This is a genomic window from Mycobacterium sp. IDUB_28 (assembly GCF_055419285.1).
This window is the reverse complement of record NZ_JBVAXK010000009.1, coordinates 56227-113897: the sequence shown is the minus strand read 5'-3', so window position 1 is coordinate 113897 and position 57671 is coordinate 56227. Positions and strand designations below refer to the sequence as shown.

46 protein-coding genes and 1 pseudogene (2 of these 47 only partly in view) are annotated in these 57671 nt (G+C 67.3%); 24 read left to right on the top strand and 23 right to left on the bottom strand.

Features of this window, described 5'->3' with window-relative positions:
- A protein-coding gene (locus tag ACZYZ9_RS19405; protein ID WP_463827896.1) for a TetR family transcriptional regulator crosses the window boundary here: on the top strand, positions 1-672 show its 3' portion. The gene continues 15 nt to the left of window position 1, outside the view; 672 of the gene's 687 nt are visible here — the last part of the coding sequence; the start codon falls outside the window, past its left edge; the stop codon is at positions 670-672.
- Between the two features lies 1 nt (position 673).
- Here the strand turns inward: ACZYZ9_RS19405 and ACZYZ9_RS19400 are convergent, their stop codons facing one another.
- Positions 674-1003 (bottom strand): hypothetical protein, encoded by a 330-nt coding sequence (locus ACZYZ9_RS19400; RefSeq protein ID WP_463827895.1) that lies wholly within the window; start codon positions 1001-1003, stop codon positions 674-676.
- Between the two features lie 21 nt (positions 1004-1024).
- The gene (locus tag ACZYZ9_RS19395; protein ID WP_463827894.1) at positions 1025-1630 is read right to left on the bottom strand and encodes a GNAT family N-acetyltransferase; all 606 of its coding nucleotides are present in this window, start codon (positions 1628-1630) and stop codon (positions 1025-1027) included.
- 86 nt (positions 1631-1716) lie between these two features.
- On the opposite strand from ACZYZ9_RS19395, the gene ACZYZ9_RS19390 reads away from it, so the two are divergent.
- On the top strand, positions 1717-3012 hold the full coding sequence (locus ACZYZ9_RS19390; protein ID WP_463827893.1) for an acyl-CoA dehydrogenase family protein: 1296 nt from the start codon (positions 1717-1719) through the stop codon (positions 3010-3012).
- A 75-nt stretch (positions 3013-3087) separates the two neighbouring features.
- Here ACZYZ9_RS19390 and ACZYZ9_RS19385 read toward each other — a convergent pair whose 3' ends face one another.
- On the bottom strand, positions 3088-3543 hold the full coding sequence (locus tag ACZYZ9_RS19385) for a MaoC family dehydratase (protein ID WP_463827892.1): 456 nt from the start codon (positions 3541-3543) through the stop codon (positions 3088-3090).
- 35 nt (positions 3544-3578) lie between these two features.
- On the opposite strand from ACZYZ9_RS19385, the gene ACZYZ9_RS19380 reads away from it, so the two are divergent.
- From ACZYZ9_RS19380 to ag85C, 5 genes are all read left to right on the top strand, one after another.
- Positions 3579-4076 carry a metallophosphoesterase family protein gene (locus ACZYZ9_RS19380; protein WP_463827891.1) on the top strand — a complete coding sequence of 166 codons (498 nt, stop codon included), beginning with the start codon at positions 3579-3581 and terminating at the stop codon, positions 4074-4076.
- Between the two features lie 28 nt (positions 4077-4104).
- A complete protein-coding gene (locus ACZYZ9_RS19375) occupies positions 4105-4557 on the top strand; it encodes a MarR family winged helix-turn-helix transcriptional regulator (RefSeq protein ID WP_463827890.1) in 453 nt (150 codons plus the stop codon).
- A complete protein-coding gene (locus ACZYZ9_RS19370) occupies positions 4554-5354 on the top strand; it encodes an ATP-binding cassette domain-containing protein (RefSeq protein ID WP_463827889.1) in 801 nt (266 codons plus the stop codon). Before ACZYZ9_RS19375 ends, ACZYZ9_RS19370 begins: the two co-directional genes overlap by 4 nt.
- On the top strand, positions 5344-6171 hold the full coding sequence (locus ACZYZ9_RS19365) for an ABC transporter permease (protein ID WP_463827888.1): 828 nt from the start codon (positions 5344-5346) through the stop codon (positions 6169-6171). The genes ACZYZ9_RS19370 and ACZYZ9_RS19365 overlap by 11 nt, the downstream gene beginning before the upstream one ends.
- 226 nt (positions 6172-6397) lie before the next feature.
- The gene (gene ag85C / locus ACZYZ9_RS19360) at positions 6398-7444 is read left to right on the top strand and encodes a diacylglycerol acyltransferase/mycolyltransferase Ag85C (protein ID WP_463827887.1); all 1047 of its coding nucleotides are present in this window, start codon (positions 6398-6400) and stop codon (positions 7442-7444) included.
- A gap of 60 nt (positions 7445-7504) precedes the next feature.
- Here the strand turns inward: ag85C and ACZYZ9_RS19355 are convergent, their stop codons facing one another.
- The 4 genes from ACZYZ9_RS19355 to ACZYZ9_RS19340 form a co-directional block, all read right to left on the bottom strand.
- Positions 7505-8194 (bottom strand): YoaK family protein, encoded by a 690-nt coding sequence (locus ACZYZ9_RS19355; protein WP_463827886.1) that lies wholly within the window; start codon positions 8192-8194, stop codon positions 7505-7507.
- 47 nt (positions 8195-8241) lie between these two features.
- Positions 8242-9606, bottom strand: a complete 1365-nt coding sequence (locus tag ACZYZ9_RS19350; RefSeq protein WP_463827885.1) for a maltokinase N-terminal cap-like domain-containing protein — start codon at positions 9604-9606, stop codon at positions 8242-8244.
- Positions 9590-11395 (bottom strand): maltose alpha-D-glucosyltransferase, encoded by a 1806-nt coding sequence (gene treS, locus ACZYZ9_RS19345; RefSeq protein WP_463827884.1) that lies wholly within the window; start codon positions 11393-11395, stop codon positions 9590-9592. Before treS ends, ACZYZ9_RS19350 begins: the two co-directional genes overlap by 17 nt.
- Positions 11396-11517: 122 nt before the next feature.
- On the bottom strand, positions 11518-12561 hold the full coding sequence (locus ACZYZ9_RS19340) for a S1C family serine protease (protein WP_463827883.1): 1044 nt from the start codon (positions 12559-12561) through the stop codon (positions 11518-11520).
- Positions 12562-12767: 206 nt separating this feature from the next.
- Between ACZYZ9_RS19340 and ACZYZ9_RS19335 the strand changes: the two genes are divergently transcribed.
- On the top strand, positions 12768-13172 hold the full coding sequence (locus tag ACZYZ9_RS19335; RefSeq protein WP_463827882.1) for a TIGR03668 family PPOX class F420-dependent oxidoreductase: 405 nt from the start codon (positions 12768-12770) through the stop codon (positions 13170-13172).
- A 142-nt stretch (positions 13173-13314) separates the two neighbouring features.
- Positions 13315-15462: an elongation factor G-like protein EF-G2 gene (locus tag ACZYZ9_RS19330; protein ID WP_463827881.1), complete on the top strand. Its 2148-nt coding sequence runs from the start codon at positions 13315-13317 to the stop codon at positions 15460-15462.
- On the opposite strand, the gene ACZYZ9_RS19325 is transcribed toward ACZYZ9_RS19330, so the two are convergent.
- The gene (locus tag ACZYZ9_RS19325) at positions 15459-17006 is read right to left on the bottom strand and encodes a FadD7 family fatty acid--CoA ligase (RefSeq protein ID WP_463827880.1); all 1548 of its coding nucleotides are present in this window, start codon (positions 17004-17006) and stop codon (positions 15459-15461) included. The two genes, ACZYZ9_RS19330 and ACZYZ9_RS19325, sit on opposite strands and share 4 nt — an antisense overlap.
- Before the next feature lie 128 nt (positions 17007-17134).
- Here ACZYZ9_RS19325 and oxc point away from each other — a divergent pair, with 128 nt between their 5' ends.
- From oxc to ACZYZ9_RS19310, 3 genes are all read left to right on the top strand, one after another.
- Positions 17135-18817: an oxalyl-CoA decarboxylase gene (gene oxc / locus ACZYZ9_RS19320; RefSeq protein ID WP_463827879.1), complete on the top strand. Its 1683-nt coding sequence runs from the start codon at positions 17135-17137 to the stop codon at positions 18815-18817.
- Positions 18818-18933: 116 nt separating this feature from the next.
- Positions 18934-19689 carry a L,D-transpeptidase gene (locus ACZYZ9_RS19315; RefSeq protein ID WP_463827878.1) on the top strand — a complete coding sequence of 252 codons (756 nt, stop codon included), beginning with the start codon at positions 18934-18936 and terminating at the stop codon, positions 19687-19689.
- Between the two features lie 48 nt (positions 19690-19737).
- A complete protein-coding gene (locus ACZYZ9_RS19310; RefSeq protein WP_463827877.1) occupies positions 19738-20391 on the top strand; it encodes an O-methyltransferase in 654 nt (217 codons plus the stop codon).
- On the opposite strand, the gene ACZYZ9_RS19305 is transcribed toward ACZYZ9_RS19310, so the two are convergent.
- The gene (locus ACZYZ9_RS19305; RefSeq protein WP_463828020.1) at positions 20388-22445 is read right to left on the bottom strand and encodes an acyltransferase family protein; all 2058 of its coding nucleotides are present in this window, start codon (positions 22443-22445) and stop codon (positions 20388-20390) included. The genes ACZYZ9_RS19310 and ACZYZ9_RS19305 overlap by 4 nt on opposite strands.
- Before the next feature lie 249 nt (positions 22446-22694).
- On the opposite strand from ACZYZ9_RS19305, the gene ACZYZ9_RS19300 reads away from it, so the two are divergent.
- Positions 22695-23225, top strand: coding sequence for a hypothetical protein (locus ACZYZ9_RS19300; RefSeq protein WP_463827876.1), 531 nt, complete (start codon positions 22695-22697; stop codon positions 23223-23225).
- Here ACZYZ9_RS19300 and ACZYZ9_RS19295 read toward each other — a convergent pair.
- From ACZYZ9_RS19295 to ACZYZ9_RS19270, 6 genes are read right to left on the bottom strand one after another with little or no spacing between them, the layout of a single operon-like run.
- On the bottom strand, positions 23222-24394 hold the full coding sequence (locus tag ACZYZ9_RS19295; protein ID WP_463827875.1) for a CaiB/BaiF CoA transferase family protein: 1173 nt from the start codon (positions 24392-24394) through the stop codon (positions 23222-23224). The two genes, ACZYZ9_RS19300 and ACZYZ9_RS19295, sit on opposite strands and share 4 nt — an antisense overlap.
- Complete coding sequence (locus tag ACZYZ9_RS19290) at positions 24387-25325, bottom strand: SDR family NAD(P)-dependent oxidoreductase (RefSeq protein ID WP_463827874.1); 939 nt, start codon at positions 25323-25325, stop codon at positions 24387-24389. Before ACZYZ9_RS19290 ends, ACZYZ9_RS19295 begins: the two co-directional genes overlap by 8 nt.
- A complete protein-coding gene (locus ACZYZ9_RS19285; RefSeq protein ID WP_463827873.1) occupies positions 25325-27166 on the bottom strand; it encodes a flavin-containing monooxygenase in 1842 nt (613 codons plus the stop codon). Before ACZYZ9_RS19285 ends, ACZYZ9_RS19290 begins: the two co-directional genes overlap by 1 nt.
- The gene (locus ACZYZ9_RS19280) at positions 27163-28341 is read right to left on the bottom strand and encodes an LLM class flavin-dependent oxidoreductase (RefSeq protein WP_463827872.1); all 1179 of its coding nucleotides are present in this window, start codon (positions 28339-28341) and stop codon (positions 27163-27165) included. Before ACZYZ9_RS19280 ends, ACZYZ9_RS19285 begins: the two co-directional genes overlap by 4 nt.
- A complete protein-coding gene (locus ACZYZ9_RS19275) occupies positions 28338-29699 on the bottom strand; it encodes an aromatic ring-hydroxylating oxygenase subunit alpha (protein WP_463827871.1) in 1362 nt (453 codons plus the stop codon). Before ACZYZ9_RS19275 ends, ACZYZ9_RS19280 begins: the two co-directional genes overlap by 4 nt.
- Before the next feature lie 16 nt (positions 29700-29715).
- Positions 29716-30576, bottom strand: a complete 861-nt coding sequence (locus tag ACZYZ9_RS19270; protein ID WP_463827870.1) for an SDR family NAD(P)-dependent oxidoreductase — start codon at positions 30574-30576, stop codon at positions 29716-29718.
- A gap of 125 nt (positions 30577-30701) precedes the next feature.
- On the opposite strand from ACZYZ9_RS19270, the gene ACZYZ9_RS19265 reads away from it, so the two are divergent.
- The 4 genes from ACZYZ9_RS19265 to ACZYZ9_RS19250 are packed head-to-tail and all read left to right on the top strand — an operon-like array spanning position 30702 to position 35462.
- Positions 30702-32324: an SMP-30/gluconolactonase/LRE family protein gene (locus ACZYZ9_RS19265; RefSeq protein ID WP_463828019.1), complete on the top strand. Its 1623-nt coding sequence runs from the start codon at positions 30702-30704 to the stop codon at positions 32322-32324.
- Between the two features lie 13 nt (positions 32325-32337).
- Positions 32338-33090: a GntR family transcriptional regulator gene (locus ACZYZ9_RS19260; RefSeq protein ID WP_463827869.1), complete on the top strand. Its 753-nt coding sequence runs from the start codon at positions 32338-32340 to the stop codon at positions 33088-33090.
- A gap of 22 nt (positions 33091-33112) precedes the next feature.
- Positions 33113-34672 carry an AMP-binding protein gene (locus ACZYZ9_RS19255; protein WP_463828018.1) on the top strand — a complete coding sequence of 520 codons (1560 nt, stop codon included), beginning with the start codon at positions 33113-33115 and terminating at the stop codon, positions 34670-34672.
- 1 nt (position 34673) lies between these two features.
- Entirely contained in the window at positions 34674-35462 is a 789-nt protein-coding gene (locus tag ACZYZ9_RS19250) for an SDR family NAD(P)-dependent oxidoreductase (protein ID WP_463827868.1), read from the top strand.
- Here ACZYZ9_RS19250 and ACZYZ9_RS19245 read toward each other — a convergent pair.
- On the bottom strand, positions 35444-35905 hold the full coding sequence (locus ACZYZ9_RS19245; protein WP_463827867.1) for an SRPBCC family protein: 462 nt from the start codon (positions 35903-35905) through the stop codon (positions 35444-35446). The genes ACZYZ9_RS19250 and ACZYZ9_RS19245 overlap by 19 nt on opposite strands.
- A 40-nt stretch (positions 35906-35945) precedes the next feature.
- A complete protein-coding gene (locus ACZYZ9_RS19240) occupies positions 35946-36803 on the bottom strand; it encodes a rhomboid family intramembrane serine protease (protein WP_463827866.1) in 858 nt (285 codons plus the stop codon).
- Positions 36804-36896: 93 nt separating this feature from the next.
- On the opposite strand from ACZYZ9_RS19240, the gene ACZYZ9_RS19235 reads away from it, so the two are divergent.
- The 3 genes from ACZYZ9_RS19235 to ACZYZ9_RS19225 all read left to right on the top strand — a co-directional run bounded on the left by ACZYZ9_RS19235 (position 36897) and on the right by ACZYZ9_RS19225 (position 43998).
- Positions 36897-37121: a hypothetical protein gene (locus ACZYZ9_RS19235; protein ID WP_463827865.1), complete on the top strand. Its 225-nt coding sequence runs from the start codon at positions 36897-36899 to the stop codon at positions 37119-37121.
- A gap of 332 nt (positions 37122-37453) precedes the next feature.
- Positions 37454-42298 carry a cation-translocating P-type ATPase gene (locus ACZYZ9_RS19230; protein ID WP_463827864.1) on the top strand — a complete coding sequence of 1615 codons (4845 nt, stop codon included), beginning with the start codon at positions 37454-37456 and terminating at the stop codon, positions 42296-42298.
- A gap of 335 nt (positions 42299-42633) precedes the next feature.
- Positions 42634-43998: an HNH endonuclease signature motif containing protein gene (locus ACZYZ9_RS19225; protein ID WP_463827863.1), complete on the top strand. Its 1365-nt coding sequence runs from the start codon at positions 42634-42636 to the stop codon at positions 43996-43998.
- A 15-nt stretch (positions 43999-44013) separates the two neighbouring features.
- On the opposite strand, the gene ACZYZ9_RS19220 is transcribed toward ACZYZ9_RS19225, so the two are convergent.
- From ACZYZ9_RS19220 to ACZYZ9_RS19205, 4 genes and pseudogenes are all read right to left on the bottom strand, one after another.
- The gene (locus ACZYZ9_RS19220) at positions 44014-45576 is read right to left on the bottom strand and encodes an AMP-binding protein (RefSeq protein ID WP_463828017.1); all 1563 of its coding nucleotides are present in this window, start codon (positions 45574-45576) and stop codon (positions 44014-44016) included.
- A gap of 2 nt (positions 45577-45578) precedes the next feature.
- Positions 45579-46463, bottom strand: a complete 885-nt coding sequence (locus tag ACZYZ9_RS19215) for an SDR family NAD(P)-dependent oxidoreductase (RefSeq protein WP_463827862.1) — start codon at positions 46461-46463, stop codon at positions 45579-45581.
- A gap of 101 nt (positions 46464-46564) precedes the next feature.
- A pseudogene (locus ACZYZ9_RS19210) lies at positions 46565-46719 on the bottom strand (phenazine antibiotic biosynthesis protein); the annotation flags it as partial.
- Between the two features lie 64 nt (positions 46720-46783).
- On the bottom strand, positions 46784-47704 hold the full coding sequence (locus tag ACZYZ9_RS19205) for an oxygenase MpaB family protein (RefSeq protein WP_463827861.1): 921 nt from the start codon (positions 47702-47704) through the stop codon (positions 46784-46786).
- A gap of 138 nt (positions 47705-47842) precedes the next feature.
- Between ACZYZ9_RS19205 and ACZYZ9_RS19200 the strand changes: the two genes are divergently transcribed.
- From ACZYZ9_RS19200 to ACZYZ9_RS19190, 3 genes are read left to right on the top strand one after another with little or no spacing between them, the layout of a single operon-like run.
- Positions 47843-48418, top strand: a complete 576-nt coding sequence (locus ACZYZ9_RS19200; RefSeq protein WP_463827860.1) for a TetR/AcrR family transcriptional regulator — start codon at positions 47843-47845, stop codon at positions 48416-48418.
- Positions 48419-48476: 58 nt separating this feature from the next.
- The gene (locus tag ACZYZ9_RS19195) at positions 48477-50732 is read left to right on the top strand and encodes a heavy metal translocating P-type ATPase (RefSeq protein WP_463827859.1); all 2256 of its coding nucleotides are present in this window, start codon (positions 48477-48479) and stop codon (positions 50730-50732) included.
- Positions 50725-50943, top strand: a complete 219-nt coding sequence (locus ACZYZ9_RS19190; RefSeq protein ID WP_463827858.1) for a heavy-metal-associated domain-containing protein — start codon at positions 50725-50727, stop codon at positions 50941-50943. The genes ACZYZ9_RS19195 and ACZYZ9_RS19190 overlap by 8 nt, the downstream gene beginning before the upstream one ends.
- A 16-nt stretch (positions 50944-50959) precedes the next feature.
- On the opposite strand, the gene ACZYZ9_RS19185 is transcribed toward ACZYZ9_RS19190, so the two are convergent.
- Positions 50960-52921, bottom strand: a complete 1962-nt coding sequence (locus ACZYZ9_RS19185; protein WP_463827857.1) for a cytochrome c oxidase assembly protein — start codon at positions 52919-52921, stop codon at positions 50960-50962.
- 62 nt (positions 52922-52983) lie between these two features.
- Here ACZYZ9_RS19185 and ACZYZ9_RS19180 point away from each other — a divergent pair, with 62 nt between their 5' ends.
- The gene (locus tag ACZYZ9_RS19180) at positions 52984-53601 is read left to right on the top strand and encodes a DUF5134 domain-containing protein (RefSeq protein ID WP_463827856.1); all 618 of its coding nucleotides are present in this window, start codon (positions 52984-52986) and stop codon (positions 53599-53601) included.
- A gap of 23 nt (positions 53602-53624) precedes the next feature.
- Here ACZYZ9_RS19180 and ACZYZ9_RS19175 read toward each other — a convergent pair whose 3' ends face one another.
- Positions 53625-57671, bottom strand: partial view of an AMP-binding protein gene (locus tag ACZYZ9_RS19175; RefSeq protein ID WP_463827855.1) — the 3' portion only. The gene runs 81 nt beyond the window's last position; only the last 4047 of its 4128 coding nucleotides appear in the window; the start codon falls outside the window, past its right edge; its stop codon occupies positions 53625-53627.

Genomic DNA, 57671 nt, shown 5'->3' with positions numbered 1-57671 from the left:
CCTAGCTCACACTCCCGGCGCACCAGCCCGGATAGGGTCCGCGACCGGGTGCGGGACAGCCCGTCACGCGAGGAACGCAAGGAGGCGACCCGGCGCGCCATCGTCGCCGCGGCACTCAAACTGCTCAACGACCGCAGCTTCAGCGCCCTGAGCCTGCGCGAGGTCACCCGGGAAGCGGGCATTGTGCCGGCCGCGTTCTACCGCCATTTCGAGTCGATGGAGGCGCTCGGACTGGTGCTCATCGACGAGTCATTCCGCAGCCTGCGCGACACGCTGCGGGGCGCGCGGGCCGGGAAGCTGGACCCCAACCGGGTCATCGAGTCATCGGTCGAGATCCTGATCGCCAGCGTCGCCGAGAAGCGCGAGCACTGGCGGTTCATCTCCCGGGAGCGTTCCACCGGATTGTCGGTGCTGCGCTACGCGATTCGCACCGAGATCCGGTTGATCACCTCGGAGTTGGCCACCGACCTGGCGCGTTTTCCGCGGCTGAACGAGTGGAGCACCGAGGATCTCAACGTGCTGGCCAGCCTATTCGTCAACGCGATGATCGTCACCGCCGAAGCGATCGAGGACGCTCAGAGCAACGAAGCGTTGGAAGAGATTCACCGGATCGCGGTCAAGCAACTGCGCATGGTCGCCATCGGGGTGGCCGGGTGGAAATCCAGCCCCTGAGTCATTCCTCCACGACGGTGTAGAGCGAATCACCGTCTTCGGGAGTGCCGTCCACCTGACCCCGGTGCACGCCACCGGACAGCCCACCTTCGCCGGTGCCGGCCGACCCGGGCCGGATCAGATCCGGTTCCTCGGCGGCCAGTTTCTGGTCCAGCGATTCCCCTTCCCGCTCCTCCCGCGGGGTCATGCCGAACTTGTCGGCCTCACTCCACTGATCGGGCGGGTCGACGACGGTGTCGCCGTCGTCGTTGCGCAGTTCGTCGGAGTCAGTCGACTCCTGTGGGCTCAGGGTGTCGTCGGGGCCGCCTTGCATGCGCAGTTGGTTGCCCATGACCACCGCGGCTAAACCCGCTCAGCGCGGGTCGCGCCACATCGGCCACAGGCTCGGTCCCCCGTCGGGAACCTTGATCTCACCGGTGACGGTGAAGCCGAAACGTTCGTAGTACGGCACATTTTCGGGTTTGGACGACTCCAGATAGGCCGGGCAGTATTCGGCGTCGCAGCGCTCCAGCCGCGACCGCATCAGGGCCTGGCCGAACCCCTGCCCCCGGACGCTGGGGTCGCTGCCGATGACCGCCAGATACCAGTGCGGCTCCTCGGGGTGCACCCGCTTCATCAGCTCCTGGAGCCGACGGCCCGGTCCGGTGTTGAAGCCGAACACCCGCAGGAAGGTCGGGATCTGCGCCAGCTCCGCCCGGCGCGATTCGCGCCACTTGTCCGGCGGGTCCCACAGGGCCGCCGCGCCGATGCCCGGCCCGTCGGTGGCCACCTCCACGCCACCATGCGCCAAATGGTGGTGCCGGGTCATGGTGGCGAACATCCGGTGCAGGTGGCGGCGGCGCGCGTCGTCGTCGGGCAGCAGCCACACCGAGATGGGATCGTCGAAGAACGCGCGGCCCAACGTCCGTCCCAGTTCGCGAACATCGGCTCTGCGCGCTGGGCGCACCTGGGGAGTCACCCTGTCGACGCTAGCAAGGCCCTTACGATGGGGTGGCTCCAACGACAAGGCCGGTGCACCGCAGCGCCGGGGAACGGTGGCCAACGGTGTGGGACTTCGAAACCGACCCGGAATACCAGGCGAAACTGGACTGGGTCGAAGAATTCATGGTGACCGAACTCGAGCCGCTCGACCTGGTCGCACTCGATCCGTATGACAAGAACAACGACGAGATGATGGCGATCCTGCGGCCGCTGCAGCAGCGGGTCAAGGACCAGGGGCTGTGGGCTGCACACCTGCGCCCCGAGCTGGGCGGCCAGGGCTTCGGCCAGGTCAAACTCGCGCTGCTGAACGAGATCCTGGGACGTTCGCGCTGGGCGCCGTCGGTGTTCGGTTGTCAGGCACCGGATTCGGGGAATGCCGAGATCCTGGCGCTGTTCGGCACCGACGATCAGAAAGCGCGCTACCTGCAGCCGTTGCTGGACGGCGAGATCACCTCCTGCTATTCGATGACCGAACCGCAGGGCGGTTCGGACCCCGGCCTGTTCGTCACCGCTGCCACCCGGGACGGGGACGATTGGATCATCAACGGCGAGAAGTGGTTTTCCAGCAACGCCAGGCACGCGTCGTTCTTCATCGTCATGGCGGTCACCAACCCCGAGGGCCGCACCTACGAGAAGATGTCGTTGTTCATCGTGCCGGCCGAGACGCCGGGCATCGAGATCATCCGCAATGTCGGCGTGGGCGCCGAGTCGTCCAAGCGAGCCAGCCACGGTTACGTGCGATACAACGACGTCCGGGTACCGGCCGATCACGTGCTCGGCGGTGAAGGTCAGGCGTTCATGATTGCGCAGACCCGGCTGGGTGGTGGCCGCATCCACCATGCGATGCGCACAATCGCGTTGTCCCGCAAGGCTTTCGACATGATGTGCGAGCGGGCGGTGTCACGCAGGACCAGGCATGGCAGATTGTCGGACTTCCAGATGACCCAGGAGAAGATCGCCGACAGCTGGATCCAGATCGAGCAGTTCCGGTTGCTGGTGCTGCGGACCGCGTGGCTGATCGACAAGCACCACGACTATCAGAAGGTGCGGCGCGACATCGCGGCGGTCAAGGTGGCGATGCCTCAGGTACTGCACGACGTCGCGCAGCGCGCCCTGCATCTGCACGGGGCACTCGGCGTCTCCGACGAGATGCCCTTCGTCAAGATGCTGGTGGCGGCGGAATCGCTGGGCATCGCCGACGGCGCCACCGAGCTGCACAAGATGACGGTGGCCCGTCGCACGCTCAGGGAATACCAGCCGGTGACGACGCCGTTCCCGTCGCAGCACATCCCGACCCGTAAGGCCGAAGCGGAGGCCAGGCTGGCTGCCCGCCTGGAACACGCGGTCGCCGAATTCTGATCCTTTCCCACCCGCGAGCAGACGCAGAATCGCGCTGTTCATGGCTCCCACGTGCGATTCTGCGTCTGCTCGCGGTCAGGAGATGTAGCGCGCCACGCTTTCGGCCACGCAGGCCGGCTTGGCCGCACCCTCGACTTCCACCGTGGTCGACAACGTGGCCTGGACGGTGCCTTCACCCAAGTCGTCGACGCTGACCAACGTGACCGCCGCCCGCACGCGGGACCCGACGGGCACCGGGGCCGGGAAACGAACCTTGTTCAGGCCGTAGTTGATCGCCAGCTTGATGCCATTGACGGTGTAGATCTGGTGCTGCAGCCGCGGCAGCAGCGACAGGGTCATGAACCCGTGGGCGATGGTGGTGCCGAACGGCCCCTTAGCGGCCCGCTCCGGGTCGACGTGTATCCACTGGTGATCACCGGTCGCATCGGCGAACAGGTTGACCTCTTCTTGGCTGATCGTCACCCAGTCGCTGTGCCCGAGGTCCTCACCCGCGGCGGCGGCGAGGTCGTTGACGGACTCGAACGTACGCATGGATCCATCCTCTCGTCGGGGTATGCATAGAACTTATGCGCCTGTTGCTGATCGCCGACACGCACGTCCCCAAACGGGCGCGGGACCTGCCGGCGCAGGTGTGGGACGCGGTCGATGAGGCCGATGTGGTCATCCACGCCGGCGACTGGGTGACCCCGGACCTGCTGGACCGACTCGAGGCCAGGTCCGCACGGCTGCTGGCGTGCTGGGGCAACAACGACGGCCCCGAGCTGCGGTCCCGGCTGCCGGAGCGGGCGGACGCGCAGCTGGCCGGGCTGCACGTCACGGTCGTGCATGAGACGGGTGCGACCGCAGGTCGCGAGGCGCGCATGTCGCGGCTCTACCCCGACTCCGACGTGTTGGTCTTCGGGCACAGCCACATCCCCTGGGACACCACCACGGCCAGCGGGCTGCGGTTGCTCAATCCGGGCTCGCCGACGGATCGGCGCCGGCAACCACACTGCACCTACCTGACCGCCACGGTCGCGCGGGGCGCGCTGCACGAGGTGGTGCTGCATCGCATTACTAGATAGCTCGGCTACAGAGGTATTCTGGACGGCAGTGGACACACAGACCGACCTCACTGTCGATATCCCGCGGATCCTGGGCAGGTTCCGCCGCCAGCTGCGGCGTTCCGCCGGCACCGGTTACGCACCCGGACAGCTTTCGGAGTCTCAGGCCGAGCTGTTGCGGTTGGTCACCCACCGTCCGGGGGTCTCGGTCAGCACCGCGGCCGCCGAACTCGGCCTGATGCCCAACACCGCGTCCACCCTGGTGACCAAACTGTCCTGCGCCGGCCTACTGGAGCGGACCGCTGACCCCGCCGACCGTCGGGTCAGCCGGCTGCGGCTCACCGAGTCGGCTCAGCAGGTGATGGACGCGACCGCGCAGGCGCGTCGGGCCGTGCTCACCGACCTGCTCGCCGAGCTTGACGAAGACCAGATCGGGGTATTGGCCAACGGGCTGAAAGTCCTCGAAGACATGACCAGACGGCTGCGGGAGCGGGACACATGAACCAGGCGATCGACTGCCGGCACCTGACCTACCGCTACGGCCAGGACATCGCCGTCGACGACGTCACCTTCGGGGTGCACCCCGGTGAGACGATGGGCCTGCTGGGCCCCAACGGCGCCGGCAAGACCACCGTGGTGCGGGTGTTGACGACGCTGGCGCCGGTTCAGGACGGCGAACTCTATATCTTCGGGATGGATGCCCGACGTCAGACCATCGACATCAGAAGCAACATCGGCTATGTGCCACAACAGCTTTCGATCGAAACGGCATTGACCGGGCGGCAGAATGTGCAGTGGTTCGCCCGGTTGTACGGAGTGCCCCGTCGCGAGCGCTCCGAGCGCGTGGAGCAGGCGCTGGACGCGATGAACCTGCTCGACGTCGCCGACAAACTGGCCTCCAGCTACTCCGGAGGCATGGTGCGGCGACTGGAAGTGGCACAGGCCCTGGTCAATCGACCCTCGCTGCTGGTGCTCGACGAACCGACAGTGGGACTCGATCCCATTGCGCGCGATGGAGTTTGGACGCAGGTGCGGAACATGCAGGAGCAGTTCGGCATGACCGTGCTGCTGACCACGCACTACATGGAGGAGGCGGACACGCTGTGCGATCGCGTCGCACTGATGCACCACGGCGCGCTGCAGGCGATCGGAACACCCGCAGAGCTGAAGGCCAAGGTCTCACCCGATGCCACCCTCGAGGATGTGTTCCGTCACTACGCCGCCTCAGACCTGCACACCGAAGCCACCACTCCCCGTGAAATCCGTTCCAGCAGAAGGGCTGACCGTCATGTCGGTTGACCGGGACTGTCCCCCTGCCACCGCCCATCCGGTACGCGCCCCACGCGGCATCGACCGGGTCAGGGCGACCGCGAGCAGCGTCGGGGCCTTCGCGATCGTCGAATTGCAGAAGTTGCAGCACGATCGCACCGAACTCGTGACGCGGATGGTGCAGCCCGCCTTATGGCTGCTCATTTTCGGGACCACCTTCAGCCACCTGCGTGTCATCGACACCGGCAACGTGTCCTACCTCGCGTTCCTGGCCCCGGGGATCATCGCCCAGTCGGCGCTGTTCATCTCGATCTTCTATGGCATTCAGATCATCTGGGATCGCGACGCGGGCGTGCTGGCCAAGCTGATGGTGACCCCGGCACCGGCCTCGGCCCTGATCGCCGGCAAATCGTTCGCCGCCGGCGTGCGCTCGGTGGCCCAGATCGTCGGCGTGTTGGTGCTGGCTTACGCAATGAACATCGGCCTGACGGCCAACCCACTGCGCATCCTGGCGGCGATGGGTGCGGTCATGCTCGGTGCTGCCTTCTTCGCTTGTCTGTCAATGACTTTGGCGGGTCTGGTCCGTAACCGCGACCGGTTGATGGGGCTCGGTCAGGCCATCACCATGCCGTTGTTCTTCGCCTCCAACGCCCTCTATCCGGTCGACGTGATGCCGTCCTGGCTGCGGGTGCTGAGCAAGATCAACCCGCTGAGCTACGAGGTCGACGTACTGCGGGCGTTGCTGATCGGCACTCCCTTCCACCTCGTCGACGTCGCCGTGCTGCTGATCGCTCCGGTGATCGGAATCGTTGCGGCGTCAAAGGTTTTGCGTCGACTGGTCGCCTAGCCCTGGCACGGCCTGAGCACAAGATGCCACGGCTGATCCGGTAATCAATCGTTACGGTTTCGCGACCTCGTCACCGGCTTGTCCGGCCCGACACTCAACCGTTAGCCAACCGCGACCCAAGGTTACGGCCGCGACGCCTGAGTTGCGTCTGCCGCTTGTGTTTCACTCTCCGAGAACAGATTCCACCGCGGTGAGCGGCAGACGAGCAGTTGGGATGAGGTTAGCGATGTCGTTCTTGGCAAAGATGCGAAATCTGCGAGGCGCAGCCAAAACCATGCCCCGCAACCTGGCTGTCGCGGCGGTGGGCGCCGCGCTGCTGCCCGGTCTCGTCGGCGTGGTCGGCGGATCGGCTCCGGCGCAGGCATTCTCCCGGCCCGGCCTTCCGGTGGAGACGCTGCAGATCCCGTCCCAGGCCATGGGCCGCAACATCAAGGTGCAGTTCCAGGGCGGCGGGGCGCACGCGGTTTACCTGCTGGACGGCCTGCGCGCCCAGGACGACTACAGCGGCTGGGACATCAACACCCCCGCCTTCGAGGAGTTCTACCAGTCCGGGTTGTCGGTGATCATGCCGGTGGGCGGCACGTCCAGCTTCTACAGCGACTGGTACCAGCCGTCGCAGGGCAACGGCCAGGGCTACACCTACAAGTGGGAGACCTTCCTCACCCGGGAGATGCCCACCTGGTTGCAGGCCAACAAGGGTGTGTCGCCGTTCGGCAACGCGGCCGTGGGCCTGTCCATGTCGGGCGGTTCGGCGCTGGTGATGGCCGCCTACTACCCGCAGCAGTTCCCGTACGCCGCGTCGCTGTCGGGCTTCCTCAACCCGTCCGAGGGCTGGTGGCCGACGCTGATCGGCCTGGCAATGACCGACTCCGGCGGCTACAACGCCAACAGCATGTGGGGGCCGTCCACCGACCCGGCGTGGAAGCGCAACGACCCGATGGTGCAGATTCCCCGCCTGGTCGCCAACAACACCCGGGTCTGGGTCTACTGCGGCAACGGCACGCCCAGCGACCTCGGCGGGGACAACATGCCGGCGAAGTTCCTCGAAGGCCTCACCCTGCGCACCAACCAGCAGTTCCAGCAGACCTACGCGGCCAACGGCGGACGCAACGGGGTGTTCCAGTTCCCCAGCAACGGGACCCACTCATGGAACTACTGGAACCAGCAACTGATGGCGATGAAACCCGACATGCTGCAGGTACTCACCGCGGTGAACGCGCCGCCACCGGCGGCACCGGCCGCCCCGCCCGCGGTGCCTGGGCAAGGGACCTGATCCGCCCGAGACCACATCGGCAGCAGCGCTACGGCCAGCGCTGCTGCCGATGTTTCTTTCTCACGCCTTGTTGTCCAGCAGGCCACGCCGATCAGCGTGCAGGTAGGTGTAACAGGTCGTCACCGCGCAGACGAATGCGGCGACGGCCAGCATCTGCGTCCCGCTGACCACCAGGCTGATCGCGCCGCCGATCGCGGCGCCCGCCATGAAAGTGGCCAGCATCATGAAGTATCCGAACCAGTCCTCGATCTGTCCGCCGGCCATGTGCCGTTCGATGCCCTGGCCCATCTTGACCAATGTCCCGGTCACATAGCTCAACGGCACCGACACTTCACCGTCCTTGACGAACGAGGTGTTCAGCGCGCCGACCCCGAACACCACACACATGATCGGCACGAAGTCGAGCATGGTTTCCTCCCAGCCGCCCAGGACGATGTCCAGACCGGTCGCGAAAAGCAGCGCGAACGTCGTCAGCACGGTCGGGCCGTGCGGGTGGGCCGCCCAGTACCGCCGCCGGCAGATCGAGGACACCAGGACGCCGGTGAGAAAGCACAGCAACAGCGTCCCGGCGGTGATGGACAGCCAGACGTCGTCGCGGAAGACCCCCAGCACCGCTCGCTGCGCGTTGCCGGTCATGAAGGTGACGAAGTAGCCCTCGGAGTGGCTGAACGCGGTGGCGCCCAGCACCCCGGCCAGCGCGGCCAGCAGCCAGGCCAACCTGGCCTCGCTGTCATACATTTCTTTCTGCACCCGCCCCATGCTTCCAGAGCGGCCGCGATCGGGCCTAACGCCGCATCTCAGGCGGTGGTCAGGCGCGCGATCGAGCGCAGCGGAATCGGCAGCCAGGTGGGACGGTGCCGCGACTCGTACCCGGTCTCGTACACCGCTTTGTCGAGTTCGTAGGCAGTCAGCAGCAGCGCCGAGTCGCGCGGGTCGGTCCCCGACGCGGCGGCGTAGCCATCGCAGAAGGCGGTGCGGTTGCGTCCGACCCACTCCCGGGCCCGCGCGGCCAGCTGCTTGTCGCCACCCTGATCCACCAGCGGACCGTAGGCGGCGTATTCGAACGACCGCAGTACACCCGCCACATCCCGCATCGGCGAATCCGGTGCCCGCCGCTCGGCCACCGGTTGGCCCGGCTCGCCTTCGAAGTCGATCAGCAACCACCTCTCCGGGGTGCGCAGTACCTGGCCCAGGTGCAGATCGCCGTGCACCCGCTGCACGGTGATCTGCTCGTCGGCGAGCTTGCCGAGCCGCTCCTGGATCGTCGAGACGTATTGCGCCAGTTCCGGCACCGCGGCGACCGACAACGACAGCCGCGACAGCATGTGCTCCAGCGGGAACGGCGCCTGCGACGTGCCCAGGGCCTCCGCCAGCGTGGCATGCACAGACGCCACCGCTTCCCCCAGCCGGTAGGACTCGCCGGCGAAATCGCCGCCGACTTCGTGGGCGTACAGGTCGCCTTCGGCGAACAGGTCCCGCACGCTGGCGGTGGCCATGGCCCAGCCTTCGGCCGCGTTGCCGGCGAAGGCGGTCACCATGCCCAACGGGGACGTCGCATCCGCGGACGCGTCCTGAGCGCCGATTTCGTAGCTGCCGAGCAGCCGCGCCACGTGCGGGTTCCCGGCGCGACCGAGCACTCGGTTCAGCTCGACGTCGGGGTTTATGCCGGGGCTGACCCGGCGGAACACCTTGAAGATGGCGGCCGGGGCACGGTCGAAGATCACGCTGGTGTTGCTCTGCTCGGCGTCGGACACTCTGGGGTAGGCGTCCAGCGGCAGCTGGACATCCGGTTCCCCGATGAACCTCACCTGGGCGGCCGCGGAGCCGCGGACCTCCGAGGCGTCGATCAACGAGAGCAGGAAGCGGGGCGAGGCGCCGTCATAGAGCGCATCGAAACCGGTGTGCGTACCGACCTCCCCGATGGTGGCCTGGTCGCTGAACTCCGAGACGGGTTCGGCGTCCCAGCCGACGATCACCTGGTAGCGCTCGGTGCAGCCGTCCGTATATGCCACGTCGAGCAGCACCAATTCCAGGTCGTCCCGCAGCGGCACGACGACCCCGGGCCGGGCGCTCGACAGTTGCCGGTTGCGGCCCGCGTACCAGCGTTGCTGCGGCAGCCATTCCGACCACGGCAGCTGGGCTGCATCACCGGTGCGAGTCATGGTCCTCCTCAATCAGCGACAGCGAGAACCAGTAGAACCCGTGGCCCGGAAGCGTCAGCAGGTACGGCAGGTGCCCGATCCGCGGGAATTCCACCTGGCCGGTCAGCTCGACGGGTGTGTAGTTGTTCCACTGCTGCAGGTTCAGTTCGATCGGCTGCGGGAACCGCGACAGGTTGTTCACGCACAGGACGACGTCGTTGTCCCGGTCCTCGCGGGGCACTTCGCGCACGTAGGCCAGCACTGAGGGGTTGGATCCGCCGAGTTCGTGAAATGACCCGATGGCGAACGCGTCGTGGCGGCGGCGCACCGCCAGCATGGTGCGGGTCCAGTTCAGCAGCGATGTCGAGGTGTCGCGCTGCGCCTCGACGTTGACCGCCTGGTACCCGTACACGGAATCTTGGCTGGTCGGCAGGTAGAGGCGGCCCGGGTTGGCGGTGGAGAAACCCGCGTTGCGGTCCGGCGTCCACTGCATCGGGGTGCGCACTCCGTCGCGGTCACCAAGCCAGATCACGTCGCCCATGCCGATCTCGTCGCCGTAGTAGAGCACCGGCGATCCGGGCAGCGACAGCAGCAGCGCGTTGAACAACCTCATCTGGTTGAAGTCGTTCTCCAGCAGCGGAGCCAGCCGGCGGCGGATGCCGACGTTGGCTTTCATCCGCGGATCCTTGGCGTACTCCGCATACATGTAGTCACGCTCTTCGTCGCTGACCATCTCCAGCGTCAGCTCGTCGTGATTGCGCAGGAAGATGCCCCACTGCGCCATGTCCGGGATGGCCGGTGTCTGGGCCAGGATCTCCGAGATCGGGAAGCGGGACTCGCGGCGCACCGCCATGAAGATGCGCGGCATCAGCGGGAAGTGGAACGCCATGTGGCACTCGTCGCCGCCGGTGCTGGGGTCGCCGAAATACTCGACCACGTCGGCCGGCCACTGGTTGGCCTCGGCCAGCAGCACCCGGCCCGGGTATTCGTCGTCGACCACCTTGCGGCACCGCTTGAGGAAGGCGTGGGTCTCCGGCAGGTTTTCGCAGTTGGTGCCTTCGCGGGCAAACAGGTAGGGCACCGCGTCCAGCCGGAACCCGTCGATGCCCAGACCGAGCCAGAAGCGCAACACGTCGATCATCGCTTCCTGCACGGCCGGACTGTCGTAATTCAGGTCCGGCTGGTGGGAGAAGAACCGGTGCCAGTAGAACTGGCGGCGCACCGGGTCGAACGTCCAGTTCGACTCCTCGGTGTCGACGAAGATGATGCGGGCGTCGGTGTACTTTTCGCTGGTGTCGCTCCACATGTAGAAGTCGCCGTACGGCCCGTCGGGATCGCGCCGGGACTCCTGGAACCACGGATGCGAATCCGATGTGTGGTTCATCACCAGGTCGGTGATCACCCGGATGCCCCGCTTGTGCGCTTCGTCGATCAGGGCGACGAAGTCCTCGACGGTGCCGAACTCGGGCAGCACCTTGTAGAAATCGCGGATGTCGTAACCGCCGTCGCGCAGCGGTGAGTCGTAGAACGGCGGCAGCCACAGGCAGTCGACACCGAGCCACTGCAGATAGTCCAGGCGGTCGATCAGGCCGCGCAGGTCACCGGATCCGTCGGCGTTGGAATCGAAGAAAGCCCGGACCAGCACCTCGTAGAACACCGCGTGCTTGAACCAGGTGGGGTCTTCGGGCAGCGCAACGGCGTTCCCGAAGTCCTGGGCGGTCGGGTGCTCGACCACACCCCCCTCGACGTGACTGCCCTCCGCGGGATCGTGCGCGGGATCGTGCCGGACGGCATCTCTCTCGTCGTTCATCAATTCCACGATGCCACGTGTACCCGACGCCCGTCGTTAAGAAAACATGTGGCCCAGGTGACAGCGAATCCCGTTCAATACCAAAAGAATTCGCGTGTTGCAACCCGAGAGGACCTGTCCGCCTACGCGGGTGGCCCTTCTGCCAGTGTCACGTTCTCGGTGCGTGCGACTCCGGACTTGGACGTGAAGCTGATCGAGATGACATCCCCGGGGTGGCGCGGCGTGAGCGCATCGGACAGGGCAGTGGCCGAGTTGATCGGCACCCCGTCGATGGCGGTGATCACGTCACCGTTGGCGATCCCGACCGAGGCTGCCGGGGCGGAGCCAACCACCCGTTGCACCCGCGCGCCGTTGCCGCCGTTGTCGACGACGCCCAGGCCCAGGAAGGCCGTCGGCCCCACGTGCACGGTGGGTGAGCCACCGCCGCTGCGGATCTGGTTCGCAATGCCCATTGCGGTCCCGATCGGGATGGCAAAGCCCTGCCCGCCCTGCAACTGGAAGTTCTCCGAGGCGGCCGTGTTGACGCCGACCACCTGCCCGGCACTGTTGACCACGGGCCCGCCGGAGTCACCGGGGGCGATCGCGCCGTCGAACTGGATCAGTCCGTTCAGCGTTTCGGCCGCGCCGGTCAGCGCGTCCGAGGCCTGGACGGTTTGGCCGACCGCGATCACTTTGCCGGTCACCGCGCGCGGCGCGCCACCCTGTCCGCCGGTGTTACCCAGCGCCACCACCGGTTCGCCGACGCTCACCGGTCCGCCGATTGCTGCGGTCGGGATGCCGCCGGCGCCACGCAGCTGCAGCACCGCGATGTCCTGGGTGCGGTCATAGCCGATCACGTCGACGCCGTAGGTGCGCCCGTCGCCGACGCTGAATGCGCTGATGTCGGTGGCGCCCGAGATCACGTGATTGTTGGTCAACACCACGCCGTTGGAGTCGATGACGATCCCCGTCCCGGCACCCACCGCGTTGTTGTAACCCAATTTCGTGTTGATGTTGACCACTTGCGGACTCACCTGGGCGACGGTGGCCGCGGGGTCGAGCGGTTTGGCGGGAAAGTGTTTGAACGGCGCGGCCTGCGCGGGTCCGGGCGGGATCGCCAGGCCCAATCCGAGCAGGACCAATACGGCGACCATCCACCCCAGCGAACGGTGGCGCAATTTGCTCATCGGTGAAGAACCTCCTGCGTCGGAAAACAGCCGAATTGTCCCAGCCCAAGGGTCCGGGCGGCGGCCTTGTCTGGCACCACCGTATTCCAGATACCCATTTAATACGGTGGTCAGGCAAGGAATCGGGGAAACTGCGACCCGAATTTCCGCTCAAAGCGCAATTGCCAAACCAGAAGGTGACTCTCGTCACCTCCTAAGCTGAGCCGGTGGAATTCGACCCCGTGGCGTGGTTTGCGCGTTCCCCGGTCGCGCGGCTGGCGACGGTGAGCGCGCAGGGTGTTCCCCACCTGGTGCCGGTGGTCTTCGCGCTGCATTCCGGTGTTGTCTATACCGCGGTGGACGCGAAGCCGAAAACCACCCGGCGCTTGCGACGGTTGACCAATATCGAGACCAACCCGGCCGTCAGTCTGCTCGTCGACCACTACGACGACGACTGGACCCGGCTGTGGTGGGTGCGCGCCGACGGCACCGCGGCCATTGCCCGCGACGGCGAGTCACTGGACACCGGATTTCGACTGCTGCGGGCCAAATATCCGCAGTACCAGTCCGTTTCGCTGGATGGCCCGGTGATCGCGGTGACCGTGTGCCGTTGGTCGAGCTGGCACGCCTGACCCCGCCGTCCCCGCCGTCCCCGCCCGCCCGGCGGCGCACTGCCGCGCCCGACCCTTGTGCTGGACGTCGCCGCGGAGAAAAGTTGGCACTGCGTCCTGTGAGCTGGATCACCCGGAATTCCGGGAGAACTGGAGGAATGTCATGGCCGACAGAGTCAGTGCTGCCCAGGGCGCGGCTACCGCCCCCACCGCGACCGGTCCGGACGGCATTCGCAATGTGGCGCTGGTCGGGCCGTCCGGGGGCGGCAAGACCACCCTGGTGGAGGCGCTGCTGGTGGCCGCCGGGGTGTTGTCGCGGCCGGGTTCGGTGACCGACGGCAACACCGTGTGCGACTTCGACGAGGCCGAGATCCGGCAGCAACGCTCAGTAGGCGTCGCGGTGGCGTCGCTCGCCTACCAGGGCGTCAAGGTCAACCTGATCGACACACCCGGGTACGCCGACTTCGTCGGGGAGTTGCGGGCCGGTCTGCGCGCGGCGGACTGCGCGCTGTTCGTGATCGCCGCCAACGAGGGTGTCGACGAACCGACCAAGTCGCTCTGGCAGGAATGCAGCCAGGTCGACATGCCCCGGGCCGTGGTGGTGACCAAACTCGACCACGCCCGCGCCAACTACGCAGAAGCGTTGGCGGCGGCCCAAGAAGCGTTCGGCGACAAGGTGTTACCGCTGTACCTGCCCACCGACGCCGGGCTGATCGGACTGCTGTCGCAAACCGAGTACACCTACGCCGGCGGCAAGCGCACCGAATCACCCGCCGACACCGACCGGATCGAGGAGGCCCGCGGCAGCTTGATCGAAGGGATCATCGAGGAATCCGAGGACGAGTCGTTGATGGACCGCTACCTCGGCGGCGAGACGATCGACGAGTCGGTGCTGATCGAGGATCTGGAAAAGGCCGTCGCCCGTGGCTCGTTCTTCCCGGTCATTCCGGTGTGCAGCAGCACCGGCGTCGGCACCCTGGAACTGCTCGAGGTGGCCACCCGCGGCTTTCCCTCTCCCCGCGAGCATCCGTTGCCGGAGGTGTTCACCCCGCAGGGTGCCGCGCACGAGGACCTGGCCTGCGATGTCGACGCACCACTGCTCGCCGAGGTGGTGAAGACCACCTCGGACCCCTATGTCGGCCGGGTCAGCCTGGTCCGGGTGTTCTCCGGGACGATCAAGCCGGATGCGACCGTCCATGTGTCGGGCCACTTCTCGTCGTTCTTCGGTCAGGACCGGACCGTCCAGGGGCACGGGGCGCTGCACCCCGACCACGACGAGGACGAGCGCATCGGGGTGTTGTCGTTTCCCCTCGGAAAGCAGCAACGGCCCGCTCCGTCCGTGGTGGCCGGAGACATCTGCGCGATCGGCAAACTCAGCCGCGCCGAAACCGGCGACACTTTGTCGGACAAGTCCGAGCCGCTGGTACTCAGACCGTGGACGATGCCGGAACCGTTGCTGCCCATCGCTATTCAGGCACACGCCAAGACCGACGAGGACAAGCTGTCGGTCGGGCTGGCCCGGTTGGCCGCCGAGGACCCCACGCTACGCATCGAGCAGAACCCGGAGACCCATCAAATGGTGCTGTGGTGCATGGGCGAGGCGCACGTCGGTGTGGTGCTCGATGCCCTGGCCAACCGCTACGGGGTGACGGTGGACACCGTCGAGTTGCGGGTACCGCTGCGGGAAACGTTGGGCGGCAAGGCAAAAGGGCATGGTCGGCACGTCAAGCAGTCCGGCGGCCACGGCCAGTTCGCGGTGTGCGACATCGAGGTGGAGCCGCTGCCCGAGGGCTCGGGATTCGAGTTCGTGGACAAAGTGGTTGGCGGGGCGGTGCCGCGCAACTACATTCCCAGCGTGGAGAAGGGCGTGCGCGCCCAGATGGACAAGGGCGTGCACGCCGGCTATCCGGTGGTCGATCTGCGGGTCACCTTGTTCGACGGCAAGGCACACAGCGTGGACTCGTCGGACTTCGCTTTTCAGATGGCAGGTGCCCTGGCGCTGCGCGAGGCGGCGGCCGCGACGAAGGTGGTGCTGCTCGAGCCGATCGACCAGATCTCGGTGCTGGTGCCGGACGACTTCGTGGGTGCGGTGATGGGCGACCTGTCCAGCCGCCGCGGCCGGGTGCTGGGCACCGACACCGCGGGCCACGAGCGCACCGTGGTCCATGCCGAGGTGCCGCAGGTGGAACTGACCCGCTACGCCATCGACCTGCGTTCCCTGGCGCACGGGGCGGCGTCGTTCACCCTCAGCTTCGCCCGCTACGAGCCGATGCCTGAATCCGCCGCGGCCCGGGTGCGGGCCAGTGCCTAGCGCTGCGGACTGAACCGCTGCGACACCGCGCGCCGATCCAGCGAGCCCTTGGCGGTGTGCGGCAAGTCTTCGGCTACGGCGAAGCTGGCCGGAATTTCATACGGCGCCAACCGGTCCCGGCAGAACTGTGCGAGCTCTTCGGCGGTGGCGGCTGGCCCCCGGGGCACGATCACTGCCGCGACGGCCTCGCCGTACATCGGGTGCGGCACACCGAACACCGCGCATTCCAGAACCTGGGGATGGGCGGCCAGCACCCCCTCGACCCGCTCGGGTGAGATCTTCTCGCCGCCGCGGTTGATCAGCTCCTTGATGCGGCCGCGGATGGTCAGGTCACCGGAATCCGACAGCGTCCCCAGGTCGCCGGTACGCAGCCAGCCGTCGGTGAAGTTCGCAGCGGTGATCTTCGGGTCGCCGAGGTAACCGCGCACCACGGTGGCGCCGCGCAGCCACACTTCACCGACGTCACCGGGCGCGACGGTCTTGCCGTCGGAGTCGACGATCCGGATCTCGGGTCCGGTGGAGCGGCCGACCAGGCCGGCCGACGCCGCGGGATCAACCTCCTGGTCGGCGGACGTCGTCGCCACCTGATGGGTGGCCTCGGTCATGCCGAACGCGCACAACACCGGCGCCGAGAACTCCGCGTGCAGCGCCGCGGCCACTTCCGCGGTCAACGGTGCGCTACAGCTGCGGATGAAACGCAGACTGGCCCTTCTAGTTTCGGCGTTCTCGCCGGCAGCACGCTCCAACAGGATCTGATGGATGGTCGGCACGGCCGTATACCAGGTGGCTCCGACGGCATCGATGTCGTCCCAGAAGGTGTGCGCCGAGAACTTCCCGCGGGCCGGCAACAGCACGGCGCCACCGGATGCCAGCGTGGACAGCAGCGCCGCGACCAGCCCGTGGCCGTGGTACAGCGGCATCACCGCGACCGTCGCATCCTGTGCGCCCAGCCGGTATCCGCCGACAATGGACCGGACCGAGGTGGCGATGTTGGCGTGGGTCCACGGGACCATCTTGGGCAGGCCGGTGGTGCCGCCGGTGAACATGATCATCGCGTCGTCGTCGTGCAACCCCGCAGGGGAAACGGCGGCCGCATCGGGTGCCGTGGGCGTATCCACTCGGGCTGTACACGTACCGCCGGTGACGGCAACTGCGATCGGCCACCACGGCACCGCCGGCTCGGTGGGACCGCCGTCGATGAGCACCACCCGCACACCGGCCGCCGCGCTGCGGGCGCGCTGGTCGGCGAGCGGCAGCGCCGGATCCAGCGGCACCACGATCAGGCCCGCCCGCAGCCCGCCCAGCAGACCGACCACGAATTCGGCGCTGCTCCCGGTGCGCAACCCGACCCGGTCCCCAGCCACCAGGCCGGCCTGCGTCAGCTGGGCCGCGAGATCGTCGACCAGGTCCATCAGCCGGCCATAGCTGACCGGGACGCGATCAGCGGTGATGACCAGCGACGTCGCTTCCGGCGCGCGGTTCGCGGCCACCTCGATCAACTCGAGAATGCCCGGACGCCGTTCAGTGGTCTCATCGGCTGTCATGCCACGCTCCTTCGGGGCCGGTGCGGCTTCTACCGTGCACCCTGCCGGGGCGCAAGGCTCGCTGTCCAATGACGGGCAGCGTGAATGATGAGCAGTGACGCCGGATCACCACCTGAGGAGGGGCGACCATGACCGCCGCGCTGACCAACGGCTTCCACCTGGTGGTGGACGCGCTGCAAGCCAACGACATCAGCACCGTCTACGGCCTGGTCGGGATTCCGATCACCGATCTGGCCCGCACCGCGCAGGCCGCCGGGATCCGCTACATCGGCTTCCGGCACGAGGCCTCGGCCGGCAACGCCGCCGCCGCGGCGGGTTTCCTGAACCGCCGGCCCGGGGTGTGCCTGACGACCTCGGGGCCCGGCTTTCTCAACGGCCTACCCGCGCTGGCGAACGCCACCACCAACTGCTTCCCGATGATCCAGATCTCCGGGTCCAGCGACCGCGCGGTGGTGGACCTGCAACGCGGTGACTATCAGGACATCGACCAGCTCAACGCGGCGCGGCCCTTCGCCAAGGCGGCCTACCGGATCGGCCGGGTCGAAGACATCGGGCGCGGTGTCGCGCGGGCGGTCCGGACCGCGATCTCCGGGCGGCCCGGCGGGGTCTATCTGGACATTCCGGGCGAGGTGCTGGCGCAGACGATGCCGGCTGCCGACGCCGCCAACTCGATCTGGCGCATCGTCGACCCGGACCCGCGGCAACTGCCGGCACCCGACGCGGTGGACCGGGCGTTGACCGTACTGGCCCGGGCACGGCGACCGTTGATCGTGCTCGGCAAGGGCGCCGCATACGCGCAGGCCGACAACGTGATTCGGGAATTCATCGAGACCACCGGGATCCCCTACCTGCCGATGTCGATGGCCAAAGGCTTGCTGCCGGACGTACACCCGCAGTCGGTCGCCGCCGCGCGTTCGCTGGCGATCAAGCGCGCCGACGTCGTGCTGCTGGTCGGCGCGCGACTGAATTGGCTACTCGGACACGGGGAATCACCACAATGGTCCCCGGACGCCGAATTCATCCAGATCGACATCGCGCCCAGCGAGTTCGACAGCAACCAGCCCATCACCGCGCCGCTGACCGGGGACATCGGTTCGGTGATGTCGGCGTTGCTGGACGGGCTGGCCACCCACCCGGTGGAGGTTGCGGCGGCGTGGCCGGATGAGCTCGGCGAACGCAAAGCCCGTAACGACGCCAAGATGCGCCAGCAGCTCAGCGAAAATCCGCACCCGATGCGGTTTTACAATGCGCTCGGTGCCATTCGCACTGTCCTGCAACGTAACCCGGACACCTACGTGGTCAACGAAGGCGCCAACGCGCTGGACCTGACCCGCAACGTCATCGACATGGAGTTGCCGCGGCACCGGCTGGACACCGGAACGTGGGGTGTGATGGGCATCGGGATGGGCTACTCCATCGCGGCGGCCGTGGAGACCGGGCGCCCCGTCGTCGCCATCGAGGGTGACAGTGCGTTCGGGTTCAGCGGCATGGAGATCGAAACCGTCTGTCGTTACCGGCTTCCCGTCACCGTCGTCGTCCTCAACAACGGCGGTGTGTACCGCGGCGACGAGATCACTACGGCCACATCCGACCCGGCGCCCACCGTGCTGAACATCGACGCACGGCACGACCTGCTCGCAGAAGCGTTCGGCGGCAAGGGATACCACGTGCGGACGCCGGCTGAGCTGGAGACCGCACTGACCGAGGCACTGGCGTCGTACGGTCCCGCCCTGATCGACTGCGTGCTCGATCCCGGCGCCGGAGTGGAAAGCGGGCACCTGGCCGCCCTCAACCGCAGCAGCAAGATCTGACGACACCGGAAAGCCGAGCCCCGGCTACGCTGGCCATGTTTGCTATGACCCCTTCCGGGGGATAGCCACTAGACTGTGTGGTTGTGTCCACCGCACCATCCCGAAGGGTCGAGACCATGCGTCGAGCGGTTCGTTATCTTTTCGTCCTGGTCGCGATCACCACGATGGCCGCGGCCGGATCGGGCAGTCCCGCGACCGGCGCCGTGCCGGTCCCCCACCCGCTGCCCGGGGTGGCCTCGATATTCCCCGCCGGGGGAGCCGTGGTGGGCATCGCCACGCCGGTGGTGGTGACCTTCACTGCGCCGGTGCGGGATCACCGCGCCGCCGAACGGTCCATCCGCGTCAGTTCTCCGAGCAATATGACCGGTCACTTCCAGTGGCTCGACGGCAATGTCGTGCAATGGGTGCCGGACCGGTACTGGCCGGGCCACACCCACGTCTCCGTCGGCGTCCAGGCCCTCAACGAAGGCTTTGACACCGGCGACGAGCTGCGCGGCGTGGCCAGCATCTCCGCGCACACCTTCACCGTCAGCCGCAACGGCGAGGTGCTGCGCACCATGCCGGCGTCGATGGGCAAGCCCAGTCGTCCGACCCCGATCGGCAACTTCAACGCGATGTCCAAGGAACGCACCGTCGTGATGGACTCCCGCACCATCGGCATCCCGCTCAACTCCTCGGACGGGTACCTGATCACCGCCTCGTACGCGGTGCGCGTCACCGGCAGCGGCGTGTACGTGCACTCCGCGCCGTGGTCGGTGGGTTCGCAGGGCTACGCCAACGTCAGCCACGGCTGCATCAACCTGAGCCCGGACAACGCCGCCTGGTACTTCAACATGGTCAGCATCGGCGACCCGATCGACGTCGTGGCCTGACGCTCAGGACCGCCGGCGGGCTGATTCCGGGGGCATACAGTCGGGTGTATGGCCAATACTTTGCAAGATCCCCGGGTCGCCTCGGTGCTCGACCGGATGTATGTCGCTGCCGGCGCGCAGATGTCGCAACTGCGCGACCGGCGCGGTCAGTTCGACGGCCCGATGACGGTGCAGGAACGCACCGAAGCGATGAGCGAGTTCTACATTCCGGTGACGCCCGACGCCGGCCGCCTGCTCTACTCGCTGGTGCGGGCGAGCCGTCCGGCGACGGTGGTGGAATTCGGGATGTCCTTCGGCATTTCGGCGATCCATCTGGCTGCCGCGGTGCGCGACAACGGTGCCGGCCGGGTGGTGACCACCGAGCTCAGTGACACCAAGATCGCCGCGGCGAAGCAGACGTTCGCCGACGTCGGGTTGCAGGACGTGACGATCCTGGAAGGCGATGCGCTCGCCACCCTGACGGAACTGGACGGGCCGGTCGATTTCGTCCTACTGGACGGCTGGAAAGACCTCTACCTGCCGGTGATCAATCTGCTGCAACCGTCGCTGTCGTCGGGCGCGCTGGTGATCGCCGACAATGCCAGCGCGTCGGATATGCAGCCCTACCTCGACTTTGTGCGCGACCCCGGCAACGGTTACGTGAGTTTCAACTTCCCGGCCAGGGAGAGCGACAGCATGGAGCTGAGCTGCTGGTCGAACTAGCGGACCGACTCCTCCAGCCAGGGCAGCAGCCATTTGACCCCTTCCGGAGTCAGGTGCACACCGTCGCTGCGTACCTTGATGCCGTCGACCTTCGCGGTGTAGACGCCGTCCGGACAGAGCTTTTTGTTCAGGTCGACGATGCCGACATGCGGATGCTCACCGATAGCGTTGCGCAACATGGTGTTCCACTGGTTGACCCGGTCCGGTTGGTCTTCGGGATACAGTCGGCCGTCCGGTTTCTCCCCGCCCCGGCTGTACGGCACCGTCGCCACCATCACCCGAACACCGGTGGAGCCGACGATATTGAGCGCCCGGTGCAGTTCTGAGTTGAGGTACGCGTCGAACGTCGGGTCGCCGATGTGCGTCCACTTTCCTTCGTTGACCCGGTCGACCGTCTCCCACCGCCCGATGACCAGCAGCGCGACGTCCGGCCGATCCTGGCTGATCTGGGTCGCCCAACGACCGGGCCACGAATCGCATTCGGAACGCTGCTCCAGCGTCTGACCGATGTACCGGTACGGCGTGCCGCGCACCAGGCTGCAGCCGATGACGGTGTGGTCGATGAACCGGAAACCGGGTGTCGGCGGCAGGAAGTGCATCATCGTCCAGCCGATCGAATCGCCGAACACCGAAACGGTGAACGGCTGATTGGGATCGCGCGGGCCGGGGGCGGCGGTGGGCTGAGCGGCGCCAGGTGGCGACGGCGACACCGCCGCGACCGCCGACACGCCGGGCGGCAGCCCGACCTCCCGCAGCCCCGCTCCGACCGGGACCACCAGGATGGTCGCCGCGGCGGCACTGGCAACGGTGGCCGCGGCCAGCGGCAGCAACGGCACCCGTTCCGGGCGCCAGCGCCGGATGGGTTGCTCGATCGCCCAGTACGACACGCCCGCCACCGCCAGCGTGACCGCGCAGCGGGCCGCGAACAGGCCACCGCCCGACCACCCGGTGCGTTCACCGTTGAGCACCAGGAAGATCGGCCAGTGCCACAGGTAGACGCCGTAGGAGATCATGCCCAGCCACACCAGCGGGCGCCACGCGAGTACGCGGGCAACGGCGCCGCGCTGCTCCATCGCCACCGGTGCCACCACCAGCACCGCCGCGACGGCCACCACGATCAGCAGGCCGTGGCGGAACTCACCGGCGCTTCCCGTCGCGTAATGCGTGACCGCTGCCAGCGTGCCTAACCCGACAAGTGGCAGCGCCCGGGCGGCCCGTCGTCCCCAGCGGCTGCGGATCAGACACCAGCCGCGGTTCAGCGCCGGCCAATCCCGGACCAGCAGTGCCGATGCCGCGGCACCGATCAGTAACGCCTGCGCGCGGGTGTCGGTGCCGAAGTAGATCCGGTCGCGATTGCCGTCGCTGGTGCAGACGATGGCGGCCGCGGCGGAGGCGACCACGCCCAGGGTGGCGATCACGAAGGCGCTGAACCGGACGTGCCCCACCGTGGTCTTGCCGAAGTAGCGCCGGGCGCGGGCGGCCAGCAGCAGCGTCACCGCGATCAGCAGCACCGGCCAGACGATGTAGTACTGCTCTTCCACCCCCAGCGACCAGGTGTGTTGCAGCGGCGAGGGTGGTGCGCCCTGGGTGAAGTAATCGGTCTTCTGGGCTACGAACCGCCAGTTGGCCAGCCAGCAGAACGCGGCGATCGCGTCCCCGCGCAGGCCGTTGAGTGACTGGTAGGGCAGCAGTTCCCGGGCCACGCTGACGGTCAGCACCATCAACAGCAACGCCGGCAGCAGTCGGCGCGCGCGCCGAATCCAGAAGCCGCGCAGGTCGATCCGGCCGCTACGGCCGAGTTCGTCGAGCAACAGCGAGGTGATCAGGAAGCCGCTGAGCACGAAGAAGATGTCGACGCCGATGAATCCGCCGCTGACTCCCGGGATGCCACCATGTCCGATCAGGACCAGCGCCACCGCTATCGCCCGCAGTCCGTCCAGCGCCGGAACACCGCTGTGCCGCTCTTGCCGATCCCATCCCGCCGACCGGCCGACGCGTCGGACCGGGGCCACCCAGCGCCGCCGGAATGCGGAATCGGCCGGTGCGGCTGGTATCCCGCCCGGCTCAGTCCTTGTCTTCAGCGCGCCCTGACCGTGTGGTCGTCCGGCGCCGTCCTTGCTGCCGATACGTCGCTACCCCTCGAAGTTGATCCAAGAAATCCTAGAGGCGCGGGCCTCGCAAGCCCGGCAGGACACGCCACGGTCACGGAGCCCCCTCGATGTTCTGTGGAAGGGCCACAGCAACTTCCGTACCCTGGACGACGCGCAACCGCGCACCCGGTCGGCACGGCAGAAGGCATCCACATGGGCTGGTTCACCCGGCGTCGCAAGACCAGTCCGGGCGAGGAAGGCGCTGCGGTGGAAGTCATCTCGGGCGACGCCGCCGCGGTTGCGGCCGGACCCGCATGGACTGGTCGCGCGCTACTGCTGCCGGCGGTGCCGAGTCCCGCCACGGCGGCCGAAATCGCCGGTCGTGCCGTCGCGGCAGCCCAGACGCTGTCCGCAGTCGAACTCGACTTCAGCCCGGCCTCGTTGAACGACGTGGACGCGATCCTGGACGGCTTCCGCGGGCCCGGGTCCGACCTGATGGCCGAACCCATCTTTGTGCTCGGCTGCTACCTCGGCGAGGTCATGGTGCGCAACGCCGGCTACGTATGGGTGGACACACCGGCCGAGCTGGCGCAGCATCTGGGCTCGCTGACCGTGTACCACCCCGGCACCCACACCCACGCCAACCCGATCAGCAAAGCCTTCAAGCGGGTCGATTACGGCAGCCCGGACAATCTGACGTACTTCTACCGGGCCTACACCACCGACAGTCCGCTCTTCGACTAACCGGGGGGTTCGGAGTCCACCGGCATCAGGCCCAGTTCTGCCAGCACCGCCTCAGTGTGCGCGCCCAGCTCCGGGGCGGGACCGGCGACGCGACCCGGCGTCCGGGAGAACCACGTGGGCACTCCGGGAAAGCGCACCGGTCCGTGGGGCGTGTCGACGGTCTCGAAGAAGCCGACCGCGTCGAGTTGCGGATCGTCCAGCAACTCCGCCGGACTGGACAGCGGGGATGCGGGTATCTCCAGTTCGCGCAGCAGATCCAGCCACTCCTGCGTGGTGCGCTCGGCGAACGTCTGGGCCAGCAACCCGTAGACGGTGTCGATCTGACTCGCCCGCCCCGCCAACGTCGTGTACCGATCGCTGGCCCAGGCCGGTCGCACCGCGTCGACGAATGCGGCCCAGTGTTTGTCGTTGTAGATCAGGGCGGCGATGTGGCCGTCGCTGGTGCGGTACGGCCGTCGGTTGGGCGCCACCGCGCGCGGGTAGACCGCGGGACTCAACGGCGGGTCGAACATCGCGCCGTTGACGTGTTCGACCAACATGAACGACGCCATCGCCTCGAACATGCCGACTTCGACCTCTTGCCCCTCACCGGTGCGCTCGCGGTGGAAGAGCGCCATCGTCGTCGCGTACAGCGCGGTGAGGCCGGCGACCTTGTCGGCCAGGATCGTCCCGACGAAGTTGGCCTCGCCGGTCAGTTGCTGTTGCACCGACGGCAACCCGCACGCGGCCTGGATGGTGTCGTCGTACGCCGGCAGGTCGCGATTCGGCCCGCGCCGCGAGTAGCCGTAGCAGTTGGTGTACACGATGGCCGGGTTGACGGCCGCGACCTCGACATAGCTCAGCCCGAGGCGGGCAATCGCCTTGGCCCGCATCGAATGGATGAACACGTCGGCGCGTTCGATCAGCGCCCGCAGGGCGCGCTGGCCGGCGTCTGACTTCACATCGATGGCAACGCCGCGCTTGCCGCGGTTGACGTTGACGAAGACGCCGCTCATGCCGGGCGCCGGGCCCACCGATACGTAGCGGGTGTCGTCACCCCGCGGGGGTTCGATCTTGATCACGTCAGCACCCATGTCGGCCATGATCTGCGTGCAGTACGGCCCCATCACCATCGCGGTGAGGTCGACGACGCGGACGCCGGTCAGCGGGCCGGTACCAGCCTCAGACATGGTGCGCGCGCTCCCGCATTGCCCAGGCCGCAGAGTCGAAGCTGTACCGGATGTGCTGGGCGTGCCCGTCGGGGACCACCGGGAATTCCAGTGGCGCCGCGAGGTTCCGGATGGCGTAGAGCTGTTCGGCGACATCCTCGACGGTCCACGACAAGCGTTGCACCCCCGGGCTTTCGGCGATCACCGCGCGGGCGATCCGGCCGGCGATCGCGATCAGCATCTCGCCGTTCACCGGGCAGGATTCGTGCGCCAGCAACCCCACCACCGGTGCCACCAGCTCGGTCCCCATCGGGGGGTATTGCGAAATATCAAGGCCGTCAGCCATTCTCGTCACCGCTGACGGGACGACGACGTTGCACAGCACCCCTTCCGCCGCGCCTTCGAGTGCGACGACGTTGGACAGTCCGATCACACCGGCCTTCGCGGCCGCATAGTTGGCGACACCGTGGTTACCGTACAGCCCGCCGATCGAGGAGGTCAGCACGATGCGGCCGTAACCGGCGCCGCACATCACCGGGAAGGCGGGACGCACCACGTGAAAAGCGCCCCGCAGATGCACGTCGAGGACGGCGTCGAAGTCCTCGTAGCTCATCTCCTTCAGCGAACCGCGCCGCACCGTACCGGCATTGTGGATCAGGATGTCCAGCCGCCCGTACTGGTCGAGTGCGGCCCCGACGATGGCCTGCCCACCCGCGGCGGTGGTCACCGATTCGGTGCAGGCGACGGCCGCACCGCCGGCCGCGTTGATCTCGTCGACAACCTGCTGTGCCGGGCCGGCGTCCACGCCGCCACCACCGGTCAGCGCGCCGCCGGTGTCGTTGACCACGACGCTGGCCCCGCGGGCGGCCAGCATCAGCGCGTATGCGCGTCCCAGGCCCCGGCCGGCACCGGTGATCACCGCCACCCGATCGTCGAATCTGAGTTCAGCCATCACGGTTCCAGGATCAGCCCGTCCAGCTTGCCGCCGGCGCGCCACTCGGCGAGTAGGTCACCGAAAGCATAGAAGCCCGGACCGTACGGCTCACCCAGATGCGACCGGATGCCCTCGGTGCCGCCACCTTCGTTGTTGTAATAGCCTGGCGTGCAGGCCTGGTCGAACGCGCTGTTGTCGATCGCCGTCTCGCGGATCGTGGTGCACCAGTCGTCCTGCGCCTGTTGGCTGGGCTCGACCGTGGTCGCGCCACGGGCCAGCGCTTCGGCGATGATGTAGGCGATGTGCTCACCCTGCAGTTCGTAATTGGCGGCGATGTTCGCCGAAATGCCGACCTGGGTGAATCCGGTGAAGAACTGGTTGGGGAAGCCGCGGCTGGTCATGCCGTGCAGCGTCTTATAGCCGTCGCGCCAGTAGTCGAACAGCGACAGGCCGTCGCGGCCTTCGATCGCCTCCAGTGAGTACCGGCGGCTGATCTCGGTCGTGATCTCGAACCCGCTGGCGTAGATGATGCAGTCGACCTCATACTCGACACCGTTGGCCACCAACCCGTTTGCGGTGGCGCGCTCCACGCCCTTGGACGACGACACGTCGACCAGCGTGACGTTAGGCCGGTTGAACGTCGGGAGATAGTCGTCGTTGGTGCACGGCCGCTTGCACAGGAAGTTGTAGTACGGTTTGAGCGCCTCGGCGGTCTCGGGATCGTCGACGATGTCTTCGATGCGCCGGCGCAGCCGCTCCATGACCTTGTAATCTTCCTCCTCCCGGATGGCCATGAACTGTTCCGGGGTCATCGCTGCCGGATCCTCGAGCGCCATCACCCTGGCCGCGGTGTTGCGGCCCAGCTCGGTCCAGAAGTCGCACACCAGATCTGGCTGGCCGGGCGCCATGCCTTCGAACGTCCAGGCGTGAAAGTTGCGCTGCCGCTCTTTCTGCCATCCGGGTTGCAGCGATTTCACCCATTCCGGATCGGTCGGGGTGTTGTTGCGCACACCGACCGAGGACGGGGTGCGCTGGAACACGTACAGGTGCTTGGCGTAGCGGCCCAGAAACGGCACGATCTGGATCGCGGTGGCGCCGGTGCCCACCACCGCGACACGCTTGTCGCTCAATCCGTCGAGTCCACCGGTGGCGTCACCGCCGGTGTAGCTGTAGTCCCAACGCGATGAGTGAAAGCTATGTCCCTGAAAGTCTTTCAGGCCCGGGATGCCCGGCAGCTTGGGACGGTGGAAGGGACCCGACGCGACGACCACGAACCGCGCCCGGATGTCGTCGTCGCGGTTGGTGCTGACCCGCCAGCGCTTGATCTCCTCGTCCCAGCGCAGCGCCCGCACCTGGGTGGAGAACAGCGCGGCGTCGTAGAGCCCGTAGTGCTTCCCGATCCGGCGGCAATGCTCGTAGATTTCGGTACCGTCGGCGAACTTCTTGCTCGGGATATAGTCGAGTTCCTCTAATTGCGGTATGTAGCAATATGATTCGTTGTCACATTGCAGCCCGGGGTAGCGGTTCCAGTACCACACTCCGCCGAAGTCGCCACCCAGTTCGATGATGCGCACGTCCTCGACGCCCGCCTTCTTCAGGTGCGCAGCGCACAGCAGCCCGCCGAAGCCGCCGCCGAGCACGGCCACGTCGATATCCGCCGAGATCGGATCGCGCACCAGGTCCGGCGAGTGCGGGTCGATCTCGTAGTATCCGGCGAAGTCGTCGACGAGTTCGATGTACTGCTTGGAACCCTCCGGACGCAGCCGCTTTTCGCGTTCATGGCGGTACTTTTCGCGCAAACCGTCCAGGTCGATGTCGATGGGCGCCGATGTCGGCGGGCAGTCGGAGACTCCGGTCATGCCAGCGCGTTCTCCGGTAGCGCGGCCGGGTGCAACGGTGCCGCCATCTCCTGCACCGCCGGCAGTACCTCCTTGGCGAACAACTCCGTGCTGGCCGTCGCCTCGTCGTAGGGCATGGTGCCGAACTGCGGCACGATCGTCAGTTCACAGAACGAGCACGCTTCCTGGGCCGCTTTGATCCGGTTGAAGATTTCCTCGGGAGTCCCGATCAGCAGGTTGGAGGCGTGATAGCCCGGCGTCTTGGGCGCACCCTTCGAGTCGTGTGTCACCGAGGACGCCAGCACCGCGGTCGCGGTCGCTTCCCGGGCCGCATAAGCCTCATAGCCCTTGACGCCTTTGAAGTTCGAGGCGTCGGCGAACCCGTAGTGCACGGTGACGTCGCGGTTGGCCGTGTAGATCCACTCCTCGGACTTGGCCGCACCATCGGGATCGGCCGTGCAGTACATGAACATCACGTTCTTCGGCTGACACGGTGGCAGACCCTCCTCCTGCCGGAAGGTGTTGACCTTCTGCACTTCCCGGCCGGCATCCTCGATCGGTTTGTTGCCGACGAACAGCGGCACCATGCCGCGCCGGGAAAGGATCTCCAGCGACTCCGCGGTGGACGACGAGGAATAGATGCGGGAGAACAGGTCCCGACTCCGCGGCTCGGGCCGCAACGACATCTCGGGCACCTTGAAGATCTCTCCGTCGTAGGAGAACCGCTCCCCGGAGAACGCCAGCTCCAGGATGTCCAGCGTCTCGTTGAACCGCTGGCGGCTCTCCTCCCTGGGCACCCCGACGGCGTCGAACTCGCCCTTCGACACGCCACGGCCGATCCCGATCGTGGTGTACCGGCCGTTGGAGATGATGTCGAGGTAGGCGATCTGGTGCGCCAACCGAATGGGGTGCCACCACGGCGCCACCGCCACAAAGGTGCCCAGAGCGACCCGTTCGGTGCGACCGGCGAAATAGCTCAACGCCTGAATCGGGTTGGGTGTCATGCCATAGGGCGTGCCGCAGTGCTCGGGCATCCAGATGCCGTCGAACCCGAGCGGCTCGGCCAGATCGGCGATCGCCAGTGTGCTCTGCACACATTCCCAGTCCGGGGTTGCGGGCGGCTGGCTGAAGTCCTCGGCCAGCACTCGCTCCCAGTCGTGCGAATTGTGTGCTCCGAAGCCAAGGTTGACCTTCATCGTTGAATCTCCGTCTCTGTTGCAAGGGCCTGCGGCGCGCCCCGGCCCAGGTACTCGGCGAGGTTGCGGTGCAGGTTGGCGGTACTGCGTTCCATGTAGGGGTTGGGCTTGGGGCCGCGGAAGCCCAGGGACTTCATTCCTTGCTGCACCGCGGCCATATTGGAGAAGTCCTGCGGCAGGACGCTGCGCCAATTCGGGTCGTCCGGCGGCGCATACACCCACTCGGTGTGCGGCTCTTCGCCTTTCGGGTACAGCTCGTAGCAGGACGCTTCGAAGATGCACTCGTCGGGGTTGTAGCCGTGCGGGCGCGCGCTGTAGCACAACGCCGTGGTCAGACCCTGCCCGATCTGGAAGTTGGGGAATATCTGCCAGGCGGTGCCGCTGTTGGCCAGGTGTTCGGGATCGATGGTCGGCCAGACCACGCCGCGGTCGGCGTCGTCGCGGCGTGCCGAGGTCAGCCAGTGACTGAGCACTCTGTCGGCGGGCGCGTCGTCGGGCAGCTCGTCGACCAACCGCAACGCCGCGTTCACCAGTGTCTGAGTGGTGGTGGCGTTGGTCTCTTCCAGTGTGTAGAGCTGCATTTCGGCCGTCGAGACCCGCGGGTCCGCCCCGGTGCCCAACCGGATCTTCGACTTGGTCTCACCGAGATCCGCCGGTGCGTCGTAGCCGATGTTGCTGTGCCTGCCGTGCGCGGCGGCCCAGCCGCGGAAGTTGCCGAACTTGTTGAACTGCGGGTGCGTGGTGGCGACATGGTAGGTCTCGTTGAAAGCCTCCATCGCGACCTTCCAATTACATTGGAAATGCAGCCATTTGCGCCACTTGCAGCGCATGTCGGCCAGATTGAACGGATCGAGCATGGTCGCTGCCGGTTCTAGGTAGTCGCGCAGCGGCTCGGCCGCCGGGTCCATGTTGATCCAGATCCAGCCGCCCCAGGTGTCGACGTTGACCCTGCCCAGATGGGTGTTCTCCGGGGTCAGCGCCCCCTGCCAGTCCGCCCGTTCGGGGATGTGGGTGCAGTTGCCGTCCTGGTCATAGGTCCATCCGTGAAATCCGCAGACGAACGACTTCTTGTGGCCGCAAGCACTTTTCGCGCCGGCGGGGGTGTCCACCAGCCGACGGCCGCGGTGCACACACACGTTGTGGTGGGCCTTGAAGGTGTCGGGTCCGGTGCGCACCACCAGGATCGAGTCGTCCAGGATGTCGTAGGTCAGGAAGCTACCCACCTTGGGCAGATCTTCGACGCGCCCGACCTGCTGCCAGACCTTGCGCCACAGCTTGTCCCGTTCGGCGCGGGCGTAGTCCGCAGAGATGTAGGCCTCGACCCCGATCGTGACCGGTGCGGTCAGATCGTCATTCATCGCTTTCCCCTTCTCCTCAACGCTTGATCGCAGCGCGGAACGACTCGTCCTTGAGGAACAGCGAGGTGTTGTCGGCACCCAGGTGTCCCCACTTGAGGTTCAGACCGCCGTCGACCAGCAACGTCTGTCCGGTGATGTAACTCGACAGATCGGACAGCAGGAACAGGATCGCACCGGCGATTTCCGCCGGGCGCCCGCGCCGGCCCATCGCGATGGCACGTCGGTCCCGTTCGGGATCGTCGTCGGTGTAGGTGCGCGACGCCGGTGTCTCGGTGACTCCGGGCGCGACCGCATTGACCCGGATCGCCGCGCCCCCGTCGTCGTCACTGGCCAGTTCGGCGGCCATGGTCCGGGTCACTGCGACGATCGCGGCTTTGGCGGTGCCGTAGGCGATATGGAACGGCGCGGTGTTCAGCCCGCTGATCGACGAGATGGACACGATCGATCCGGCGCGCCGGTTGCTCTTGAGCTCCGCGGCCACGGCCTGGCTCATGAAGAACATCGTCTCCAGATTGCGGGTGAACAATTCCCGCCAGTCGCTGCGCGTCACCCGCGTCGCAGGCATCCACGTCGACGGGTCCGCACCACCGGCCACGTTGACCAGACCATGCAGTTCTCCGTCGGCCTGCCGCGCCGCTTCGATCGTGGCCGCCACGCCGTCATCGGTGGACACGTCGGCGGCCACCGGTACCACCGGCAACCCTTCGGCTACCAGCGGACCCAGGTGCCGGTCCAGATTGTCCTGGCCGCGACTGACGCCGATCACCGTCGCGCCGGCCTCGGCGACCACGCGCGTCACCGTGGTGCCGATGCCGCCACCGGCAGCGCCGGCGACCACGACGACGCGTCCGGCGAGACCGAGCAGATCCGTGCTCATCGAATTGTCCGGACAAGATAATGATGTGCACCCATTGGAGAGCATGATTCTCTCTACGTAGCGTGCCCGTCAAGGCCGGCCGCGGAATATCGACGAACTATTGTCTGGACCACGGCACGATTGCTATCGTCCGAGCGGTGATAGCCGGAACCGGATCGTCGCACCCAACTGGCCAACTTGGCCGGTACCCCGTCCCGTACTCGCCCACTTTGGCCGAAGGGTGGACACTGATTCGGCTCACCGATCCCAGCCGTCTGTTCGGGGCCAACGGCATCCGCACCGGACCGGACGGCCGGATCTACATCGCCCAGGTGACGGGCAGCCAGATCAGCGCGCTCGACATCGAGACCGGCCTGGTAGACACGGTCAGCGCCAAGGGCGGCGACATCATCGCACCCGACGACGTCGCATTCGGCCCCGAAGGCAACCTCTACGCCACCGAAGTGATGGACGGCCGGGTCAGCATGCGCGACGCTGCCGGCCGCACCCGGGTGCTACGGGACGACCTGCCGTCGGCCAACGGCATCACGGTGCACCGGGGCAGGTTGTTCATCAACGAGTGCCGCGCCGGCGGGCGGCTGCTCGAACTCGACCTCAACGGCGGGGCGCCGCGGGTGCTGCTGGAGAACATTCCGATGCCCAACGCGATGGAGGTGGGGCCGGACGGAATGCTCTACTTCCCCGTCATGACCGCCAACGAGATCTGGCGCATCGACCCCGAAGGCGGTGCAGCCGAACGGGTTGCCGGTGACCTCGGTGTCCCCGACTCGGTGAAGTTCGACGCCGACGGCTACATCGTGTCGACCCAGGTGCACAGCGGCCAGGTGCTGCGCATCAATCCGCGCACCGGTGAAAAGACCGTACTGGCCAGCCTGAACCCGGGTCTGGACAACTGCACCTTCGTCGGCAACCGGTTGTTCGTCTCCAGCTTCACCGGCGAGATCACCGAAATCGGTCGCAACGGTGACTCGCAGATGGTGCTCAAGGGCGGGTTGAACTGGCCGTTGGACCTGACGGTCGGACCCGACGGGCAGCTTTACATTGCCGACGGCACCTTCTTCTACACGCTGCTTGACGACGGCACGCTGCGGACCGTCGGAATGTTGTTCAGCCCCGGCTATCCGGGATTCCTGCGCGGACTGGACTCGACCGGTCCCGGCGAGTTCGTCGTCACCACCTCCAACGGAGAGGTCACCCGCTACCGGCCCGCGGATAACGAAAGCGAAGTGCTGGCGGCAGGTTTCGATCAGCTCTACGGTGTGGCGGCGGCATCGGACGGGACCGTGTTCGTCGCTGAACTCGGCACCGGTCGGGTGCTGGGACTCCGCGGCAACCAGGTTCAGGTCCTGGCCTCCGGTCTGACCGATCCGGTCGGCGTCGCGATCGACCGCGACGGCAGCTGCCTGGTGTCGGAGACCGGCCGGGTCCGCAGCCTCGACGGCGGGTTGGTGTTCGACGGTCTGCAGCGGCCGCAGGGGCTGCTGGTGCTGGGCCGGCAACTCTACGTAGTAGACACCGGCGCAAAGGAAGTCGTCGCCTTCGACCTGGACACCGGTGTCCGGACCACCCTCGCTGCGGATCTGCCGCTCGGCGCCCCGCCGGGCATCACACCCAAACCGCTGCGCGGCATGCCGCCGTTCTCCGGTCCTCAGGGACCGTTCGCGGGTATCGCCGCCGGCCCCGACGGCACGCTGTACATCTCGGCCGACGGCGACGGCAGTCTGCTGGCCCTACGTCAGGAATCCTGAAGGGCCACCGGCAATGTCCTCACCACCTTCGGAAGCAAAAGTCGTCGACCACCGGTACCTGCAGGTGGCCCGCACGTTGCGCAAGGAGATCGTGGACGGCATCTACCCGGTGGGATCGCAGCTGCCCACCGAGCACGAGCTGTGCGAGCGGTTTGCGGTCAGCCGGTACACAATCCGGGAGGCGTTGCGACGACTGCGCGACGACAACCTGGTGTCGTCGCGGCCACGCACCGGAACTCTGGTGGTGCCGCGACCGTCGTCGGATTCGTATGTCCAGCACGTCATGTCGATCAACGACCTGCTGGCGTTCGCCACCGGCACCAGGTTTGCGATCGAATCGGTCGCGATGGTCACCATCGACGGAGAATCGGCCGCACGCAGCGGGCTGGCCGTGGGTGAGCAGTGGCTGACCGTTCGTGGCTTTCGTCGCTCCGACGACTCCGAGACCGCGTTGTGCCGCACCGAGTACTACATCAACCGCGCGTTCGCGGCCGTCGGCAGACTGCTGCAGCGCCACGAGGGACCGATCTTTCCCTTGATCGAGGACCTGTTCGGGTTGAGCATCGTTGAGGTGCAACAGGAAATCATCGCCGTCCTGCTGGCCCCGGAAGTGGCCGAGGGCCTCGATGTGGAGCCCGGCACGCCGGCGCTGCAGGTGCAACGCACCTACCGTGCCTCCGACGGCCAGGTCGCCCAGGTCACGATCAATACCCACCCGGCGTCCCGCTTCCGCCATTCGATGACGATGCGACGAGTGCGTGGGTAGGAAGCTGATCGGCGGCCGCCTACTGCGCTGGGACGATGACCGAGCCGCGCAGGCCTACGCCCAAGGTTATTGGGGCCGTGCCACATTGGCAGATGCCCTCGAGGACGCCGCTCGGGACACTCCGGAGCGGATCGCGCTGGTCGACGGCGACTACCGACTGTCCTGCGCCGAGCTGCATCGGCAGGCCACGGCATTGGCCCACGCGCTGCACGCGCGGATCCCGCCGGGCAGTGTGGTGTCGTTCCAGCTGCCCAACTGGCATGAAGCCGCGGTGATCTACCTGGGCGCCACGTTGGCGGGCATGGTGGCCAACCCGATTCTGCCGTCGCTGCGCGATCGGGAGCTGCGCTTCATCCTGGAGGACGCGGACAGCCGAGTGGTGTTCATCCCGCCTGATTTCGGCGGCTACGACTATGTCCCGATGTTGCGTCGGGTCACCGCCCAGCTGGAGTCAGCGCCGGATGTCGTCGTGGTGCGCGGTGACGGCGGACCCGACGAGATCCCGTTCCGGTCACTGCTCACCACGCCGCGCACGCCTGAGCCGTTGCCGACACTGGATGCCGATGCGGTCCGGATGATCCTCTACACCTCGGGAACCACCGGTCGCCCCAAAGGCGTTCTGCACAGCCATAACTCGATTCACGCGCTGATCCGACAGATTCGCGAGCACTGGTTCGTCTCGCCAGGGGACGTGTTTCTGGTCGCCTCGCCGATCGCCCACATCGGCGGATCCATCTACGCCTTCGAAGCCCCGCTGCTGCTCGGCACCACCGCAGTGCTGATGGACCGCTGGCATGCCGAGAGCGCGGTGCGGATCATGCGGGCCCAGCGTTGCACGCACATGGCGGGCGCCACGCCGTTTCTGGAGCAGCTGCTGGCGGCCGCACAGCGCGCCCACACCCGCCTGCCCGATCTGAAGTTGTTCATCTGTGGTGGCGCTTCGGTGTCACCGTCACTGATCCGCAGCGCGACAGCGTATTTCGAAGCAGCCGTGGTGACCCGGGTGTACGGTTCGACCGAAGTGCCGGTGACCACGATCGGAGCGCCGCGGGACCGCGATCGTGCCGCGGATACCGACGGCCGGGTCGGGGTCGCAGAAGTGCGGCTGATCGACGACGAGATCCGGGTGCGCGGCCCACAGATGCTGGTCGGCTACCTGCACCCCGAGGACGAGGACGGATCCTTCGACGCCGACGGCTATTTCCGCACCGGGGACCTGGCGCGCTGGGTCGGCGATGGATACCTGGTGGTCACCGGCCGGGCCAAGGACATGATCATCCGCAACGGCGAGAACATCTCCCCCAAGGAGGTCGAGGACGTGCTGGCCAACCATCCGGGGATAGCCGAGATCGCGGTGGTCGGGCTGCCCGACCACCGCACCGGCGAGCGGGCGTGCGCGGTCGTCGTCGCCGCCGGTCCCGGCCCCGACGTGCACGACTTGCGCAGGTTCCTCGAAGCCGCGGGCGTTGCGCGCTTCAAGGCACCCGAGCAAGTGGTTATCTGGGCGGGTCTGCCGAAAAACGATGCGGGGAAGATCCTCAAGCATCGGATTCGGGCGGAACTGATGGCGGAAGATCGGTGACATGCAGGTAGCGATTGTGACGGGGGCGACCGGCGGCATCGGATTCGGTTGTGCGACAAAGCTTGCCGACGCGGGGGTGGCGGTGTTGGCTACCGGTCGCGACGAGGGCCGGCTCGCTGAGCTCAGTCGCGCGATCGGCGATCCCGCACGGGTGGCGACCCTCGCTGTCGACCTCGTCGACGACGACGCGCCCCGGCAGGTTGTCGCTGCTGCGCTGGACCACTGGGGCCGTGTCGATTTCCTGGTCAACGCGGCCGGAGTGGGCAGCCCCAAACCGCTACACGAAACCGACGATGAATCGTTGGACCATTTTCTGCGGCTGATGTTGCGCGCGCCGTTCCGATTAGTGCGCGAGGTGCTGCCGCACCTGCAGGCCGGTTCGGCGATCATCAACATCACCTCCACATTCGCGGTCGTGGGCAGCATGCGCGGTGGTGCCTATTCGGCAGCCAAGGGCGGTCTGACGGCGATGACCACCCACATCGCCTGCCAATACGGGGCACAGGGCATTCGCTGTAATGCGGTGGCTCCCGGGGTGATTCAGACGCCGATGACCGAACATCGCCTGCAGGACGAACGTTTCCGGCGCATCAACACCGAGATGACACCGCATCAGCGATTGGGCAGTGTCGACGACGTCGCCAGTACGGTCGCGTTTCTTTGCTCGCCGGGTGGTGCCTTCATCAACGGACAGACGATCGTCGTCGACGGCGGGTGGAGTTCCACCAAGTACCTGTCCGAGTTCGCGCTGACGTCGGAATGGAAAGCGGCTCAGCCTGATTCAAAATGACGCCGGATGCCGGACAGCATCTTAGTGTGCGCCTCGGCCGCCGCGCGGACGGTGAACCCGGCCAGCGGTCGCGGCGCGGCGAACCTGATCCGCTCGGTGACCAGCGTGCCGCCCTCGATCGGCGCGAAACTCACCGTGCCCCGCAGCCGCACGCCCGGGGACTGGTCGGCCTCGGTGTGTACGTCGCCGTCGACGGGAACATGCAGCCGCGCCCGGTAGCGGACCTTCACCGTGATCGGCCCCAGCGCGATGCGGTCCACCACCCGGTAGCCGACCCGGTAACCGTCCGGGGTGTCACTGCGATCGAGCAATTCCACCGAGACGATCAGCGGGTGCACCAGTTTGATGTTGCCCAGGTCGACGTAGTAGTCGCGCACCTCGCCGGGCGGGGCGGGCACCTGTTCGCTCAGCGTCCGCTCGGCCTGCGCGGTCCACCAGGTCATACCGGGCAACCTACCCCGCACGGGAACCGCCGCCCCGGCGTCAGGTGAGTTGGTTGAGCAAATCGGCCGTGCGCCACCAGATCAACGCCCCGAACAGGCACAGCGCTCCCACGGTCGCGGCGGCCTGGACCAGGTCACGTCGTTGCCGTGGTGCATACATGTAGGCCGCCGCGATCGCGCCGCCGGCCACCAACCCACCCACATGACCCTGCCAGCTGATCGCCTGCGAACTGATCACCGGCACCACGAACGTGAACGCCAGGTTGATGAGGATGACCGCCACCACCCCACGCACGTCGAGGGTGAGCCGCTTGGCCAGGACGAACATCGCCGCGAACAGCCCGTAGATCGCGCCGGATGCGCCCGCCGTGGCCGTGTTCAGCGGTGCGAGCAGGTACACCAGCACCGAACCACCCAGTCCACTCAGGGCGTAGAGCGCGACGAACCGCAACCGGCCCAGCCACATCTCCAGCGGTGGCCCGACGAAATACAGCGCCAACATGTTCAACCCCAGGTGAGCGGGGCCGTAGTGCAGGAACGCCGAGGTCACCAGGCGGTAGTACTCGCTGTACGCCGCCACCGCCGGCGGCCACAGGGTGAACTGCTGTTGCACCGCGACCGAGGCATACTCCGCAACGAACGCCAGCACGTTGATCACGATCAGCGCGTAGGTGACCACCGGCCGGTCCGAGCGCTCCCGCCCGCCGAAGCGGGTCCGCGGCTGCCGGACGGTGGCCGCGCCCGCCTGCACGCACTGCTCACACTGGTGACCGACCGCGGCACTGCGCATGCAGTCCCCACAGATCGGCTGTTCGCAGCGGGTGCAGCGGACGTATGTCTGGCGGTCGGGATGCCGATAGCAGGTCGGCGCATCGGCCGGCGGCTGCGGTGTAGTCATGGCGCCATTCTTGCCGGGCGTCCGCTGCCCGGCGCCGCACCCCCGCCACCGGGACTATTCCCTCGCCTGCCTGGTTCACCTACTGTGACAGAGGTGGAGTCACACGGAACCCCCGAGTTGGTGGCCGTCGAAGATTTGCACTCAGGCGATCCGATCACCGACAACGGTCAGCGGTACATCGTGCTGGAATCCAAGGCCGTCGGCGACGGCTGTGTGGTCCTCGAGCTGGAATCCCGGGTGGACCACCACCTCCAGGTGATCGAGAAGTCGTTCCCCACCGGCTATCACGTCGGCCGGGCGAATCACCGGCACTTGTAGGAGCTCGCGGCCGCGCCGAGCGTGCGGTTCACGACGACGCGCCGGCGTGTCGCGTCGTGGTCCGCACACTCGCCGATTCAACCGGCCGTCGCCGGGTACCGGCCAAACACCGATAACATGGTGGCGGCCCATTCCATCCAGGTTCTTACCTGCCTCAACCGGGGCGGCGTCCCGGGCATCGCCGCGATGGCCGTCTTTCTCGATCCGTTGCTGTTCTCGTTGTTTGGGTTGCCGCCCACGCGGTAGTCCAGGGGCAATCCGCGGACCGTGTGGACAGGTGCTGAAGGCGCCGGAAGGATTGGCGCGGGATAGACGTATTCGAAGGGTGATGGATGAAAATTCCGGGCGTGGCCGACATCGTCGGCACTCTCACCGGAGGGGCCACGCAGGTCGTCCGGGCCGGCGTCCAGGGAGCTGCCGGCGCGGCCAGCGCGGTGCAGACGTTGACCAGTCCCGTCACCGAGCTGGTGGGCCCGGTGGTGCAATCGGTGGCGCACAGCACCGGGCGCGCGATCGGCCTGGGCGGCGCCAAGGACGGCGCCCCCGAGGCGGTCACCCCGCCGGTGCGCTGGCACAGCGGGCGCCGGGTGCACCTGGACCTAGACCCGCTGTTGCCGTTTCCCTGCTGGCATGAATACGCGGCGGTAATGGAGGAGCCGGTCCGCCGCATCGACGGAGTAGCCCAGGCACACGTCGAAGGGGCGCTGGGCCGGCTGGTCGTCGAAATCGCCGAGGACGCCGACGAGGACACGGTGCTGGACGAGATCCGCGAAACGGCCGCGGCCGTCGCTACCGACCTCACCGCCTCGGGCACCTCCTCCGCGTCCCAGGCGGCACCGTTCGCCGACCCGGCCAACCCGCTGGCGATCCTGGTGCCGCTGACCGCTGCGGCGATGGACGCCGTGGCGGTGGGTGCGGCGGTGACCGGTTGGCTCACCCGGCTGCCCATGGCACCGAGCAGCGCCAAGGCCGCCGCGGCCCTGCTGAATTACCAGCCGCGGGTGGTCGCCGTCCTGGAGTCGCGCCTCGGTCGCGTCGGCACCGACATCGCGCTGAGCGGTTCCACCGCGTTGGCCTACGGGTTGAGCGGTTCTCCCAGCACACCCATGCTGAATCTCACCCAGCGCACATTGCAGCTCGTGGAGGCGACGGCCCATCGGCAGCGCTGGCGGGAGCGGGAACGCGAACTCGCCTCACCCGCCCGGCCGCAGGCGCCGGTGGTTCCGGTGCTGAACTCCGCGGGGGCCGAGTCGCAGATGCCCCGGCACAACTGGGCGGCGGCCGCCGCCGGCGAGGCCTCCCACGTCGTGGTCGACGGTGCCATCGACGCGGCGATCGACATCGGCAAGGGCGCGATGAAGGGCCCGGTTGAGAACTACTCAGACCAGGCGGCCAGCGGTTCGGTGATCGCCGCCGCGGGTGCGCTGTTCGCCGGTGGCGGTGCAGCCGAGGCCGCCGAGGCGATCCTGGCCGGGGTGCCGAAAGCCGCGCACATCGGCCGGGAATCGTTCGCGACCACTCTCGGGCGCGGTCTGGCGAATGCGGGATTGCTGGTACTCGACCCGGGGGCGCTGCGTCGCATGGACCGCATACAGGTGGTGGTGATCGACGGCGCCGCACTGCGCGGTGATCACCGCGCAGTGCTGAGCGCCTGGGGTGAGGAACCCGGCTGGGACGACGACCGCGTCTACGAGGTGGCCGACGCGCTGCTGCACGAGGAGGAGCCACCCGAACCCGATCCCGACGAACTGCCTGCCGGGGGTGCGCGGCTGAAATGGATTCGGCCGGAAGGTTCTTCGTCGGCGACACCGGCGCAGGGTCTGGAACACGCCGATCTGGTCTGCGACGGCCGGCGGGTGGGCCACGTCGACGTCGGTTGGGAAGTCGACCCCTTCGCAATCCCGTTGCTGCAGACCGCGAACCGCACCGGGGCGCGGGTGGTGTTGCGGCACGTGGCGGGCACCGAAGATCTGTCCGCCAGCGTCGGTTCGACGCATCCGCCCGGGACTCCGCTGTTGAAGCTGGTGCGCGACCTGCGCGGGGACCGCGGACCCGTGCTGCTGATCACCGCACTGCACCGCGACTTCGCCTCGACCGACACGTTGGCCGCACTGGCCATCGCCGATATCGGGGTCGCCCTCGACGATCCCCGTGCTGCCACGCCGTGGGCCGCCGACATCATCACCGGCACCGATCTGGCCGCCGCGGTGCGCATCCTGTCCGCGCTGCCGGTGGCCCGCGCCGCCAGCGAATCCGCGGTGCACCTGTCCCAGGGCGGCACCACGCTTGCCGGCCTGTTGCTGGTCACCGGTGAGGACGGCCGGTCCACGAGCCCGGTGTCCTTCCGGCGCTTCCTGAACCCGGTCAACACCGCCGCGGCGACGGCCCTGCTCTCCGGATCTTTCTCAGCCGCCCGGGTGCTGCGCCTGCCGGATCCCACACCGCAACCGCTGACCGCCTGGCACGCGCTGGACCCGGAGATCGTGTACTCGCGGCTGGCCGGCGGATCGCGCCCGTTGGCAGTGGCGTCCGACACCCCGACTTGGCGCCGTCGGCTCGACGACCTGTCCTACGAGCCGGTCGTGGCGCCGCTGCGGGGTCCGGTTCAGACGCTGGGGCGGCTGGCGGTGGCCACCCGGCACGAATTGTCCGACCCGCTGACGCCGATTCTGGCGGTGGGCGCGGCGGCTTCAGCGATCGTCGGCAGCAACGTCGACGCACTGCTGGTCGCCGGCGTGATGGCGGTCAACGCGGTCACCGGCGGAGTGCAGCGACTGCGTGCCGAGGCCGCGGCCGCGGAGTTGTTCGCCGAGCAGGACCAACTGGTGCGTCGGGTGGTGGTGCCTGCGGTGGCAACGACGCGGCGCCGGTTGGAGGCCGCCCGCAACGCGACCCGGACCGCCACGGTGTCGGCCAAGAAGCTGCGCCCCGGCGACGTCATCGACCTGACCGCCCCCGAGGTGGTCCCGGCAGACGCCCGGATCCTGGTTGCCGACGACCTCGAGGTCGACGAATCCTTCCTGACCGGCGAGTCGCTGCCGGTCGACAAGCAGGTGGATCCCGTCGCCGTCAACGACCCTGACCGGGCCAGCATGCTGTTCGAGGGAAGCACGATCGTCGCCGGGCGCGCCCGGGCCATCGTCGTCGCCACCGGAGTCGGTACCGCCGCACAACGCGCCATCTCCGCGGTGGCCAACGTCGAGACGTCGGCGGGCGTGCAGGCCCGGCTGCGCGAGCTGACCAGCAAGGTGCTGCCACTGACCCTGGCCGGCGGGGCGACCGTGACCGGCCTGGCCCTGCTGCGGCGCGCCCCGCTGCGTCAGGCGGTGGCCGACGGTGTGGCCATCGCGGTCGCCGCAGTTCCCGAGGGCCTGCCGCTGGTGGCCACACTGTCCCAGCTCGCCGCCGCCCAGCGACTGACTGCGCGTGGAGTGCTGGTGCGTTCGCCGCGCACCATCGAAGCCCTGGGCCGGGTCGACACCATCTGCTTCGACAAGACCGGCACCCTCACCGAGAACCGGTTGCGCGTGGTGCTGGCCGTCCCGGCCGCCACCGCGGCACAGGGACCGTTCCCGAAAACGTCCGAACCGCAGTCGATTGCAGTGCTGCGGGCCGCCGCGCGGGCATCCACCCAGCCGCACGACGGCGAGGGACACGCGCACGCCACCGACGAGGCGATCCTCACGGCGGCGAATTCCCTTGACGGCGAAGGTGACTGGACGATCCTGGCCGAGGTTCCATTCGAATCCAGCCGAGGCTATGCCGCATCGATCGGCGCGGAGGCCGACACGGCGGCCGCGCCCGTGCTGATGGTGAAGGGCGCGCCCGAGGTCATCCTGCCGCGCTGCCGCTTCGACGATCCCGAGGCTGAGTCCGATCATGCCGATTCGCTCGTGCAGCACCTCGCCGAACAGGGGTTGCGGGTGCTGGCCGTGGCGCAACGTACCTGGGAGCACGGCACCAGGGAAGACGACACCGACGTCGACGACGTCGACGCCGCCGCGCACGACCTGGAACTGCTCGGTTACGTGGGTTTGGCCGACACCGCGCGGGAATCGTCCCGGCCGCTGATCGAGGCGCTGGTGGAGGCCGGGCGCAACGTCGTGCTCATCACCGGCGACCACCCGATCACCGCACGGGCCATCGCCCGCCAGTTGGGCCTGCCCGACGACGCGCGCGTGGTGACCGGTGCCGAATTCGCCAGCCACGACGAAGAGGGACACGCCAAGCTCGCCGCCGATGTCCAGGTATTCGCCCGGGTCAGCCCGGAGCAGAAGGTGCAGATCGTGGCGGCGCTGCAACGTTGCGGGCGGGTCACCGCGATGGTCGGCGACGGCGCCAACGACGCCGCCGCCATCCGGATGGCCGACGTGGGGATCGGTGTGAGTGGCCGCGGATCGTCGGCGGCCCGCGGTGCTGCCGACATCGTGCTCACCGACGACGACCTGGGGGTGCTGGTCGACGCCCTGGTCGAGGGCCGCAACATGTGGGCCGGTGTGCGTGACGCTGTCACGATCCTGGTCGGCGGCAACGTCGGTGAGGTGTTGTTCACCATCCTCGGCACGGCCTTCGGCCAGGGCCGCGCCCCGGTCGGCACCCGTCAGCTGCTGCTGGTGAACCTGCTCACCGACATGTTCCCCGCCCTCGCGGTCGCGGTCACCTCGCAGTACGAGGACCCGGAAGAAGAAGACGGTCTGAGCGCCGACGAAGTGGAGGATGCGCGCCGGGCCCGCCAGCTCGACCTGCTGACCCAACCCGCGCCGTCACTCGACGAGCCGCTGATGCGTGCGATCGTCAACCGCGGCGTCATCACCGCTGCCGGTGCGACGGCCGCCTGGTCCATCGGACGCTGGACACCCGGCACCGAAAGGCGCACGTCCACAATGGGTTTGACGGCCCTGGTGACGACGCAGCTGGCGCAGACGCTGCTGACCCGTAGCCACAGCCCGCTGGTGGTGGCCACTGCGCTCGGCAGCGCGGGCGTGCTGGTCGGCATCATCCAGACACCGGTGCTCAGCCAGTTCTTCGGCTGCACACCACTGGGCCCGGTGGCGTGGACGGGCGTGATCGGCGCCACCGCGGGGACCACCGTGGTCTCCGTGGTGGCACCGCAGTGGCTCAACAGGGCCGTCGGCGCCGTAACTCCTGACCCGCCCGAGTTGGAGGACGGCTCCTGATCGGTGCCGCTTCGCATCCATGTAAGCGAAATCGACTGTATTGCAGCACTTTTGTGTGCTGTGTCGTTGCCGGAACTGTCGGTATTTTGCCGATGAAGCGGCGTTGACGGCCGGCCGGCCTCAAGCGTCACGTGTGCAACTCGAAGAGCGCGGTGATGGCTTCGGAAATGTGATGGTGCATCTGCTCTCACGTGCCGCCGGCGGCCACTAAAGTGTTAGACGCAATCCGGTGCCGATCGGTTCCCTCCATTTTGAACGAAATGTGTTTCAGCGCAATCGGTTAGCGGCGTCGCGCGGCGATCTGGTTGTCGGTGGTGGTTCGTAGAATCATCGGTATGGCAACGAGTTCGCGCGATGAGATCGTGGCGGTCTTCGACGCGCTCGATGCTGGGTTGGATCGGTTGTGTGGGTTGTCTTTTGAGGTGTTGACCACCCCGGAGCGGCTGCGCGCGTTGGAGCGTCTGGAACGGATGGCTCGCCGGTTGCGGGTCCCGCAGCACCCGTTGATCAATCAGCTCGCCGCCCAGGCCGACAAAACCGAGTTGGGGGGCACACTGTGTGAGGCGCTGGCCACCCGGCTGGGCATCACCAAACCCTGCGCCGGGCGCCGCATCGGCGAAGCCGCCGATCTGGGCCCGCGCCGCGCGCTGACCGGCCAACCCCTGGAGCCGGTGCTGAGCGCGACCGCAGCCGGCCAGCGCGCCGGCCGCATCGGCGACGGCCAAGTCAAGGTGATCCGCGACTTCTTCAAACATCTGCCCGCGGCGGTCGATGTGTTGACCCGCGAGGCCGCCGAAGCTGACCTGGCCGACAAAGCGGCCTGGCAGCGCCCCGATGAGCTCGCCGGCTACGCCCAGCACATGATGAACTGCCTGCATCCTGACGGGGACTTCTCCGAGGAGGAACGCACCCGGTCGCGCGGGATCACCCTGGGTGCCCAGCAGCGTGACGGCATGTCCACGATCAGCGGGCTGATCACCCCCGAGCTGCGGGCGGCGATCGAGGCGCTGTGGGCGAAACTGGCCGCCCCGGGCATGGCCAACCCCGCCGACGACGCCCCGGTCATCGACGGTGAACCCGACTCCGAGGTCGCCGGTGGGGATCGGCGCAGCACCTGCCAGCGTCAGCACGACGCGACGCTGGCCGCCCTGCGAGCGTTGTTCGCCTCCGGGGACCTGGGCACCCACCGCGGGCTGCCGGTCACCATCATCGTCACCACCACCCTGCAAGACCTCGAAGCTGCTCGCGGCAAGGGCCGCACCAGCGGCGGCACAGTACTGCCGATCACCGATGTCATCCGCATGGCCAGCCACGCACACCACTACCTGGCGCTGTTCGACAGAGCCAAACCCCTAGCGCTGTACCACACCCAACGCCTGGCCAACCCCGCCCAACGCATCATGCTGCACGCCAAAGACCGCGGCTGCACCAAACCCGGCTGTAGTGCCCCGGCCTACCACAGCGAAGTCCACCACGTCACCGCCTGGACCAAAACCCGACGCACCGACATCACCGACCTCACCCTGGCCTGCGGCACCCACAACCGCCTGGCCGAACACGGCTGGACCACCCGCACCAACACCCGCGGCCACACCGAATGGCTCCCCCCACCCCACCAAGACCACGGCCAACCCAGAACCAACACCTACCACCACCCCGAAAAACTCCTCAACCCCGATAACGACGACGAACCCGCTTGACGACCTGACCCGTCGCTACCCGGACAACTCCCGGCGGATCACCTTTCCCGCGGGATTACGCGGAATACTGTCGACGATATTGATGTCCCGAGGCTGCTCGAAGCGGGAAACCTTGCCCTTCAAAAACTCTCGCAACGCGGCCTCGTCCACCTCGGCATCCGGCCGGAGCACCACAAACGCGGCCAGACGCTTGCCGAACTGCTCGTCGGAAATGCCCACGACCGCGTTCTCGGCGATGTCGGGATGGCCGGCGAGCGCGTTCTCCAACGCGCGGGGATAGACGTTCTCACCGCCGGAGACGATCATGTCGTCTTCACGGCCCACGATGTACAACCGGCCGGCTTCGTCGAGGTAGCCCATGTCCCCGGTGCCGGCCATCCGGTCGATCACCGTCTTGGCTCCGCCGCCGATGTAGCCTTCCGAATTCAGTTCGCCACCAACGAATATCCGCCCGGTAACCCTCGGCCCGACCGGCCTGCCGCTGCGGTTGTAGATGCGGACGGGGCATCCCGCGACGGGCCTGCCCACGGTCTCCGGGAAGCGCCGCAGCTCGGCCGGTGTCGCCAGAGATCCGATTCCGACCTCGGTGGAGCCGTACAAGTTGTAGACCACATCGCCGTATTCATCCATGAAACGCCGGGCGAGTCCGGGATCGAGCCGGTCGCCGCTGGACACCACTACTCGCAAGCAGGGCAACGGGTTTCGCGCCCGAACTCGTTCCGGCAGGTCCAGGATGCGGGCCAGCATGATGGGCACCGCACTCAAAGCGTCGGCCCGGTGCAGCGATGCCTGCGCCAGAGTTGCTTCAGCGTCGAAGCGCCGATGGGTCAGGACAGTTCCGCCCAGGCTGACAGTCAGCGTCAGCATGCCGAAACCCAGACCGTGAAACATCGGTGTTGCCATGGCCATTCGGGTGCCGATGTGCAGCCCGGTGCGCTCGAGAACCGTGACGCCGACACCCAGTCCGGAGCTGACCTTCGGGGTGCGCGGCACCCCCTTGGGAACGCCGGTGGTTCCCGACGTCAGCAGAATGATCCGGCCCGACCGCGCGACCTTGGGCCGCGGACCGCCCCGCGGCTCGACCTGCTGCGGATCGATTGCTGTGATGGACTCGGCGGTTTGGTGTATCTGGTGCAGAAACTCGTTGTCGCAGCACATCGTCAGGATCTGATGTGCGTCCAATGCGCCGGCCAGCGCGTCAGTACGGAATTCGGTGTTCACCAGCACCACGTCGCCGCCCACCAGGCCGGTGGCGAACACCGCCGCGAGGAAGTTGCGTCCGTTGCGGCACATGACCCCAACCGGCTGGCCAGTCCGGACGCCGGCGTCGCACAACGCACGCGCCAGCGATTCGGTCATCGCCTGCAGCTCGCGGTAACTCAACGCACCGTCGTCATCGATGATCGCGGTGCGGTCAGGCCACCGCGCCGCCGAAACGGCCAGCAGCGTGAAGAGGTTGGTGCCACCCCGGGCGACCTCGCGCACCAGCCGCAGCGCCGTCAGCGGCCCGGGCGGGGCGAGCAGACCCGACGACAGCACCGCACGAGCTGCCGTGCCCAGCACGCTGTCTGTCACGATCGTCACGCTAGCCCGGGACGGGGCTGTGCAGTAAACCGGCGGTGCCACAATCGGGCCGCAGTTTCGGCCGGCCCGGCCAGCAGTACCGAGGCGAGTTCGGCGGGCCACACCCACGGTGGTTCGCTGGTGCGGGGCCGTTCGATGATGGCCTTTGCGATTGCATCGGCCGCCTCATCAGGAGTCAGCGCCGGGAGCCGGCCCAGCAGCGGAGTGGGCTCGATCATCCGGGTGCGCACCAGCGCGAAGTAGATCGTCGACACGCGGACGCCGTCACCGTCCAGTTCGGGCGCCACGCTGCGCAGCCAGCGGTCGAAGGCTCCCTTGGACGCCTGGTAGGCGCCCCAGTGTGGTCCGGGAACCACCCGTACGCCGACACTGGAGACGTTGACGACGTGCCCGCCGCCCGCCTCGCGCATCGCCGGCAGCAGTCCCAGCAGCAGCCAGATCGGCCCGAGGTAGTTGATGTCGATCGTGCGTTGAAAGTCGTGCGGCCGGTCGTACTGGTCCTGCAGCGACCTGCGCAGCGACTTGCCCGCGTTGCTCACCACGATGTCCAGTGGTCCGTGAGTCTCGTTGATCTGCTTGGTCAGCACGCTGACGGCGGTCTCGTCACTGAGATCAGTCGGGTAGGCGACCGCCCGTCCGCCCCCGGCGTTGATCGCGGCGGCGAGGTCGTCGAGTCGCTCCGCGGACCGGGCCACGATCAACACCGTCGCTCCGGCCGCGGCCAGTTTGCGGGCAGTGGCTTCGCCGATGCCGTATGAAGCACCGGTCACCAGCACGGTCAGGCCGGCCACCACGTTGCGCAACTTGTCGGGATCCGATGTGCGCGCCGGATTGGCAAGGCGGTCGACGCCCGTCTGCAGAGCCGCCTGTACCAGATTCATGGCTGCGTCTCCCGGTTGCGTTCGACCTGTGCCCTCCCATTGTGACCCATGGTCACCACGGAAATTCAAGTCCTCGATCCAGTCCCGCACGACGCCTGGCTGGTCAGCGGATCGAAATCCAGCTCTCACGAGTGCGCAACCAGAACCGGCTGCCGGTCTCCTCGCCGAAGTGCCAGGCGATGGCGGCACGCAGATATGCGTCGGGGTCCGGCACCGGTTCCCGCCTCGGTACGTCCAACAACGAAAAGTCGGCCACGCAAACCACTCTGAAACATCAGAGTGGCAGCTGTCGCGTTCCGGGGCGACCCGCCACCAGGGATTCAGCGGTTATTGATCTTGCGGGGGTCGATCCCCACCCGCTCCCACGCGTCCGCCGCCCAGGACGCATAGACCACGCGCAGCGGTAATCGGTTGAACAGCGGATTGAGCGCTCGCATCACGGCGGCGAACCGCTGAAATCGCTTTTCCTTCTTGGCGTTCCAGTCCAGCTGACAAACTTCGCGCATTTGCGGCGGGCAGGTTCCGGCGACGATCAGCCGGGTATAGGCGTTCAGCGGCGCGGACAGCACCTTCCAGATCGGCCGCGGAATCCGGCGCGGTCCCGGGATCCCTTTGCGGATGTAACCGGTGCCGTACAGCACCGTCTTGTGCGGCACGAATCGCTCGAGCATGCCGTCCCAGTAGGCGACGAACTCGTCATAGGTCTGCGGTTGGCCCCGGTCACTGACACCGTAGAGGCTGAACCAGACCTTGCTTTCCTCGAAGATCTGTTCCTTCTCGGCGCGCGACAATCGCCGGATGAAAGTGTCGGTGTTGTAGAGCACCTGGTCGACGAACGTGGCGTGCGCCCAATAGAACAACTCCGGATTGAGCGCGTGATACCGGGAGCCGTCGCTGATGGTGCCCTTGATCGGCTTGTGGAAGTCCCGCACGGTGCGGCCCCACGCGTGTGGATCCTCAGAATAGACGGTTTTCATCAACGGCGGCGCGGTGCGTTTCGCCCGGCCCAGGGTGTCGCTGAAGATCACCGAATGGTCCAGCACACCCTGGCCGAGTTGCTCGATGCAATTCTCGGTACCGGCGACCCGCTGGAATCCGAAGAGTTGGGTGCGGTGGTCTCCGTAGAACTTCCAGATCAGCGAGTCCGGACCGAGCACCGCGGTGTCGTCGACGTCGTCGATCACCATGGGCGTCGCTTCGCGCACGCCGGTATCGAAGCCAAACCCGAGTTCAGCAGTCATCAGGACCCCCCAGTCCAGTTGTGAAGCACAGACACAAAACTGTACCTTTGTTTCAAAGGTACCCCAGGACAGCGGCGTAGGTCGACTGCTGTGGTGACCGCCACAGCCAACCCGGTGCGGAAGGGAGGAGGCGCAGCCATGCCTGCCAAGTCCACAGAGACCGACCTCGACCGCAACATCCTGGACACCGCTCGGGCGGTGTTCGAAACCTACGGGGTTCGCCGCGCCAACATCGAAGACATCGCAGCCCGGGCCGGTGTCAGCCGGAGCACCATCTACCGGCGATTCCCCAGCAAAGACGACCTGTTCGAAGCCGTGGTGCGGCGCGAGGGCAAGTCATTCTTCACCACGCTGGACCAGGCCACTACCGGTCGCAACCCCCAGGAGGCGGTGATCGAGGCTTTCGGCCTGGGGGTGCGCCTCATCCGGGACTCACCCCTGTATTCGCGCATCGTGGAAAGTGAGCCCGAGCTGTTGGGCATGTTCTCCCGATCGCAGGCCTTCCCGATCAACCAGTTCGCCGACGGGATCGCGCTCACGCTGCGCCGATGTGGCGCTGAGATGCCTGACGCCGACCTGGCCAACATCGCCGACATTCTGTTGCGGGTCGCCGTCGGGATCATCGTGTTCCCCACCGACCGCCTCGACACCGAGGATCCCGCGGCGGTGCGCGAATATGCGGCGCGTTACCTGGTGCCGATCATCAGCCGGTAGCCGCTGTACTGACCCGTGCGCAGGTGGCCGACACGCCCTGACCCGCTTGTACCCTGGCGTGGTGACTCCTGTTGTGCAGGGCTCCGACCTGGCGCAGCGGGTCCAGCTCGACGTCTCCGGCATGTCGTGTGCGGCGTGCGCAGCGCGGGTGGAGGCCAAGCTCAACAAGATGGCCGGCGTGCGCGCATCGGTGAACTTCGCCACCCGGGTCGCCACCATCGACGCCGTCGAGGTCCCGGTCGCCGAGCTGTGCGAGGCCGTGGCGAGGGCCGGCTACCAAGCCGCACCGCACGACGAGACGACAGCCCGCCACCAGGACGGCCCCGACCCCGACGCCGCCCACGCCCGCAGCCTGCTGCGGCGACTGCTGATCGCCGCCGTGCTCTTCGTTCCGCTGGCCGACCTGTCCAGCATGTTCGCCATCGTGCCCGGCGCCAGGTTCCCCGGCTGGGGATTCGTGCTGGTGGCGCTGGCGACGCCGATCGTCACGTGGGCCGCGTGGCCGTTCCACTCGGTCGCGCTGCGCAACGCCCGCCACCGGACGGCGTCCATGGAGACCCTCATCTCGGTCGGTATCGCCGCCGCCACGGTCTGGTCGTTCGCGACGGTCTTCCGTCCCACCCCGCCCCGGGACACGCACGGTATATGGCAGGCGATCCTGCACAGCGACGCGATCTACCTGGAGGTCGCCGCGGGCGTCACGGTGTTCGTGCTGGCGGGCCGATACTTCGAAGCCCGCGCCAAATCGAAGGCCGGCGGCGCGCTGCGTGCCCTGGCAGCCTTGGGCGCCAAGAACGTGACGGTCCTGCTGCCCGACGGCGCCGAGTTGGTGATTCCCGCCGGCGAACTCAAGAAGCGCCAGCGTTTCGTCGTCCGACCCGGTGAGACCATCGCCGCCGACGGCGTCGTCGTCGAAGGCACCGCAGCCGTCGACACCAGCGCCATGACCGGCGAAGCCGAACCCGTCCGCGCCTCTCCGCGGTCCGACGTGGTGGGCGGCACCGTCGTGCTCGACGGGCGCCTGATCGTCGAGGCGACCGCCGTCGGTGCCGACACCCAGTTCGCCGCGATGGTCCGCCTCGTCGAAGAGGCGCAGGCGCAGAAGGCTCGGGCGCAACGCCTTGCCGACCGCATTTCGGCCGTGTTCGTTCCGGTGGTGTTCGCCATCGCGCTGGTCGCCGGGGCCGGGTGGTTGGTGGCCGGCGCCGGTGCCGATCGCGCCTTTTCGGTGACGCTCGGCGTGCTGGTGATCGCGTGTCCCTGCGCGCTGGGACTCGCGACGCCGACGGCGATGATGGTGGCCTCGGGGCGCGGCGCGCAACTCGGGATCTTCATCAAGGGTTACCGGGCGCTGGAGACCGTCCGCAGCGTCGACACGGTGGTGTTCGACAAGACGGGCACCTTGACGGTCGGGCAACTCACGGTCAGTTCGGTGACGACCGCCGACGGGCACGACCGCGATGAAGTCCTGTCGCTGGCCGCGGCCGTGGAAGCGGCGTCCGAGCATGCGGTCGCCGCCGCGATCGTGGCCGCCTCTCCAGACCCGTTGCCCGTCAACGATTTCGTCGTGGTAGCGGGTTGTGGGGTATCGGGGGTCGTGGACGGCCGCCATGTCGAGGTGGGCAAGCCGACGTGGGTCACCCGCACAGCGCCGGGAGCCGCCCTGCTGGAGTCCGCCCGCGCCGACGGTGAAACACGCGGCGAGACAGTGGTGTTCGTCGCGGTGGACGGCACGGCGCGCGCGGCGATCGCGATCGCCGACACCGTCAAGGACTCAGCGGCCGACGCGATCGCCGCACTGCACCAGCGCGGGCTGCAGACGGTGCTGCTCACCGGCGACAACAAGGCGGCGGCCGACTCGATCGCCGCTCAGGTGGGCATCGACACAGTCGTCGCCGACGTGCTGCCGCAGGGCAAAGTCGATGTGATCCAAGGACTGCGCGAGCAGGGCAGGACCGTCGCGATGGTCGGCGACGGGATCAACGACGGCCCCGCCTTGGCTTGCGCCGATTTGGGATTGGCGATCGGGCGGGGCACCGACGTCGCTATCGGCGCTGCCGACATCATCCTGGTTCGCGACGATCTCGACATCGTGCCGCAGTCGCTGGATCTGGCGCGCGCCACCATGCGCACGATCCGGATGAACATGGTCTGGGCGTTCGGCTACAACGTCGCCGCGATCCCGGTGGCCGCCGCCGGACTGCTCAATCCGCTGATCGCCGGTGCCGCAATGGCGTTCTCGTCCTTCTTCGTGGTGTCGAATAGCCTGCGGCTGCGTAACTTTGGACACAGATATGAGGTAAACCATGGCTGAACAAGTATTTTCGGTAGCCGGACTGCACTGCCAGGGCTGCGTCGCCACCATCACCACCGCACTCACGTCGCTGCGGCCCGTCAATGCGGTCAGCGTGGAGTTGAATGCCGAAGGCACCTCCGCAGTGCGTGTTTCGACCAATGTCGAACTCACCCGAGAGCAGGTCCAAGCGGCGTTGGCGGGCGAGGGCAACTTCACCGTCGTCGAGTGAGCCCCGCCTTGTGACATCAGCGGCGCATCCGCGCCAATTCGCGCAGCATGGCGTTGTAGGCCTCCAGGTCGTCGTCGGCGTAGTCGCTGTCGGCGTGCCGGTCACTGCGTGAGGCTACTTTGCGGTCCTGGCGGGCCCACTGCGTCACCAACGCCACGATGACGATGATCACCGGCAATTCCGTGAGGCTCCAGGCAATTCCACCGCCGAGATGCTGGTCGGCCACGATGTCGTGCAGCCACGGCAGGTTGACCGAGCGGTAGAACGTGCTGCCGATCGGCGTGGCCATCGTCATCAGTGCGATTCCGAAGAACGCGTGAAAGGGCATGACAGCGAACAGCAACCCGATACGCCCGGGGTAGGGCAGGCGCCGCGGGCCGGGATCGATGCCGATGATCGCCCAGTAGAAAAGGTAACCGACCAGCAGAAAATGGATCGCCATGAACTCGTGGCCCCAGTGGTAGCGGACCAGCGTGTCGAACAGCGGGGTGAAGTACACCACGAAAGGCGAACCGACGAACAGGACGAACGCCACCACCGGATGCGAGACGAACTTCGTCACCTTGGAGTGCAACAGCCAGGTCAGCCATTCCCGTGGGCCCGGCGCCTCGCCCTCTGCGGCGGCCGGCAGCACCCGCAGCGCCAGCGTCACCGGTCCGCCCAGCACCAGCAACACCGGGATGAACATGTTGAGGATCATGTGTTCGGCCATGTGCATGCTGAACATCGCCGATCCGTAGGCCCGCAGTCCCGAGCTACTGGCGAAAACCAGTGCGGCGCAACCGCTGAGCCAGGCGATCAACCGGCCGACCGGCCACGGGTTGCCGTTGCGCCGCAGCCGCAGGAAGCCGACCGCATACGCGATCGCCAAGACCAGACCGGCCGTTCCGATCAGTCCGTCGAAACGCCAGAAGGTCAGCACCCCGAGGACGGTCGGCGGTCGCGACAGTTCGTAACCCAGGAACACGTCCCAGCCGGTGAAGTGGTGCGTGAGCAGGCGCGGCCCGGTCTGCACCGCCATGGCGGCGATCGCCGCCGTGGCCGCCGTCATGGCCAGCGCGACAAGCGTGCCAACGCCCGCGGAGTTCTGCGGCCGGACGTATCCCCAGCAGTCAGCCAGCAGCACCAACGCGGTCAGGCCGCCCACCACGAGTCCGAGGCGGGCAAAGGTCGAGCCCAGCGTCCAGCCCGGGATCAGCAGGTACAGCAGCACCGCCCCGTAGGTGATGACGAGCCCACCGCAGATCACCCGCAGGCCGCGCACGAAGGGGGTCGGCATTGCCCCGGTCAACGCTGCAACCACCGTCAGCCCGGTCAGTACCGAGACCGCGGCGGCGACGACGAGCACGGTACTGGTCGAATAGTCGTGATCGGGGCCCTGCCCCGCGTTACCGGTCACCGCGGTAGCGACGACCGCGATCAGCGCGGGAACCAACAGCACCACATGGCTGAGCCAACGGGTGCTGATCCGCAGCGTCACCGCGATCGGCAGGGCGCAGACCAGCACGACGATCCAGGCCCGCGCTGTCTCGGACAGCTCGACGGCGTCCATCAGCGCCCCGCTGCCCAGCAGCGCAACCGCATCCACCCCGGTGTCGTGGGCGGCCTGGATGACCACCATCAGCGCGGCCGTGATCGGCCAGAAAAGCGAAACACGCTCTGCCACAAGATGGATGCGGAAGGCAGCGGGATCGAGTAGGCCGTCCGCCTCCGGCCGCGAGGTCACTACGACCAGGATCAGTGCGCCCAGGCACAGCGCACCCAGCATCGACGCGACGAAGTAGCCGACCGGTTCGGCGACGCTGACAAAACCGCCGGGGAACGGGTTGCGGCCTTCGGCGTAGCGGCCCGGCCCGGAGATCCATCCGTAGCCGGCGAGGGCGATTGCGACAACCGCAAACCCGACGGCCAATGCCGCCCTTTGCACGACCGGCGACCGGGCAGGCGGCGTCGTCGCTGCGCTCGGCTCGGTCTGCACCCTTGCAGCTTACGGGCGCACATACAGCCGGTTCGTCGGTGCAACCGCATAGTCTTCGGTGAATGATCGAGGACCTGCCGCTGCGTTGGGCTGTCACCGCCCTTTTCCTGCTCAGCGGTATCGGCTTCGCGCTCGTCCTGGACCGTCGGTCCTGGACGTCGGCGATCAGTCACGTACTACACCTCACGATGGTGATCGCGATGGCAGTGATGGCGTGGCCGCAGGGTCGCCGGTTGCCCGCCACACCGGCTGAGGTCTTTTTCCTGGCTGCGGCGGTGTGGTTCGTGATGACGGCGGTCCTCGCCGCCCGCGTGATCGCGTCCCGGCTCGCGCGGGGTTATCACGCGGTGAAGATGCTGGCGATGGCGTGGATGTACGCCGTGATGGGCGGGCACCTGACGCCCGGGAGTGCCCACGCGGCCCCGGACATGTCGATGCCGGGCATGGAGATGGCCGAGGCCCAGGAATCCACGAGCGAGGCGGCCCACAACTGGATCGGCACCGGCAACTGGGCGTGGGTCGTGGTCTTCTCGGTCGCGGCTCTGGTGTGGGGATACCGGTTCCTCAAGCTGCCACGGCGGCGCGGCAGGCGGTGCTGGCGCAAGCGGTTGGGCAGTGCGGTCCAGGTGATGACGGCTGTCGGCATGGCGATCATGTTCGCCGTGCTTGCCACGGACTGATCCGTTCCGGCTGCGACGAGATCTCACCCCGCCCACGCGTGCGCCAACAGATCCGGGATCGACTGCACCGGCGCGGTGAGTTCGGCAACGGATTGGAGGCCGAGTGCAATGGTCGGGTAGTCCGCCAGATGCTCGGCGTAAGACCGCCCGCCCAATGTCATGCCGAGGGTCAGCCAGCCGTCGACCACCGACCATCTGCGCGGATTCGTCTTCGCCCAATCGCTGCCGTCGAGCCGATACTTCCACGCTGCAACGTCGAGTTCGTCAAGCGCAAATCCGTTGAGCAGCTTGGCATAATCCGTCGCTTCGCCGCGCAACACGGTGATGCCGCGCCCTAACCCGGTGGGCGCTGCCAAGACGCGTCGCAGGATCGCGGACGCCGCGGCGCGTCCGGTGGTGATCTCTTCGGTGAGCGTGAGCGAAGGGTAGGCCTGCACCGCGTGACACGCGTCGGCGACCGAGACCAGGACATCGGCGGAGTCGCGCACCTGATAGTCCTCGCCGAGCACCCGGGGCAACCGAACAACGGTGAAGTCGAGCGTCTCCGGCGCGGCGGCGACGATCAGTTCCGCCAGGGACTTGGCCGCCGCGTACGGATACGGCGCTGTGCGGGGATCGGTGACCCGCGGCGCCGTGACATCCGCGTCAACGACGAAGGTGGACAAGTGCACCAGTTTGGTGTTGCGCTCGGCGCACACCCCGATCAGTGCGGAGACCAAATCGACGTTGGCCGTGCGTAATTCGCGATAGGGCACCAGCACATTGGTATTGCCGATGCAATTGATGACGGTCCCGGCATCGCTGTCGCGCAACAGCGCGTCCAGTTCCGCCGCACCGAAGTTCGGCGGGAGTTGTTGTATCCGTACCCCGTCCAGGGTCCGCAGCGCACCCCAGGGACCGGCTGCGGGGAGGTCCGACCTGGCGGCCAAAACTATGTCGGGACAGTGCACTCCGGACTTCTTGAGGTCCAGGATTGCGCCGGCGAATCCGGTTCCGAGGATGCCCGATGCGCCCAGTACGACGAGGGCCGCACCGGAGCCGGTCCCCGCGCGCACCGGGTTCACCGGTCGCGTCAGCACGGCGAGATCGTGCTCGATCTCGGTGGCCGTGTCGGCGTCCATCCAGGACCCGACCGGGGCTGTGTCGGCAACCAGGTTGGCGGCGGTATCGGCACTGATCAGATCGAATATGGAGACCTGTCGGCCCAGGAACTGCCGGCTGTCCGGCAGGATCCGGATCAGGTCCAACGATCCGATGCCCTCGTCGAGCAACGACGAGTCCGCCTGAATGACAGTGCCGAGCCGCCGGCTCCAGACCTGCGCCAGGGCGGTGGCCCTGTCGTCGGCCTCGGCATCGTCGCGCGCCGCACCCGCGAATTGTGGCAGTGCGCGCAGGTGGTCGCTGTCCACCTTGCCGTTCGGCTTGCGTGGGATCGTCGGCACGCCGACAACGAAGAACGAGGAGACCCCCGCGTTCAGCAGGATCAGCCGGATGCGCGCCGCCGCGGCGGCGTCTTCTGCCGCCTCGCGGGTTCGCAAGGTTTCGAACCACACCCCGAGACTGCCGTCGTGCAGCTCGACGGCGACATCGGAGACCGCGGGGTCTTCGGAGATGCGCCTGGTCACGTCCGCGATGTCGACCCGCTTGCCCGCGATTTTGACGACGGCGTCCTTACGGCCGGCGAACAGCGGAAAGCCGTCACCGTCCAGGGTCACCCGGTCGGCGGTGGCGAACGCCCGAAGTTGCGTGCCGTCGTCGGTGGTCACGGTGCCGAAGCTGCGATCCGCTGTCCCGAGATAACCGGCGGAGACCAGGTCACCGACGACGACGATTTCACCGAACCCGACGACGACGGTGTTCGGCACCATCGGCCGGCCCACCCTGAGCCGGGCACCGCCCGGCACGTCGGCAGCATCCGGCAGATAGGTCACCACCACGGTGGTCTCGGTCGGCCCATAGGTCGATACCAGCGAGATCCGTTGTGCTGTACCCGAATCGATCCACTTGTCGACGGCGACGGGTCGGACGGCTTCACCGCCGATGACAATTTGGCGCAGGCCTGAATCACGCATCGCGTCAAGTGCGTCGCGATCCTCACACAACAGATGCCAGACGGCAGTCGGCAGGTCGACGACGGTCGCCGCCCGGTCCACGAATTCTCTTGTGAGCGCTGGGAAATCGCCGGTCTTCATCGCTGTGGTGCGGACCAGCCGCGCTCCGCAGCGGACCGCACCGAAGATCTCCTCGACGCTGATGTCCGACGTCAACGGTGCGCATTGCAGCACCGTGTCCGACCGCCCCCACCCGTAAGCATGCGTGACGGCATCACAGAACAACGCCAGCGAGCCGTGGTCGACCCGGACGAGCTTGGGTTGGCCGGTGGATCCCGATGTCGGCATGATGTATGCCGGTTTCGTGGCGAGTGAATTGTCCTGGACCACGTGTGCAATGCGTTCATCAGCCCGCGCGCGCGCTGACTCACTTACGACTTCGGGAAAACTGATATCGGACACGTCCAGGGCATGGGCGGCCAGACCAGCACCGTGCTCGGCGATCGCGCCGGCGCGCAGCCCGACCTGGTCCGCGGAGTCGCAGACGCTGTAGGCGTAACCGGCGAGGTGGCAGGCGATCAACAGATCGATCGTCTGGTCGGTGTCGTCGTCGGTGAACACCATGACGTCGCCGGGTCTACCGATGTGCTGCGTCAACCACGCCACCCAGCGGTACACCGTTGGGCGTCTGTCGAGCAGGTCTCGGACGTCGACACCTGCGAACCACGCCGGTGTCGACGGTCGCGGCATCTGGGCCGAATCACTGTGGCGCAGTGCGCCGTCCGGGCCGGCCACCAGCCATTCGCCGACCGTCATGGCCAGGGGCTGTTCCCACCGGGTCGGCATCGCCGCCAGTGCCGCACCGATCCGTTCTGCGATGCCCGTCTTCGACTCCGGCAGATCGGCCCTGTCCCAGATCGCCAAGTGCAGGGTGCGCTGTTGCTCGTCCAGCACGCTCGCCACCGTCATGCCCTCGACTGGGCCGATGTCCGTCGCTACGGGAGCCTCCAGCAGGAACGGCCGCAACTCGGGCGCGCACGTCTCGCGGATGAAGTTCAGCGTCAGCGCCTCGATGTGGGACGTGCGGTTGATCGCCAGATACATTCGGCGGTAATGCTCTTCCCGAAGCCAGCGGCGCCGCACAGCTTTGACATAGCCTCGGTCCAGGGTTCGGACCACGTCGTGCACCGACGCGAAGGGGGAGAATCGGGCGGAATGTGCGACCGAATTGACCAGACACGTCGCGACATTCAGCGTCGGGTCGCCGAATCGGTTGTCGACGGCGTGGACCAGCAGACACTCGGTACTTTGCCGAATGCTGGCATCCACTGCCACCGCCGCCGCGGACACCAGCACGTTCAGCGGTATCTGCTGGTCCTCGGACAGGGCGAGGATTGCGTCAAACGCGCTGCCGGACAACGTCACCGATTCGCGTAGGACACCTTTGGCGGCCGTCGCGGGCGCCGTCCCCGCACCCTGTCCGTGCGCACCCAGCCGCGCTTCGTCGGCGAGCTCGCGCTGCACCCCGGCGGCAGTCCGCTGCAACGACTCTTCGACTTTGGCTCGCTCCCGCCGGTGAGCCTCGACCAGTTTCGCCAAGCCCGCAGAAACACCGGGCTTTTCGATGATGTCCACGGCGGTGAGATGGCGCGCCAGGGCAGCTTCGATCAGCCCGGTTCCGCCACCATCGACCACGATGTGATGGCTGCTCACCGACATTCCGGTGACCGAGCCGTCCTCATCGGTCCACACGGTGTAACGGATCAGCGGCACACCGAGGATGCCGGAGGACCAACTGCCCACCAGCTCGTCGTCCGGCGGGCCCGGGGCACCCGGGCGCACCCGGACGATGTCGTCGAATGCCAAGCGCAGTACGAGTTGCGGATAATCTTGGTCGGTCGCAGCCGGTTCAAGCACGCAGAGCTGCACCGGGTTCTCCAGCACCGAGGCTTCCAGTGCGCTGAGAAACCGGGACAGATCCAGCGGGCGGAACCGGTACTTCTTACCGATCAGGTACAG

Coding starts and splice junctions, on each gene's coding strand:
- ACZYZ9_RS19400 (WP_463827895.1), bottom strand. CDS start 1,003: ATGGGCAACCAACTGCGCATGCAAGGCGGCCCCGACGACACCCTGAGC.
- ACZYZ9_RS19385 (WP_463827892.1), bottom strand. CDS start 3,543: ATGCGTACGTTCGAGTCCGTCAACGACCTCGCCGCCGCCGCGGGTGAG.
- ACZYZ9_RS19380 (WP_463827891.1), top strand. CDS start 3,579: ATGCGCCTGTTGCTGATCGCCGACACGCACGTCCCCAAACGGGCGCGG.
- ACZYZ9_RS19370 (WP_463827889.1), top strand. CDS start 4,554: ATGAACCAGGCGATCGACTGCCGGCACCTGACCTACCGCTACGGCCAG.
- ACZYZ9_RS19365 (WP_463827888.1), top strand. CDS start 5,344: ATGTCGGTTGACCGGGACTGTCCCCCTGCCACCGCCCATCCGGTACGC.
- ag85C (WP_463827887.1), top strand. CDS start 6,398: ATGTCGTTCTTGGCAAAGATGCGAAATCTGCGAGGCGCAGCCAAAACC.
- ACZYZ9_RS19350 (WP_463827885.1), bottom strand. CDS start 9,606: ATGACTCGCACCGGTGATGCAGCCCAGCTGCCGTGGTCGGAATGGCTG.
- treS (WP_463827884.1), bottom strand. CDS start 11,395: ATGAACGACGAGAGAGATGCCGTCCGGCACGATCCCGCGCACGATCCC.
- ACZYZ9_RS19340 (WP_463827883.1), bottom strand. CDS start 12,561: ATGAGCAAATTGCGCCACCGTTCGCTGGGGTGGATGGTCGCCGTATTG.
- ACZYZ9_RS19330 (WP_463827881.1), top strand. CDS start 13,315: ATGGCCGACAGAGTCAGTGCTGCCCAGGGCGCGGCTACCGCCCCCACC.
- ACZYZ9_RS19325 (WP_463827880.1), bottom strand. CDS start 17,006: ATGACAGCCGATGAGACCACTGAACGGCGTCCGGGCATTCTCGAGTTG.
- oxc (WP_463827879.1), top strand. CDS start 17,135: ATGACCGCCGCGCTGACCAACGGCTTCCACCTGGTGGTGGACGCGCTG.
- ACZYZ9_RS19315 (WP_463827878.1), top strand. CDS start 18,934: ATGCGTCGAGCGGTTCGTTATCTTTTCGTCCTGGTCGCGATCACCACG.
- ACZYZ9_RS19310 (WP_463827877.1), top strand. CDS start 19,738: ATGGCCAATACTTTGCAAGATCCCCGGGTCGCCTCGGTGCTCGACCGG.
- ACZYZ9_RS19300 (WP_463827876.1), top strand. CDS start 22,695: ATGGGCTGGTTCACCCGGCGTCGCAAGACCAGTCCGGGCGAGGAAGGC.
- ACZYZ9_RS19295 (WP_463827875.1), bottom strand. CDS start 24,394: ATGTCTGAGGCTGGTACCGGCCCGCTGACCGGCGTCCGCGTCGTCGAC.
- ACZYZ9_RS19290 (WP_463827874.1), bottom strand. CDS start 25,325: ATGGCTGAACTCAGATTCGACGATCGGGTGGCGGTGATCACCGGTGCC.
- ACZYZ9_RS19285 (WP_463827873.1), bottom strand. CDS start 27,166: ATGACCGGAGTCTCCGACTGCCCGCCGACATCGGCGCCCATCGACATC.
- ACZYZ9_RS19280 (WP_463827872.1), bottom strand. CDS start 28,341: ATGAAGGTCAACCTTGGCTTCGGAGCACACAATTCGCACGACTGGGAG.
- ACZYZ9_RS19275 (WP_463827871.1), bottom strand. CDS start 29,699: ATGAATGACGATCTGACCGCACCGGTCACGATCGGGGTCGAGGCCTAC.
- ACZYZ9_RS19270 (WP_463827870.1), bottom strand. CDS start 30,576: ATGAGCACGGATCTGCTCGGTCTCGCCGGACGCGTCGTCGTGGTCGCC.
- ACZYZ9_RS19260 (WP_463827869.1), top strand. CDS start 32,338: ATGTCCTCACCACCTTCGGAAGCAAAAGTCGTCGACCACCGGTACCTG.
- ACZYZ9_RS19250 (WP_463827868.1), top strand. CDS start 34,674: ATGCAGGTAGCGATTGTGACGGGGGCGACCGGCGGCATCGGATTCGGT.
- ACZYZ9_RS19245 (WP_463827867.1), bottom strand. CDS start 35,905: ATGACCTGGTGGACCGCGCAGGCCGAGCGGACGCTGAGCGAACAGGTG.
- ACZYZ9_RS19240 (WP_463827866.1), bottom strand. CDS start 36,803: ATGACTACACCGCAGCCGCCGGCCGATGCGCCGACCTGCTATCGGCAT.
- ACZYZ9_RS19230 (WP_463827864.1), top strand. CDS start 37,454: ATGAAAATTCCGGGCGTGGCCGACATCGTCGGCACTCTCACCGGAGGG.
- ACZYZ9_RS19225 (WP_463827863.1), top strand. CDS start 42,634: ATGGCAACGAGTTCGCGCGATGAGATCGTGGCGGTCTTCGACGCGCTC.
- ACZYZ9_RS19215 (WP_463827862.1), bottom strand. CDS start 46,463: ATGAATCTGGTACAGGCGGCTCTGCAGACGGGCGTCGACCGCCTTGCC.
- ACZYZ9_RS19205 (WP_463827861.1), bottom strand. CDS start 47,704: ATGACTGCTGAACTCGGGTTTGGCTTCGATACCGGCGTGCGCGAAGCG.
- ACZYZ9_RS19200 (WP_463827860.1), top strand. CDS start 47,843: ATGCCTGCCAAGTCCACAGAGACCGACCTCGACCGCAACATCCTGGAC.
- ACZYZ9_RS19190 (WP_463827858.1), top strand. CDS start 50,725: ATGGCTGAACAAGTATTTTCGGTAGCCGGACTGCACTGCCAGGGCTGC.
- ACZYZ9_RS19180 (WP_463827856.1), top strand. CDS start 52,984: ATGATCGAGGACCTGCCGCTGCGTTGGGCTGTCACCGCCCTTTTCCTG.